This window comes from Halalkalibacter urbisdiaboli (assembly GCF_002156385.1).
Lineage (GTDB): Bacteria > Bacillota > Bacilli > Bacillales > Bacillaceae_D > Halalkalibacter_A > Halalkalibacter_A urbisdiaboli.
In genome coordinates this window covers 393,583-451,253 of the sequence record NZ_MVJM01000001.1, presented here as the reverse complement: position 1 = coordinate 451,253, position 57,671 = coordinate 393,583, and the positions used below count along the sequence as shown (strand labels likewise).

Below are 57,671 nucleotides of genomic sequence, written 5' to 3'. Positions count from 1 at the left end.
AATCTGTTTACCGACCATTTCATCTTTCGTCCATTTTAGCTGATCAGAATTTTTAAATATGACATATAAAATGCCGCCGATTACAATTGCTAGAACAAAAGCCAGTCCCATTCTAGTATAGAGAATTGTTAAGTCCGTTCGAAAAGCAAAGTATGTTGATGCAGCAACAACAGGGTTTAATATAGGTGCTGCTACAAGAAAGACTACTCCAACATGTAGTGGCATTCCTTTTTTTATTAGTCTACGTACAATGGGCACAATCGCACATTCGCATATTGGAAAGATAGCACCTAGTATCGCTGCGGGTACTAATGCCATATAAGCATTTGCTGGTAAATAGCGGTGGAGTAAATCCTCTTTTACAAAAATTTGAATAAGGGCAGAAACAAAGACCCCTAATAGAATAAAGGGAATTGCCTCTAGTACAATGCTAAGGAAGATTGTATTCACACTTAGCCATGATTCCGGAATTGTAATAAATCTCTCGTCACTCTTAAAGAAATCAATCGTAAAAAAGAGCCCTAAAAACATAATCAGAAGAACAAATCCAAGAAAGTCTTTAGCAAAAGAAGTTACAGAAAGTTTCATTCCTATCATTCTCCTAACTAGTTAGTCAAAACTAAACACAGTCTCTCTATTTTAACATAAGCCAAGGTAAAGTGGGACGATTTCATCATTTCGTCATAGGAATGAAATATGTGCGAAAAATACTAGCAAGGTCTGATAATTCCTGTTACACTACGGTAGTTGCATATTTTTAAGGAAGGTGGTTTGAGATGCTTCAAGCACTAATTATTTTTGTTGCTCAGCTGCTCTATGTGCCGGTGTTGACGCTAAGGACAATCATGATGGTAAAAGGGATGAAGGAAAAAGCAGGGGCAATGGGGATACTCGAAGGCGTTATTTACGTTGGTGCGCTTGGGCTCGTGTTTAGTGACTTATCAAATTATTTGAATATGGCTGCCTACGCTGTAGGTTTTGGTGTAGGTTTATATATAGGAACAATTATTGAACAAAAATTAGCAATTGGTTACGTTACACTTGAAGTAAATATTATGGAAAAAAATGAACAACTTACTAAACGCCTGCGTGACGTTGGCTTTAGTGTTTCTACTGCAGAGGTTCAAGGAATGAACTCTACCCGCTACCGCCTTGATTGTACAGCTAGAAGAGACCGGGAACAAGAATTTATCGACATTGTCAGCGCATATGAACCGAGTGCATTTATCGTCTCCTTTGAACCGCGAAACTTCAAAGGTGGCTACATCACAAAATCTATGAAAAAGCGCAAAGACAAACTACTAAAAAAAGCGAATATATAAAAGAAGAAGCAGGGGCGGTTTTCCCCTGCTTCTTCTTGAAACGCAAGGTGACTTTCCTTGCGTCATGTTTTGAAAGCAGGGGCGGTTTTCCCCTGCTTCTTCTTTACAGCAAAAAGTATAAAAATATAGAAAAAACCAAATCGAAATCTTTCTTAATTGAGAGAGTGAAGCGAATATGCTATCTTGATAGAGAAAGGAGCGAGAATATGGTAAAACCAATTCCGACATATCTTTTAACAGGCTTTCTTGGAAGTGGCAAGACAACAGTGCTGAAACGGTTACTTACGACCTTGAAGCGAGAAGGAAAAAAAGTAGTTCTCGTTTTCAATGAGCTTGGTGAGGAAAATGTTGAAAAGCATTATTTCTCAGATGAAACGATGTTAGAGCTTTTAAATGGCTGTATTTGTTGTACGATACAGGATGATATGAGAATGGAGTTGCAGCAATTTTTAAAAACGAATCAAGCAATTGATGTTTTAATTATTGAAGGAACAGGCATTGCCAATCCCGTTGAAGTTATTGAAGCACTTACTCATCCGGTATTAATTGAGAAGGTTGATCTCATGTCAGTCATTAGCTTAATTGATGTAAGTCACTTTTTAGAATATCAAAGCTTATTTTCAAGCTCTAAAGAAATTAGAAGGATGTTAAAACAGCAAATTACGTTTAGTTCATTATTATTGCTAAATAAAATAGATTTAGTTAATCATCAAAAGTTAGAAAAAGTTAAATTAAAAATATCTTCGCTCAAGCGAGAGCAGGCACCTATGCTTGAGTGTAAGTATGGAGAAGTTGATCCTCATTATTTGTTAGAACGCCGAATGGTAACATTTACAAATGAAGAGACTCATCACCACCATTCTCACCATCATCCATTTCAAGCGTTGAAGCTTTCTGTTACCGACCCAATTGATAAAAAAAAGTTTGAACATTGGTTAAAACGTCAAGGAGAAACATTGCTTCGGGCAAAAGGTTTTGTTCGAATCCTACATTCGGATTCTTTGTATTCCTTTCAATATGCCTCTAAACAAATTAATTTTTCAGAAGCGGAGGAAGATATGGAAATGTGCATCATCCTTATCGGGACAGGCTTAATTGAAAAAGAAATAAGGGAATCCTTTGAGAAGGAAGTCAAAAACCGAAGCGACTGGCTTTAGCCAGTCACTTCGGTTTTTAAGTAGTCATATCTTATTTATTTGATTGTCACGGGTGTGGTTTTATTTGCAAATGTTTTTAGTTGTTCTACATAGTTACCAGAAATTACACCACGTTCCGTGATGATACCAGTGATTAGTTCATATGGTGTAACATCAAATGCTGGATTAAATACTTTTGTTCCAATCGGAGCGACGGCGTTTCCGGATAAGTGGGTAACTTCTTCAGCTGGACGTTCCTCGATTGGAATGTCCTCACCTGATGTCGTTTCTAAATCAATCGTGGAAAACGGTGCAGCGACATAAAATGGAACGTCATGAGCTTTCGCAAGTAAAGCGAGGCCGTAGGTACCGATTTTATTTGCTGCATCTCCATTTGCTGCAATCCGGTCAGCACCAACAATGACTGCTGCAATGTCTTTCGTTTTCAGGACATGAGCTGCCATATTATCTGTAATTAATGTTACATCTACACCTATTTGCTGCAATTCCCAGGCTGTTAAGCGTGCCCCTTGGAGCACAGGACGTGTTTCACAAGCATATGCATGCAATGTCGTTCCTCGTTCATTGGCGATATAAAAAGGTGCAAGTGCCGTCCCGTAACGTGCGGTTGCAATTCCTCCAGCATTACAAATCGTTAATAAAGTGTCACCATCGTCAAAGAGATCGTAACCATACTCACCAATTTTTCGGCAAGTTTCCTCGTCTTCAGCTTGAATGGCTAGCGCTTCTTGAAGCGCCAATTCTTTAGCCTCCTCAACAGTTAACGCCGTATCGACCTTGCGAACCATTCGATCAAGCGCCCAAAATAAATTAACCGCGGTTGGACGACTGCTTGCCAAAAAGTCACCCTGTTTATGAAACTCATCTAAAAATAATTCAAGCGTATTCGACTGCTTAGACTGCGCCCAAAGGACAAGACCGAAAGCAGCAACAATACCGATTGCAGGTGCACCACGAACCTTTAAGTACGTAATGCTATCCCATACTTGCTCAATGGTTTTCAGTTTTTCATATGAAGTTGAGTGTGGTAACTGTTGTTGGTCAAGAATAACAACATGGTCACCTTTCCATTCAATTGGCAATATATTCATAGTTAAACCTCCTTGACGATGTTCAATAAGTCATTCAGCGTTTTTAATTTTGTTCGTTTTACAATAAGAGCTCGACCCATTTTTATTGCGGTTTGTTGAGCAGACAGTCTCGCCGAATCTGATACGATACTATCAATATCAGCAACATGGGCTAGTCCGATAATTCGCCGAATCATTTTACAACCAGCAAAACCGAGAGCATCCTCCCAAATGGTTGCGAGAACATCATCGACATAATTAGGGACTTTGTGGAAAACTTCAACAGACTCGTTCTCCCAAAGAATTTTAAACTCGCTTTCGAAGACAGTCCATGTCTCTTCAATCACTGATAAAAGATAGCTTCTAAACGTAGTAAGTTCGTTTTCGTCCTCAATATGACCTGCTTGAGCAACAAAGTTAAGAAGAATATTTGCAATAAACGCTCCTACATCAAAACCGAATGGACCGTAAAAGGCAAACTCAGGGTCAATGACTTTCGTCTTTTCTTTTGTTATAAAAATACTTCCTGTATGAAGGTCGCCATGAATCAGTGCTTCTGATTTCGTTAGGAAAGCGTGCTTAAGCTTTGCCACCTCACGTTTTAGTTCATTATCGGACCAAAGAACTTCAGCAGTCGGTTGTAATGCTTCAGAAAAATTATTCGTATCATGGTCAAAATAAGGATCGGTAAAAACTAGATCTTCTGTAATTTTACATAACTCGGGGTTTGAATATAGTACTGCAAGCTGCTTTGCCGCCTGTTGGTTATAACCAAAGGTTGATGTTTTAAATAGCGTGTGTGCGAGAAATGTACCGATGTCTTTTGCTAGGTTTGGGTACGTATTTCCATCAATTAATGCTTTTCGTAAAATCATAAAATCGGATAAATCCTCCATGACGGTAATCGCCATTTCCTGGTCATTGTGGAACACTTTTGGGACAAGGTGAGGAACAAATTCGCCTGCTTGCTTTAGTGCCTCAGCTTCAATTCGCGCACGGTCTAATGTTAGAGGCCAGCTTTCGCCAACGACCTTTGCATATGGAAGTGCCTGCTTAATAACATAAGATTGTCCACTCTCACGATCTTTAACATGAAAGACATAATTTAAGTTTCCGTCTCCGATTTCCTTTGTTTCTAATATAGATTTAGAGCTGAACAGCCCAAGCTCTATTAAATATGCGGCGGCTTTTTCTAAGGTTAATTCTTCATACTCTCTTGCTTGCATCTAACATAACCCCCCTTATAGTAAAAAACCTCTTTCACGGCAGGAAAGAGGTGGAGTGGATCAGCTTCGCCACTCTTATCTGCCAGACTTTCGTCTGTTGGAAGTAGCACCGTGCCTTTATTGTGCGGATAAAAGATCCACTTGTGACGGGTCGGTTGCTGGGCGTCATCGGGCCAAATCCCTCAGCCTACTCGTAATAAGAGAATGTTTTGTATGAATACTCGAACAAAACTATAGCTGAATTAACTATGAACGTCAACCATTATTTAAACCTAGAGCATATACAAACGAGCTCCCCTGACTATTTTACAACATTTATTCGAGCAGTTTTGATTGTGGGGGGTCTTCCTTTATAATACTGATTAAAGTGTTTACAACGTTGGTTTGACTATGATAAATCAACACAAAACCTAGCGAGCTGAAGATAGAAAAGCAGGCTCGATTTTCTTTAAAAAGGGAGGAAAAGCTATGAGTCAGGTGATGGCAACCTATTTAATCCATGATCCAAAAGGCCAACTCGAAAAAAAAGCTGAAGGAATAGCGATTGGATTAACGGTAGGGTCTTGGACAAATTTACCTAAATTAGAGAAAGAGCAATTAAAGGCACATAAAGGCTCTGTTGTTTCAATAAAAGAGGTTCCAGCAAATGAGGCGTTTCTTCGCAATCATCCTAGTGGAAAAAGCGGACTTATTACAATTTCATATCCAAGTGAAAATTATAGTGCAGATTTACCGGCGATAATAACGACAACATTTGGAAAGCTCTCATTGGATGGCGATATTAAATTAATCGATTTGGAGTTCTCGTCTGAGTTAAAGAAGCAATTTCCAGGTCCGCGTCATGGCATCAAAGGGGTCAGGGAAATAACTGGGGTTTACGATCGACCATTATTAATGAGTATCTTTAAGGCGGCAATTGGCCGTTCATTGGACTCATTGCATGAGCAGATGCTTGTTCAAGCACTAGGAGGGGTTGATTTAGTAAAAGATGATGAAATTCTATTTGAAAATAAGTTAACCCCACTTGAGCAGCGTGTTCCTGTCGGTCTTGCGGCAATTGCTGAAGCTGCGATGGAAACAGGTCATCAGCCGTTATATGCAGTAAATATTACCGGAAAAACATATGAGTTAAAGGAACAAGCTAAGCAAGCGATTGAACTTGGGGCCCCAGCATTATTGTTTAATGTTTTTGCTTATGGGCTTGATGTCTTGCAAGCATTACGTGAGGATAAGGATATTGATGTACCGATTTTGGCGCACCCAGCTGTTGCGGGGGCATTCACATCGTCTCCAATTCATGGGTTTTCAAATCAACTATTATTGGGGAAATTACTGCGTATGGCAGGAGCTGATCTAGTTTTATTCCCATCTCCGTATGGAGGCGTAGCCATGAATAAAAATGAAACATTGGCAATTACGAATGAATTACGAAAAGATGATGAACAGTTTAAGCCCGCCTTTCCGGTTCCATCTGCGGGTATTCATCCTGGTATGACTGAACTTTTATTTCGAGATTTTGGTCTTGATTCAGTCATAAATGCCGGCGGCGGGATTCATGGACACCCCGATGGCGCAGCTAAGGGAGGTCAAGCATTTCGTGATGCAATTGAAGGGGTTGTAGCTGGTCAAAAGCTAGATGAGGTTGCAAAGGATAGTCAAGCGTTACAAGTAGCCCTTGATACATGGGGGTATGTAAAAGGATGAGTATGAAGCAACCTGTCATTTTTTGTGACTTTGATGGTACGATAACGAATAATGATAACATTATTGTATTAATGAAACGGTTTGCGCCTCCTGAGTGGGAGGCGATAAAAGATGATATTCTTGGTCAAAAGGTGACGATTCAAGAAGGGGTTAGTCATCTATTCTCTCTATTATCAACAGAGCTCAAGCAAGATTTAATTAGCTTCTTGTTAGAAACGGCAGAAATTCGTGATGGCTTCAGAGAGATATTACTGTTCACAGGTGAACGAAACATTGAATTCTATGTAGTAAGCGGAGGAATTGACTTCTTTATATACCCTTTGTTAGAACCATTTGCTATTTTGAATAATCATATTTATTGCAATGGCAGTGACTTCAGCGGGGAAACGATAACAATTACCTGGCCTAACTCCTGTGATGAACAATGTCACAATGGATGCGGCTGTTGTAAGCCAAGTATTATGAGACGCTTTCCAGCTGAAGAATATGAGCGAATTGTTATAGGAGATTCTATTACTGATTTACAAGCAGCCAAGCAAGCTGATATTGTTTATGCAAGAGATTTCCTTATTGAAAAATGTGAAGAGCTTTCAATAGCGTATACGCCATTTACTAGTTTTCACGATGTTATCACTGATTTAAAGAATAGAGGTGTCAAAGGGTGAGAGAGGAACGGTGGAATGAGCTAGCCGATATTAAGGATGAGCTCGCGGCACGTGACTGGTTCCCAGGAACGAGCGGAAACTTATCAATTAAAGTGAGTGATTCCCCCCTCACATTTTTAGTGACAGCTAGTGGGAAAGATAAGCGGAAGCGAACAGAGGAGGACTTTCTTCTTGTTGATGAAAATGGAAAACCAGCAGAAGAAACGACGTTAAAACCATCTGCTGAGACGTTACTACATACAGAAATTTATAAAAAAACAGAGGCTGGTTGTAGTCTCCATGTTCATACACTTGACAATAATCTTATCTCCGATTTATATGGAGAGAAAGGAGCAATTACCTTCCGTGGACAAGAACTTATTAAAGCCTTTAATATTTGGAAAGAAGATGGAGAGATGACCTTACCGATTGTTCCGAATTACGCAGATATTCCAACGCTTGCGCAAGCAGTTGGTAATGCGATTACTGAAGGCACAAAGGGTGTGCTCATTCGCAACCATGGGATTACTGTCTGGGGTCGTAATGGATTTGAGGCGAAAAAACATCTTGAGGCATTTGAATTTCTTTGTTCTTTTCATGTAAGACAATTGATGTTAAAACGATAAAGGGGGAATGAAAGCATGGCAGAGTTGCGTTTTCATGATAATAATGAACGATTAACAGGAAAAGACGTTATTTCGTATTTAAATGATCAGGGAGTTATTTATGAGAAATGGGGAACGGATAAGCTTCCAAGTCATTTAGTTGAGAATTACAATTTAACAGATGAGAATAAAGAAGAGATTTTAGCTGTGTATGCAGATGAAATTAAAGATATTTCAGAGCGTCGTGGTTATCAAACAGCAGATGTTATTTCATTATCCCCTAACACACCGAATCTTGAAGAACTATTAACAAAATTTGTTCAAGAGCATCACCATACAGATGATGAAGTTCGTTTTATTGTAAGTGGTCATGGGGTTTTTGCGATTGAAGGGAAAGATGGACGCTTTTTTGATGTTGAACTTGGACCGGGTGATTTAATTTCTGTTCCAGAATATTATCGTCATTATTTTACGTTAATGGAAGATCGTAAAGTTGTAGCAATACGTATTTTTATTACACAGGAGGGCTGGGTTCCAGTTTACGAGAAGGAAGAGTAGCAATCTAATTAAGATTAATAAGCAGGCATTCGTTCTTATACGGATCCTGCTTTTTCTTTTAAACCAATAGTGGAATCGTACACGGCTTATTTCTTATAGCTCTTATATTTTAACGCGGAGGTAAAACGTTGGAATTTGTTGTCTGAATATAATGTAGAATTCCATAAAGCAGCGCGTTTAAACGCTTTGTTACAGTGGATAAAGCATTCCTCCACCTTAACACCGATTCCAACTAAAGGTGTTTTATTCTTTATAATGAGTGGTTCGAGTAGCTCTCTGTCACTTGTAATAGTTGCTTTTCCATTAATTCTTAATGTTTCTTCAACACCAGGAATAAAAAAGATTAATCCAATTCCCGGATTTGACAGTAAATTAACCATTGAATCAATTCTTTTGTTACCAGTTCGTTCTGGAATAATGAAATGTTTGTCATCAATAATGTGAACAAAGCCTGGTGCATCCCCTCTTGGAGAAGCATCAAAGTGTCCATTCATATTACTAGAAGCAATAATAATAAACGGGGAAAGAGAAATAAACTCCTTTATTTCATCATCTAAATACCCCGTTACTTTTTGTGAGAGGAAAGGACTTTTATACCCAACGATTTCTCTAAGCTGTTCTTCGGTTTGGATCGTATTTTTAAAAATCGAAGACAAAGTAATACCTCCGTTTCTTTACTCATACTTAATTTTATCAAGGAAATAAAAAGTTTGACAGAGCAGTTTCTGAAAAACACCTAATAGTTTGATAGATAATCTTTCATCTGATTGTGCGTTTGTTTTGCATGTAAGTGATAATACGAATACACTAATTAATAAAAGGAGTGGTATGTAATGAACGTACTTGTAGTAGGAGCAAATGGACAAGTGGCAAGACAAACCATAGCAGAGCTAGCAAAACGGGGACAACAGCCAATTGCAATGATTCGAGATGAACAGCAAGCTGATGCCCTTTTAGCGCTAGGTGCAGCAAGAACGGTTGTTGCTGATTTAGAACAGGATATTACACACGCCTTTAACAATGTGGACGCCGTAATTTTTGCAGCAGGCTCAGGTGGGAAAACAGGCGGAGATAAAACGATACTTGTTGATTTATGGGGAGCAATGAAATCAATAGATGCTGCCACAAAACAAGGGGTAAAGCGCTTTGTTATGCTAAGCTCGATGGGAACGGTTGACCCTGATAAAAGTGAGCGAATCAGACATTATTTAGTCGCAAAGAAATTAGCAGATGATTATTTAAAACAATCCTCTCTTAATTATACGATTGTACGACCGGGCAGTTTAACAAATGATGAAGCAATAGGAAAAATTAAGCTTGAAGAAGAAATTCAAGTTAGAGATAATACGATTACTCGAGCTGATGTGGCACACGTGTTAGCGGAGGTAGTTGGAAGAGAAAATACATTCCATAAAACATTTGAAATTTTGAATGGACCGACACCGATTGACGAAGCATTAAATCAGCTTTAGGTAAAAAAAAACGAGGCTGTGCCAAAAGGTTGTTTTTCACTTTTGGTACAGCTTGTAATGTGCGTAATCTCTACATCTTTTAAAAGCCTGACGATGAGGAAGCCACTGAAAAAGGTAAAAACCAGAGGGCACTGAAAAACTACTTCTTGTAACTCAAAGAAGTAGTAATGGCTCCACACGTTGTTCGCCTGCTATGAGAAATCTACTCATAGCAGGCTTTTTAAAAAGATGGCAACGGCTCCACTCATCGTAAGGCGCGTAGTGAACGGAGCCATTACTGTGCACGCAATAGAACGTTATTGCAAGTGATTATTTTTTTCAATTCCGGTTGAATATAGACAATAGCGATTTTTACCTTTGTTCTTTGCTTCATACATGGCTTTATCAGAATGATTTAACAATGTATCTACATCACGCCCATCCTTTAGTGCAATGCTTATTCCAATACTTCCGGAAATGGAAAAATCGGTGCCGTTAATGTTAATAGGAACGCGTAAATTATTTAATAGCTTTTCAACAATGGAGACAATTTGACTATCATCGGGTTGTGGGATAGCCATGGCAAATTCATCTCCACCCATCCTTGCAGCAAATGCTTGTTTTGGAAGGGAAAGGCGAATTTGCTTGGCAATATGCTGAAGAACGGAATCGCCTGCAGCATGACCGTATGTGTCATTAATCCATTTAAATTTATCTAAGTCGACTAAGAAAACAGCGAGAACTGAGTTTGTTTGCTCTATATCTAGTAGTAGTTCATTTATTTTCTCGTAAAAAAATGTTCGGTTGCCTAGACCTGTTAATGGATCATGATAAGCTAAGTACTTTAATTTTTCTTCATATTGTTTTTGACTAGTGATGTCTCTTAACATTAAATAAGCATGCTTCGTGTCCTCTATATCAATATAATCGGAAACCATATCTAATACGACTGTTTGCCCGTTAGCAGTAAGTAAATATAACTCCTCCTTCATTGGAATCGCATCTTTAAATGAGGCTTTGAGTAAATCTAAAAAGTCATTGTTTTTCTCACTTAGAAGAAAGTCGATAAAGTTTTTCATATATAAATCCGCTTTTTTTTGTTCAACTATTTCACAAAAGGCTGGGTTTGCATCAATCATTCTTCCTTCTTTATCTAACAATACAATCCCATTTGAACTCATTTTAAACAGTAGCTCATAGCGATGACCTGATGAGGCTAGCCAATCATAATGAATCATTGAATGTCGCAGTGTATAAGCAAATATTAATGTTCCGTAAGGAGATAAGAACGATAAATGAGCTCCGAAGCGCTCACCAATATAGATAACTGGTAGCGAAATGCTTATAGCTATAATTGTTAGGACACATCCTTTTACAATGTATTGGAGTCTTTTTTGAAACTGAATGCTAGTCGTGCTATAACGTATTTTTCTGTATCCTTTTATTAAAAAATAGAGGTTCCAATAAAATGTATATAATGTGAATCCTAAAATTACGAGTAAAAAAGGGGTACTAAGGTTTTCTATATTCCCAACCGCTGTTTCTTGTAAAGTAAAGAAAAAGAGATTAGGCCATAATAATAGAAAAATATTAATTAGTGGAAGTAAAAAAAAGATGTTGAACCAGCATGGAACCTCCACTTTCGAAATCGTTTTAAAAAAGTATATAGACAAAGTCATTAGGATGAAAGCATTGATATACTTAAGGACTAACGTAAAATAGTATGCTTCCTGTTGTGGAACGAGTTTAATAAGAAATTCTGATAAAAAAATAATGCTCAGGAATAGTAATAAAGTTGCGGTTAATCGGTGTAAACGATTGCGTCTTGAACGGAAATAAACTTCACACGCCATGGCAAACATGAATAAAAACGGTAAAAAACTAAAAAAGAAAGAAAGAATAACCAAATAAATCGACTCCCATAGGTGATGTGATTATATTATATTATATTATATTGTACCTAATCTCGGGTCAGGTTAATAGTTTGGTTAAGACAGGTTTATTTATAAAAAAAACCAACTTCATAATGAAATTGGTTTAAAGCTCGATTATGGTACTTGAATCTAAAAAGAAAAAGACAAATAGGGCAGCGATGAAACAATAAATAGCAAAGTATACAAGCTTGCTTTTCTTTAGAAAATCAATAAGCCATACGATCCCTAGCCATGAAAAGATAAACGTAGCAATAAACGAAATGATAAGGGCAATCACTCCCACTTCAGAAATCAATGAACCATTTGCTAGATCGCTAATTGCAAGTACTGATGTTCCTAGCGTAATGGGTATTGAGAGTAAAAATGAATATCTCACTGCTGTTTCACGGTTTAACCCAACAAATAGAGCTGTTATTAACGTAGAACCTGAACGTGATATACCAGGTACAAGTGCAAGTGATTGTCCAAGACCAACAATAATTGAATCAACAAACGTCATTTCTGATTCAGTGCGATTTCCATATTTATGAAAACGTTCAATGACAATTAAAAAGAATCCGGTTATTGCAAGGGCTAAAGCGATAAAAGGTGGTGTTTTTAACGTCGACCCGATAAAGTCTTCAAATAACAAGCCGATAACACCTGTAATCCCCGTTGCAATAATAATATAAATGCCGAAAAAGAATTGTGTCCGATTTTCTTTTGACCGGTTAGTGAAATAGGCAAAAAAACCAGTAATAACCTCTAGTAAATCACGACGGAAGTAAATCACAACAGCCAATACTGAACCCATATGGAGGAAAACCTCAAAGCCAAACCCAGGAAACGGGTACCCTAATAATAGCTGTGTGATAACAATATGGGCGGTGCTAGAGATTGGTAGAAATTCTGTAATTCCTTGAACAATACCGAAAATAATCGCTTCAATAATAGACATAAAAGCTCCCTTCAATAAGACAATTGTTAATAGAGACCGTAACATTTATCGAGTTCATAACTGTTTTATTCTAGCAAACTTTTGACAATTGGAAAAGATCGCTTCGTGGAATGTAACGAGTTGTTCACCTTTCATGGTTGAGAGAAGACGAAATCATTTCTATAATGATATATAGAAGCTGAATTTTTATAGGAGATGTACAATGACGAAACGAAATATAACCTTACTCGTTCTAGTAGTAGCTGTTGCGAGTACTATAACAATTTTATTTTCAAATAATGGTAAAGAGATCGGGAATGAACGTGGAATGGTCGCTGAGGATTTTTCTTTACCAATGCATGGAGGAAAAGTAGGGAAGTTAAGTGACTACTTCGGCGACGTCATTATTTTAAACTTTTGGGCATCATGGTGCGGGCCGTGTCGTGATGAAATGCCTGCTTTAATGGAGCTACAAGATGACTATGGTGAAAAAGGGCTATCTGTCGTAACGGTTAACATGCAAACCTTTGAACGCACGTTAAAAGATGCACCTGCTTTTATAGTAGAAATGGACATTAGTTTACCAGTTTTTTTTGATGAGAAAGGTTATGTTGCTGACCGTTACCAAGTTCGTAACTTACCAGCGACGTATGTATTAAAACGTGACGGAACAATTGAGCAAATTATTCCTGGGGAGGCAACCTATGAAGGGCTAGAGGCTCTCATCGTTCCCCTGTTGTAATAATATTATGATTTGACTCCTTTATAATAAGGGGTCTATTTTTATAATCTTGTTAAATTGGTTAAACTAAAATGGGAATAAAGTCCAATGTAAGGCGTGAGCAGCTATGTATGCGGAAAAACAAACCTATGTAAGGGAAGTAACATATGAAGATGAGACTATTCAATTAATAACAACTGATATTGGTGCGAAAAAAGCAGTCCTTTATAAAACCTTAACGGCCCGCGTCGAACCTGGTGATCCTGTTATTGTCAATATTACAGCAACAAAGCTAAAATTGGGAACAGGTGGTTGGGATATCGTAAAGTCCTCAGCACGATTGGAGGCTGAACAGACTCATCGGGAGGATGGACATATTATGAAGCTACGCTACACACCAAATCAGCATAGTGTATTAGCGATAGAAGCTCAGGAAAGTCCATACCATTCATTATTTAAAGAAAAGTTTTCGTTCGATAAAGAACCGGTTCTTCTTGCCGAATTACATAGTATGGTCCCACTCGCTTATTATGTAGGTAAGGTATTAAAGCCAGATTTCACGTGCTGCGTTATTATTGATGACCAAGCGGCGCTACCTCTTATGGTAAGTGAACAGATGCGGATGTTAAAAGATGACCCTGCATTTAAAACGATAACCATTGGCCAAGCTTTTGGGGGGACGTTTGAAGCAGTAACGATGCATTCTGCTCTTCAATTTGCTTCGCAAGAATTAAAGCCTGATTTGATTATGATTTCTGTAGGTCCTGGAGTTGTAGGGACGGGAACGATGTATGGTTTTACGGGTATGACTCTCGCAAGTTGGGCAAATATCGTTGGGGCTTTTAAGGGGACACCAGTTTGGATTCCAAGGCTGTCCTTTTCGGAAAAAAGGGAACGACATGTGGGTCTAAGTCACCATACATTAACTCCTTTATTTGACTTTACGTATACACGCTGTCTGCTCCCCTTTCCCTTTTTAGAAGATGCCCAAAAAGAATATATAAGTCGACAATTAAACGCAGTGAAGTCCAACGATATTATCCATGAGTTACGGTGGTCAGAGCGTGATAATGCCTCAATCCTTGTTGAAAAAGCACTTCAGCTATCGCCCTTACCAATACGGACGATGGGAAGAGGGTATGCCGATGATGCAACGTTCTTTTTAGCAGTAGCAGAGGCGGTTCGAGTCTGCCTGGAAGATGTTTGATAAATCGAATTACTCCAATCCTCTACATGATGATAGGACCTCATCGCTTCTTTTAATTTAGCCTTGATTTCCCAGGCTTTCCCTGCTAGAATAATGCCTTTTTGATGAACGTAGATTTTCATGAATACCCGTCCTTTCATCTGGATATGGTACACTTCTATGTAGAAAACGAGAAAAAAAGAACAGAGGAGTGAATATCTTGGACCATTTATATGAAAAAACAAAACAGACAAAAAACATTTTTAAGGGGAAGGTTATTCAGTTGCGGGTGGATGAGGTAGAGTTACCTGATGGAAAATCAAGCACTAGAGAAATCATAAAGCATCCAGGTGCGGTGGCAGTGATACCTGTTACAAGGGAAGGGAAATTAGTACTAGTTCGACAATTTCGAAAGGCGTTAGAGAAAGTAATTGTTGAAATCCCAGCAGGAAAGCTCGAGCAGGATGAGGATCCCTTAGATTGTGCAAAACGTGAGCTAGAAGAAGAAACCGGCTATAAATCAGCCGATTTACATTTTGTTATCTCATTTTATACATCGCCGGGGTTTGCTGATGAGATTATTCATTTATATTTCACAGATACTTTGCAAGCGGGTGTGGTTAATACGGATGAAGATGAATTTTTGGACGTAATAGAAGTGTCCATTGAAGAAGCTGAAAAAATGATAGACGATCAAATCATCCATGATGCTAAAACAGCCTATGCTGTCCAATTTCTAAAAATGAGAGAGTTGATAAAGAAATGAGCCAGCTCCACGATTATGTGGCAGACCTTCATATACATATTGGAAGAACAAAATCTGGAGCAGCTGTAAAAATTACAGCTGCTCGCTCATTAACGCTTGATACGATTATTGATTATGCGGTAACTAAAAAAGGAATTGATATAGTCGGTATTATTGATTGTCATGTCCCGGAAATTCTAACTCAATTACAAGAAGCAATCATACAAGGTGAGGCTTTTGAGTTTCAAGAAGGGGGGATACGTTTCCCCGATGTGACAATATTACTAGGAACAGAAATTGAGATTAATGATGAAAACAGTCACGGACTTATTCATGTTTTAGCCTTTTTTCCAACTCTTGAACGGATGAGTCAATTTAGTGACTGGCTTAGTAAGCGGATGAAAAATCGAACGTTAAGCTCGCAGCGAATATATGAAAAGGCAATTGTGATCCAACAAAAGGTGCGTGAGCTAGAAGGGCTGTTTATCCCGGCTCATGCCTTCACCCCATTTAAAAGTTTGTACGGAAAAGGGGTCAAGAAATCGTTGACAGAGGTCTTTGATCCAGAATTAATTGATGCGGTTGAACTTGGGTTAAGCTCTGACACAGAAATGGCTGATCAGATAGAAGAGCTACACCGCTACCCCTTCTTAAGTAATTCTGATGCTCATTCACTTGAGAAAATGGCTAGGGAGTATCAGATAATCCGGATGCAAAATCCGACGTTTGAGGAATTTAAAAAAGCATTGGAAAGAGTAAAAGGTAGAGAGATCGTTGCTAATTACGGATTGAATCCAAAGTTAGGAAAGTACCATCAAACAACATGTGCAAAGTGTCATCACTATGTTACGGAGGGGGCTTGTACGAGATGTGGTTCAAACAAAGTCATCAAAGGTGTTGCTTCACGTTTACAGGAGCTAGCATCAGAGCGTTTAGCAAATGTTAAACGGCCTCCCTATATACACCAAATTCCGTTAGAATTTATTCCAAAGCTCGGAAAAAAAACATTGGAAAAGCTTCGTACTCGTTTCCATACGGATATGAATATGATTCACCATGCAACAGAAGAAGAACTAAGAGAAATCGTCTCTCCTAGTGTGGCTGCAATGATTCTTGCAGCAAGAAAAGGAGAGGTGGTCATTCAAACAGGGGGCGGAGGCAAGTACGGTAAAATAACCTAAAAAAATCTAGTATTTTTTTCAGTCATAGATTCTCCTTGCTACTCATAGAGTGAAGTAAGAGTAGACAAGGAGGGCAAGACATGGTGAGATTTGGTTTGCGTGATACCGTTTTAAGACATATTGAAGAAAACCGCTCGATTTATATCTTTACAACGGTTTTGTTCTTAATTGGAATTGTATTTGGTGCCATTGTTGTTAATAGCTTAAGTCTGACACAGAAGCATGATCTATATAAGTATTTAAGTCAATTTTTTGGACAAGTATCAGAAGGACAGGTTGCAAATTCCTCTGAGATGTTTACTCAGAGCTTTGCTCATTACGCAAAGTATTTCGGTTTAATGTGGATTTTAGGATTGTCGATTATCGGTTTACCAATAATTTTAATCTTACTATTTTTAAAAGGAGTGGTTGTCGGTTTTACCGTCGGATTCCTCGTAAACCAAATGGGAATGGCGGGTTTTTTTCTTTCTTTTGTATCGATAATGCCACAAAACTTTATTCTCGTCCCGGCATTCGTCATCGTAGGAACAGCAAGTGTATCCTTTTGTTTAAAGATGATTCGTCAGCAATTTATGAAAAAATCGAATGTCCCGATTTTTCCACAGTTTATCAAATATTCGCTACTCATTCTTTGTGTAGGGGCTGCCTTAGCATTTGCATCGGGATTCGAAGCTTACATTTCTCCTACGTTAATGAAGTTTGTTATCGATTATACAATGTAATAATTCTAATATAATAATTATTATCTGGTATTAAATAATAATAATTATCAATTGACACTGTTTTAAGTGATGACTATAATTAGAGGAGGTAAATGGCGAGAAAGGGAGGTTTAGAAGTTGGAAAACAGATTGGAACGGATAAAGAAGCACTTACACTCACAAAGCTACAAGCTAACACCACAGAGAGAGGCAACAGTCCGTGTATTGCTTGAGCATGAGGAAGATCATTTAAGTGCAGAAGATGTATACCTCCTTGTAAAAGAAAAATCTCCTGAAATTGGACTAGCCACCGTTTATCGTACACTTGAGCTTTTAGCGGAATTAAAGGTCGTCGATAAAATAAATTTTGGAGATGGGGTTTCACGATTTGACTTACGTCAAGAAGGAGCAGCTCATTTTCATCATCACTTAGTTTGTATAGAATGTGGTGCAGTTGATGAAATACAAGAAGATTTACTTGGAGATGTTGAAAAAATCGTCGAATCAGACTGGAATTTTAAAATTAAAGACCATCGCTTAACTTTTCACGGCATTTGTCATCGCTGTCATGACAACGAACAAGAAGAAGCGGAATAAGACAAAACCTTCCCACACAGTGAGAAGGTTTTTTTATATAGGCGAAACGGTTTGTGTTGCGCCGGCAGCCGAACGCAGAGAGGCTCAGGGTTTAAAAGGCGAAACGGTTTGTGTTGCGCCGGCAGCCGAACGCAGAGAGGCTCAGGGTTTAAAAGGCGAAACGGTTTGTGTTGCGCCGGCAGCCGAACGCAGAGAGGCTAATAAAGAAATCTTATTAAATAAAAGGGAAGAGGTATAATCTACTGTGTTTTTGGCATAGCTTGTAATAGTTAAGTCGTTTTAGGGGGAGAAACTCCATGAAATCATGGTTCGTCATTATATTGCAATCAATAAAAGTATTCCTCTTGTTTACCGGATGCACAATCCTCTTTTATTATGGTATTCTATGGATAAGTGCAGAGTATGAAAGCTACCATCGCTACGATGAGCCAAAAGGGAAAGCAGTCAAGGTTATTAATATGGAACATGAGGATCAAGAAGTCATGTGGATTGACCGGCTACTACTCTTTTATCGGGTGGGTGAGTAGTGACTCTATTATAGGAGCGAAAGCCATTGCATACGCATGTGGAGGAATTCTTACATTATATCCGGGTTGAACGTGGACTGGCTGAGAATACGGTCCAGTCATATCGTCGAGATTTATTACAATATGTTCATTACATACAACAAGTAGAAGGATTACCTACCTTACAAAAGGTAAATCGACAGGACATTGTTCAATTTTTATATTTTTTAAAGCAACAAGGTCGTGCAGAAACAACGATTGCACGAACGATTGCTTCGATCCGTGCGCTACACCAGTTTTTACTAAGGGAAAGGATCGTAGAGCATGATCCATCTGTACACTTAGAAATACCGAAGACAGTTAAACGTCTCCCAAAGGTTTTATCTCTTGAAGAAGTGGAGGCACTCCTTGAGGCACCAAAAGGAGAGGATGTATTTGCTATCCGTAATCGCGCGATGCTTGAAACGCTTTATGCGACGGGAATTCGTGTGTCCGAATTGATTGGTTTAACATTAGCAGATACTCATTTAACAATGGGTTTTATTCGCTGTGTTGGGAAGGGGAACAAAGAGCGAATCATTCCTTTAGGAACCGCTGCGACTAAGGCTTTACAACATTATATAGAATCAGCTAGAGGGAAAATGTTGAAAAAACAACAACATGAAGTATTGTTCGTTAACCATCATGGAAAGCCACTTTCGAGACAAGGTTTTTGGAAAATTTTAAAGCAGCTTGCGATTAAAGCTAATATTGAAAAAGAACTAACCCCCCATACTTTACGTCACTCGTTTGCTACTCATTTACTTGAAAATGGTGCAGATTTAAGGGCCGTACAAGAAATGCTTGGGCACGCAGATATTTCAACCACGCAAATTTATACACACGTATCAAAAGCTAGATTAAAGGATGTTTATGCTCTCTATCACCCAAGAGCATAAACTTTTCTTGTTTAAGCAGTAGAGTGACTTTAGCTAGTGTAGAGAGTCATAAGAGCTTTATTTATCCAACATAATTATTATAAGTAAAAGGGAATAGTAAGAGATGGAAAAGGAGGTTTAAACGATGATGTATACATTTAAACGTATTTTTTTAATTGTCATGGACTCCGTAGGAATTGGAGAGGCTCCAGATGCAGAGCAGTTTGGTGACAAAGGTTCGAATACACTAGTGCATATTGCCGAAAGAATGGATGGCTTATCTATGCCAAATATGAGAAAGCTCGGTCTTGGTCATATACATAGAATTGAAGGAATTGAAAAAGTTCAACAGCCATTAGCCCATTATGGAATGATGCAGGAAGCCTCGCTAGGAAAAGACACGATGACTGGACATTGGGAGCTAATGGGCTTAAATATCCAAGAGCCATTTCAAGTATTCCCTGATGGATTTCCAGATGACTTAATTAAGGAGATCGAACAACAAACAGGGCGGAAAATTATAGGGAATAAGGTTGCCTCTGGTACAGAAATCCTCGATGAGTTGGGACAAGAACATGTAGAAACGGGTGCCTTAATCGTTTACACTTCGGCAGATTCGGTATTACAAATCGCCGCTCATGAAGAGGTTGTTCCTCTTGATGAATTATATGATATTTGTAAAAAAGCCCGCTCCTTAACACTAGGGCCGAAGTATAAGGTAGGGAGAATTATAGCGAGACCCTTCATTGGTGAAAATGGAAAGTGGGAGCGCACACCAAATAGACATGACTATGCATTAAAGCCTTTTGAGCGTACGGTGATGAATGAATTAAAGGATAAAGGATTTGACTCAATTGCACTAGGGAAAATATCGGATATTTATGATGGTGAAGGAATTACAAAATCGATTCGAACGGTTTCAAATGATGATGGAATGGAAAAACTTGTAGAATCTATGAACATGGACTTTATCGGTTTGAACTTTTTAAATTTAGTCGATTTTGATGCAAAGTATGGGCATCGACGCGATCCAGTAGGCTACGGAAAAGCCCTAGAACAATTTGATAAACAATTAGAGGAGGTTATCAACAGGTTAGATGCGAATGATTTGCTTATTATTACAGCTGACCACGGGAATGACCCAACACATAACGGAACGGATCATACCCGAGAATATGTACCGCTGCTTGTCTATCACCCAAAATTGAAGGATGCGCGAGACTTAGGGATTAGACAAACCTTTGCTGACGTTGGTGCAACGATAGCTGACAATTTCAATGTCAACATGCCAAAGCATGGACAAAGCTTCTTAAATCAAATCTAAGTATGACTATTAACTAGACGAAACAACGAAGTAAATGAGTATAGGAGGGGATCTTTTGAACAAACAATCATTAGAAACAGCCATTCAGTTTTTAAAAGATAAATTATCATCACCCCCACAAATTGGGTTAATTCTAGGGTCGGGGTTAGGGGTATTAGCTGATGAAATCGAAAACCCTAAGAAAATTCCATATACAGAAATTCCAGAGTTTCCAGTCTCTACAGTTGAAGGACATGCAGGACAGCTAGTTTTCGGGACTTTAAAAGGGAAACAGGTTGTAGCTATGCAAGGACGCTTTCACTTTTATGAAGGGTACTCTCTTGAAACGGTTACCTTTCCCGTGCGTGTTATGAAGAAACTAGGCGTAGAACAATTAATTGTAACGAATGCTGCTGGTGGAGTAAACGAATCATTTGAAGCGGGAGATTTAATGCTTATTCGTGATCATATTAATAATATGAATCAAAATCCGCTAATTGGTCCAAATGATGAAGCAATGGGTGTTCGATTTCCAGATATGTCTAATGCCTATTCGGAAAAGCTTAGGACAGTTGCAAAGGAATTAGCGCAACAATTAAACATTTCTTTACAGGAAGGAGTGTACGTTGCTAATACGGGCCCAAGCTACGAAACACCAGCCGAAGTAAAGATGATTCGAAAGCTAGGTGGAGATGCTGTCGGCATGTCAACAGTTCCGGAAGTGATTGTGGCACGGCACGCTGATATGAAAGTGTTAGGGCTATCGTGTATTTCGAATATGGCAGCAGGGATTTTACCACAACCATTAAGTCATGAAGAAGTTATTGAAACGACCGAAAAAGTCAAAGAAGACTTCCTTTCACTTGTAAAAGCAATTGTTGAAAAAATGTAAAGGTGGTATAGAATTGGACAATCTACTTGAAAAAATAAAACAGTCTGCAACGTATATTTCTGACAAATTACCGACGATTCCTAAAATCGGTTTAATTCTTGGATCGGGGCTCGGTGAATTGGCTAATGAGATTGAGAATTCGGTAAAAATCCGTTATGAGGATATCCCGAACTTCCCTGTTTCAACAGTTGAAGGACATGCAGGACAACTCGTAATTGGACAGCTTCATGGTCAGCCAGTCGTAGCAATGCAAGGTCGTTTTCATTACTATGAGGGCTATTCCATGCAAGAAGTTACTTTCCCCGTAAGGGTGATGAAGCAAATAGGTGTTGAGCTTCTCGTCGTAACGAACGCATGCGGTGGGATGAATAAATCCTTTCAGCCTGGTGATTTGATGGTAATAACGGACCACTTAAATATGACAGGAGCAAATCCTTTAATTGGCCCTAACGCTGCGGAATTAGGACCGCGTTTTCCTGACATGAGTCACGCATATAATCCTACCTATGTAACGTTCGTTGAAGAAGTTGCACAAAGACTTGAGATACCAATTCGAAAAGGGGTTTATGCTGGGGTGAGCGGACCTACCTATATGTCCGGGGCAGAACTTATCATGCTAAGAGAACTAGGTGGCGATGTTGTCGGAATGTCTACTGTTCCCGAGGTTATTGTAGCACGACATGCGAACATGAACGTGATAGGGATTTCATGTGTAACGGATATGGCCATAGGTGAGGACATAAAAGGGATTACTCATGAAGAGGTTGTTGAAGTAGCGAACCGAACAAAGCCGAAGTTTATTTCGTTAGTAAAGGAAATTGTTGCGACAGTTCAGCTTTAAGCCTTGAGAGGTGTGATTATGATGCGTGTTGTTGATTTAATTGAAAAAAAGCGGGATGGGTTGCCTTTAAGCAAGGAAGAACTGGATTTTTTAATCCATGATTATTCTAAAGGGCGCATTCCAGACTATCAAATGGCTGCTTTTGCAATGGCTGTTTATTTTCAGGACATGACTCCTGAGGAACGTGCGCATTTAACGATGGCAATGGTTGAATCAGGGGACCAAATTAATTTAACAAGTGTCAAAGGGATAAAGGTGGATAAGCATTCTACAGGAGGAGTTGGAGATAAAACAACGATAGCTCTAGCTCCTCTCGTTGCTACCTTAGGAGTTCCTGTTGCCAAAATGTCTGGAAGGGGATTAGGGCATACTGGAGGGACGATTGATAAGCTAGAATCAATCCCTGGATTTAACGTCGAAATAACGACTGAAATGTTTATTGAGTTAGTAAATAAAAATAAACTTGCAGTCGTAGGACAAACAGCAAATTTAACTCCGGCAGATAAGAAGCTTTACAGTTTGAGAGATGTTACGGCAACGGTTAATTCAATTCCTCTCATTGCAAGTTCAATTATGAGTAAGAAAATCGCTTCTGGTGCAGATGCGATTGTTCTCGATGTAAAAACAGGATCAGGTGCTTTCATGAAGGAGTTAGCTGATTCTGTTGAGTTAGCAAAAGCTATGGTTGAGATTGGTAATAACCTTGGAAGGAAAACTGTTGCAGTTATTTCCGATATGAATCAGCCATTAGGCCGAACAGTTGGGAATGCACTTGAGGTAAAGGAAGCCATAGATTTGTTAAAAGGAGAAGGGCCAGAAGATTTAAAAGAACTCTGTTTAACATTAGGGAGCCAAATGGTGTTCCTAGCTAACAAAGCAGATTCAGTTGAAGAAGCGAGAGTGAAGCTTGAGGAAATCATTCATTCTGGTAAAGCATTAGAAACATTAAAAACGTTTATTACGGCTCAACTAGGCGATGATTCAGTTGTTGATGATCCATCAAAGCTAGCAACAGCTCAATATCAAATAGAAGTAAAGGCAGAAAAGTCTGGTACTGTTGAAAAGATTATTGCTGATAGGATTGGAACAGCAGCAATGATTTTAGGTGCAGGCCGAGCAACAAAGGAATCTGTGATTGATCTTTCAGTAGGAATTGTATTGAATAAAAAAATTGGTGAGACGGTTCAAGCGGGGGAAGCCCTAGCGACGATTCATACTAATCGAGAGAATATTGCACATATTATTGATATGGTGAAACATGCTTATAAACTCTCGGATCAATCAGTGGATACACCGACGTTAATTTATACAACAGTTTTTTAATGCTATGACAGGAGGGGCGCTTTCGCGTCTCTCCTATTTTCAGTTATTCTTGTTTACTTTGGTAAATTGATCTTAGAAGCATTCTTTCCATTTAGTTTCTGATGAAGATTTCACAAAAGAGCCTATTGAAAAAGGGCTATGAAATGTCATATTAAACAAGCTTTCAATAATATCTTGCTTTTACCAAAAAGTTACCAAAAACTGGTAGGTTCTTTCTTTCGTTTTTAGCGATGTTTACCTTTATTTATCAAAAATAATAGTTGAGTTATGATCGCAAGAATAGGCAATTCCAATAAGGGACCTATCACTAATGTTAAGGCGATTAAAGGTTGGTCTGGGAATGCAGTCATAGCAATTGCCAAAGCGGTTGGTGAATTTCTTGCTAAAATAGTCAAGCTTAAACTAGCTCTGTCGGACTTCGGGAACCTCATAAGCTGCCCAACTCCTTGACCAACGAAAAAATTCACAATGAAAAATAAAAGGAAAGGTATTGTTATTTGCCATAGTAAATCTAAATTATCTAATAATAATTGCCCCTGTGAAGCAAACATTGCAACAATTGCGAGACTTAGAAAAATAATCGGTAACACGCTAAGATTGGATATGAATTTATTTGTTAACTGTTGCTTGTTTCTCAAGAATAGTTTTGTTAGAAATGCTAAAACAAGCGGTATGAATAAAACAAGAAAAATACTTTCCGCCAGAAACGTAAGTTCTATAACTCCAGTCGCTCTACCGAAAATAAGAAGATAAATAGGTAGTAAAATAATTTGTAAGAGTAAGTTAAGAGGTAAGATAGCCGTGGATAATGCAACATTTCCTTTTGCTATCCCTGTGAAGATTAAGTACCAATCAGTACATGGTGTGACCATCAGCATAATAAATCCAATATATAATGCTGGACTATCACCTAAAAAAAGCATTGCAAGTAGCCATGCTAAAATAGGTGTCCAGACAAAATTAATGATGGCTGCAGTGCAAGTAAACTTGATGTTTTTAAAAGCTTTCTTTATTTCTTCAATAGGAATTTGTAAGAAAGTAATAAACAGCATCGCTACTAATAAAGGAACAATAAAGCGTTCTGCACTTGCTTGAATTAGCTCTATTTCTCCTATACTTACACCAATGATGACTGCTAAGAAAATAATAAATGTATATAACTTCTCAATTATGTTCATTGTGTATTCACACCTGACGATAACAAATTTTAAAACACACACATAATGTTATCATAATCCAGTGTGTGGTAATTCCTCTCTTTTTTGAATAGAAAGTGTCCTAGAATAAAAACTAAGACTCTTCGACCGAACCCTTTAAAGGCAAAAGTGATTTTGCGACTTTGCCCATTCGTTTTTATTTTTAATATCCAAATGAATAGACCTCATAACAGTTTTATGATAAAAAGTAAAGATGGATCATGTGAAAGTGATTCCTTATAATAGATAGTTAGTAGAGTAGTTTCATTTTTCCTAGTAGAAGGTGCGGTTCGTATGTCAAAATATTATGTTGACATTTATTCAGAAAAAGATATTAATATTGCCCTAAATTATGTCTCAAAGGTTGTCGACGATTTAGCTTTCTCTGAGATGGACAAACAAAAGGTTCTTGTTAGTGTTGCTGAATTAACACGTAACATTTTGGACCATACAAACAGTAAAGGCTATTTCTGTTGCGAAGGCATCTTTAACGAAGCGATTCGGATTGAAATTGTCGATCATGGTGACGGAATAGAAGAATTAGAGAATGTGTTAAGTGGAAAAGAATACATAGGTAAAGGGTTAGGTTTAGGACTTGCCGGCTCAAAAAAACTGATGGATGATTTTACGATTGAGTCATCAAAGGGAGGGACTAAAATTGTTGCAGTCAAATGGAAAACAGGAAGAAGGAGGAAAGAAAAAAGAACACACAACTAGTAATCGTTTAGTGTCAATTAGTCAAATTGCAGCAGGGATTGCACACGAAGTGAAGAACCCTTTAACTTCTGTTAAAGGTTTCTTGCAACTATTAAAAGAGGAATCACCTCACCGTTATATTGATGTTGCTTTTTCTGAATTAGAAAACGCCCTCACTACAATGGAGAATTTACTACATGTTTCAAAACCAGACTTAAAGGACGAGCCTATCGTTAAAATAAATCTTTGTACTGAACTTGAATCTATCTTGTACCTATTTCAAGATCAAACGTATCGTGTAAAAGTAAAGAAGAAGTTTCGAGATACAGATACTGTTATTTATGGAAAACGGAATCTATTAAAAAAGGCGTTTTTTAATTTGTTAAAAAACGCGTTTGAAGCAATCCCGGATAAAGGGGAAATTATAGTAACCTACCAACTGCATGATGAGAAATTGGCCGTTACAATTAGTGATACGGGTGTAGGCATTCCAGAAGAAAAAATAAATTTATTAGGCACCCCTTTTTTCACATCAAAGTCCGAGGGGACAGGGATGGGCTTAACTCAAGTGTTTTCAACGATTTACGATCACTCTGGTGAAATCGAGGTAACGAGTGAGCTAGGGCAAGGGACAACATTTCAAATTTATTTTCCTGTTCAACTAAAAACTATTGAAAGAGTGAATTATATGGATTTATCGTATATCGAAAATCAGACGTTTAGTGAGTTTTTTACAAATAACAAACAGGAGTTTGACAACCTTCTTTATATTCAAGGTAAAGAGCTTTTAGAAAGCCTTAAAGAATCAAACCAGGTTGATGATAAATTAATCATGGAAAGTACAAATACGATTATTTCATTATTAAATGAACAGAACGAATATGGGTTGACAATGCATGCAAAAGAGCAGGGGCGTATTTGGGCACAACATGATTTAGAGTTAATCTTAATTCTTGATTGGTTGCAACTATTAAGAAAAGCTTATTGGGATATTCTATTTAACTACTATCAGCATATTGAACTAAATAAAGAGGAATTTTTTGAATTAGAGCGGAACATTAATTATTATTTGGACACGTTTTTAAAACATTTCTCTTCAAGTTTCCATGAATATAAAAATGAATTATTGATGTCACAACGTGAACTTATAAACGAGTTATCGGTTCCTGTTATTCCGTTAACCGATACGATGGCGATTTTACCAATTGTGGGGACAATCGATACGATGCGTGCAAAGCAAATTCAAGAAAATGTGTTAATGCAAACGTATGAGCTGAAATTGAAGCATATCATTATCGATTTGTCAGGTGTTCCTTACATGGATACTGCAGTTGTTGGTCATATTTTTAAAATTATTAATGGGATTAGTATTCAAGGATGTAATTCAACTATTACGGGGATACGACCAGAGATAACAAATGCAATGGTTGAGTTAGGGATCGAATTACATAAAAAAGTTGAAACGATGGGGACATTACAGCAAGCCATTGAAGAATACACTCAACGGGTATCAGCAAAGTTATAATAGGTAATAAAAGCGAGTCTTACCCTATTTTTTAAGAACCAAACGATAGGTAGGGAATGTTCACTAATCTGATTCGAACAAGGAGTTCAGACATGCGATTTTTCAAGTATTTCTATGAAGGGATAATGTTAGTATTTGTTGCTATTACAATCATTACCCTTTGGACGGAGCATGCCTATAATTCGTTTGTCAATTTTGGGGTATGGCTGATTTTCTTTTTTGATTTTGTGATTCGCTTTTACAAGTCGAAAGAAAAGTGGAGGTTCCTGAAGCGTAATCCCTTTCTAATTATTGCTGTTATCCCGGTGGACCAATTTTTTCAGGTTGCGCGAATCGTTCGAATTATTTATTTGTTTCGGATAAAAACGATAGCCAAATATTATCTTCACGATGCAGTTGAGAAGCTCACATATCGTGCCAGGTTTATGATTATAGCCATTATTATTATCTTTTTATGTTTACAATCATGGGTAATTTTGTTGTTAGAAACACAGGTTATGACGTTTTTGCAATCTTTTCTGCTTCTTGGTCGTCATATTTTATTTTTTGGACATCGAGCGATAGAGGTTACTGAGGGAGTGACATTGCTGTTCTTTGCAATGACTACCGTTCTTGGGGTTTTACTTCATGGGATTACGTTACAGTGGCTTTTTAGTAAGATAGAAAAGATCTATACAAGCTTAATGAAGAAAGATGATGTTCAACTTGATAAATAAACGAGGCCATGTTCACTAGTTAATCTAGCTAGCATGGCTTTTTTACCTAAAACAGGAAAAGAAAGTTGACTCCTACAACCGTTATATTTAAGAAATCATGTTTTTTATAGGGGAAAGGACAGAAAAGCGTTGACTTTTGTCAACTTATTCCTTAGTGTTAAAGACAAACAATTTGATAGTTGGGAAAAGGTGAGAGTAAAAACTCTCTAATTGGGAAGTTCGGTGCAAATCCGACGCGGACCCGCCACTGTAATAGGGTTTCTTTTGTTATACCACTGTTTGAATAAACGGGAAGGAACAAAAGAGTAGACCTTTAGCCAGGAGACCTGCCTTTTCTGACGGCACTGATTGACCTACGGGAAATAGGGAGGTGTTAGAGTAGGAGATTTATTAAGTCTCTACTAGATTTTTCGTTGTTATTGCGATAATACTAGTCTCTAACCCGTTTTGGTATGGGTTAGAGACTTTTTTTATTAAATAAATTGGAATGAGATGTGATTCTAGGAATAAACATTACCGATGTATGTATTCGGTGAAGCTGTTTTAGTAGGAGGAGATAAAATGAGTCAAAAAGGAAAACTGCTTATCATTGGTTTCGGTCCAGGACATGAGCAGCATATGACCATTCGAGCAAAAGAGGCAATATTAGAGAGTGATTCTATCATTGGGTATAACACCTATGTCGATTTAATTAGACCTTTATTAACTAATCAAACGATTGTAAGAACAGGAATGACCGAAGAAGTAAGTCGAGCTCAAGAGGCGGTACGTCAAGCGGAGCAAGGAAAGAAGGTCGCCGTTATTTCTAGTGGAGACGCGGGAGTGTACGGTATGGCTGGGCTCGTTTATGAAGTGTTGATTGAAAAGGGCTGGAAGGAAAAAACAGGTGTTGAGGTTGAAATTATTCCAGGGGTATCGGCAATTAATTCGGTTGGCTCATTGCTTGGTGCACCAATTATGCACGATGCGTGTACCATTAGCTTAAGTGATCATTTAACCCCTTGGGAATTAATTAAAAAACGGATTGATGCTGCAGCCCAAGCCGATTTTGTAATTGCTTTATATAACCCTAAGAGCGGAAGACGGACAAAGCAAATTGAAGAAGCACAACGCATTCTCTTATTGCATCGTTCTCCTGATACACCTGTAGGGTTAGTGAAAAGTGCGTATCGCGACCGGCAACATATTGTCATGACCAAGTTAAGTGAGATGCTAGAACACGAGATTGGGATGCTAACAACGGTCATTATCGGGAATGGCTCGACCTTTATGTACGACGGTAAGATGATTACGCCAAGGGGATATCAGCGTAAATATACACTAGGAACGGACAAGCAACCACTTAAGCCTCACCAACGCCTTAGAGAAGAGAATGAGCCGTGGGCATTACATAATGGAAGTGAACAAGAGCAAGCTCCACAAAGCTTACGTAGTTTAGCAGAAGAGGCGTTAGGGAAATTGAATGTCCCAGCCAAACCTCCAAAAGCTATTGACAAGAAAGAAGATCTGTTTAAGCAAGAGGCTATCTTCGAGTTTGCGGTTTCCCCTGGCTTAGCAAATAAAAAAATAACATCTCAGCAGCTTCTCACAATTGTCCAAATTATTGGTGAAGATGGTGAGGTCGAATATACAACAGACCATCAGTTAAAAGTTGAGATGAAAACGTCAAATCCGAGTGAAGTAACAGCGAAGCTTGAAGAGAAAGGCTTTATGCTTCATCCGGTTGGAGATGTCGTAACGATTAAAGCGTGTGATTTTTGTGATGGTGATAAAGGTGAATCGATTCCTCAATTAAATGACATTCATGAATTAGTTGGTGGTGAGCAAGTACCAAAACGTTTGTCGATTGGGTTTAATGGTTGTGGGATGGCCTGCTACGGCGCACCTACCAATGACATCGGAGTCATTTATCGAAAAAAAGGCTTTGACTTATTTTTAGGGGCAAAAACAACAGGGAGAAATGCCCATGTTGGACAACTTGTTGCAGAAGGTATGAATGGTGATGAACTTGTTCGGATGGTGGTAAAAGTCGTACGAGATTTTCAAGAGCGTGGGCTACCTAATGAACGATTCCACAAATTCTTTAAACGCGTGCAGGTTATTGAAGGCTATCGTTTTCGAGAGGTACCTGATCCTATTCCAGTAGACATGGCGTGCGGAGATTAATTAAAGTAGGGCCAAATTTATAAGGAGGTGTGATTATGAATGCAGTATTATTCATAGGACACGGCAGTAGGAAAAATGAAGGGAACGAACAGTTAATCCAATTCGTTGAAGCAATGAAGGCTGACATAAAGGCTGATATTGTTGAAACTTGTTTTTTAGAGTTTGCTAAACCGACAATCTCAGAAGGAATCGAAGCTTGTGTTGAACAAGGTGCGACTCGTGTAGCTCTTGTACCGATGATGTTTTTTGCAGCAGGGCATTCAAAGATTCATATACCGGATACAATTGAAAAAGCAAAAAGTAAGTATCCTCTCATTACTTTTACGTACGGTCGTCCTATCCTATCACATCCAACGATGATTGATATTTTAGAAAATCGTCTTCAGGAAATAGAGTACAAGAATGTAGGAAATGATGAGCAAACCTCTTTGCTATTAGTTGGTCGAGGTAGTAGCGATGTTGATGCAAATAGTGAATTATATAAGATTTCTAGACTGTTAAGTGAGAGATTAAATCGCGTCAATGTTGAGCTTTCCTTTATTGGTGTAACGACGCCGACGGTTGAAGAGGGGGTTAAACGCTGTATTAAGCTTGGTGCATCTTCCATTTACATTATTCCTTATTTTTTCTTCTCAGGAGTTTTAATGGATCGGATGAATGAAAAATTAGCAGGATTTAAAGTAGAACATTCAGCAATTTCTTTTTCAATGACTAATTTTATTGGGTTCCATCCACAGTTAGCGGATATTTTTAAGGAACGTGCAGAAGAAGCTTTAGCAGGTTTAGCGGCGTTAAACTGTGATAACTGTCAGTATCGATTATTTGCGAAAGAACATCTGGACTTGGACCATGATCACGACCATCACCATGACCACGACCATCATCATGACCATAAACATCATCACCATGTGTAAAAGGAAGGTAGAGGAGATGATTTTTGTATTAGCGGGAACAAGTGATGCAAGGGAAGTAGCCATTTCCTTAAAAGATGAAGGGTTTCAAGTATTAGCAAGTGTCGTTACAGAAAGTGGCGCAAAGAGTCTAGAAGAAGCAGGAATTGAAGCACGAGTTGGACGACTGACGGCAGAGGATATGGGTCAGCTTCTCCATGATATTGGGGCTGCGTTTGTTGTTGATGCGTCTCATCCGTTTGCAGAGGAGGCTTCTAAAAATGCAGTTTCAGCGACAAAAGCGGCTAATATTCCTTATATTCGCTATGAGCGTCAGTCATCAGCGATTGAGACAAATGAAAATATCACTTTTGTATCTTCGTATAAGGAGGCTGCTGAGTTTGCAGCAAAGCATAAAGGGGTTGTTATGCTTACAACTGGTAGTAAAACATTAGCAACCTTTGCAAAAAAATTACTGGGCTTACCGGATATTCGAATGATTGCCCGGATGTTGCCACGTAAGGATAATATGGAGCTTTGTGACGAACTTGGTGTTGAGCAAAGAAATATCGTTGCAATGCAAGGACCTTTTTCAAAAGAATTAAATGTCGCTTTATATAAGCAATATGGAGTCACGCTTGTCATCACGAAGGAAAGTGGCAAAATCGGCTCGGTCGACGATAAAATTGAAGCCGCTAAAGAGCTTCATCTTCACGTTGTTGTTATCGAACGTCCGAAGCAACATGAAGGTTATGTTGTTGATTCAAAAGAAGCTGTTATCAAAACAGTTAAAAAGCTAAAGGAGGCATTATAAATGGATTTTCAAACAGAATTTAAACCATTAACGGTTCAACCACAAGAAATCGAAGGCAAAAGCTTTGAGGTTATTACAGAAGAGCTCGGGGAGCATCATTTTTCGGCTGAACAATATCCAGTTGTCCAACGGATTATTCATGCGTCAGCGGATTTTGAATTAGGTCGTAGTGTATTGTTTCATCCAGATGCGATTCGTGCTGGTGTAGCAGCAATTCGTGCTGGAAAAAAGGTTATTGCAGATGTGCAAATGATTCAAGGTGGCGTTAGTAAACCTCGTATTGAGGCATTTGGTGGAAGTGTTGAAGTATACATTTCAGACCCAGATGTTATGGAGGAAGCGAAGCGTTTAAATACGACCCGTGCAATTATTGCAACAAGAAAAGCGGTCAAAGAGGCAAATGGCTCAATTTTTGCAATTGGGAATGCACCGACCGCTTTACTTGAACTAATTCGTCTTGTCAAAACTGGGGAAGCAAAGCCAGCATTAATTGTTGGTATGCCGGTTGGCTTCATTTCTGCGGCTGAGTCTAAGGAAGAGCTTGCTAAGCTAGATGTTCCGTTTATTACAAATGTCGGTCGTAAAGGTGGAAGTCCGGTTACAGTTGCAGCTGTTAATGCCCTCTCTCTTATTGCTCAGCAGCAAGGATAAGCGATGAAAAAACAAACAAAAGACCCGAAGGATATGCGTCATGGCTATACGACTGGTTCTAATGCAACAGCTGCAACAAAGGCTGCCCTCCTATCCCTCATTCGTCAGGAGCCAATTAATACGGCGACGATTACGCTGCCAAATGGTGATGTTGTAACATTTACGATGGAGTCTGTTCGGTTTACTGAGAATCAAGCTGAGGTATCGATTATTAAAGATGCAGGTGACGACCCCGATGCGACTCATGGAGCAAGGATCATCTCAACTGTTAGATGGAGTAGTCAAGAAGGAATTCAGCTTGATGGCGGCATCGGTGTAGGACGAGTGACAAAACCGGGCCTTCCGGTTGCGGTTGGAGAAGCGGCAATTAATCCTGTTCCTCGAAAGATGCTGCTTGAAACGGCAGGAGCTGTATTAGAGGAAGCTGGTTCTAGAAGGGGAATATCAATTGTCATTTCTGTTCCGGATGGAGAGGAAATTGCGAAGAAGACATTGAATGCTCGACTTGGGATTATCGGCGGCATTTCGATTCTTGGAACGAGAGGGACCGTTGTGCCGTTTTCGACTGCTGCTTTTCGGGCAAGTATTGCTCAAGCAATTTCTGTTGCGGTTCAAGGGAATTGTGATCATCTTATCTGTTCAACTGGTGGAAGAAGTGAAAAGTATGCGATGGAGCTGTTTCCAGATCTACCTGAAGAAGCCTTTATTGAAATGGGTGATTTTGTCGGCTTTACACTAAAGCAATGTAAGGCGAAAAAAGTGAAGAAAGTGACTCTGGTTGGGATGATGGGGAAATTTTCGAAGGTGGCACAAGGTGTGATGAATGTTCATTCAAAAAGTGCACCTGTTAGCTTTGAGTTTTTAGCAGAAGTGGCAAAACAAGCTGGAGTGCCTGAAGAGTTTCATGAGCAAATTCTTGGTGCCAATACAGCTTCCGAGGTTGGAACGAACATGTATGAGCATGGCTACACTCCATTTTTTGAACGACTTTGTCAGTACGCTTCAGAGGAAGGATTAAAAGAAGTAAGAGGTGGCATGACGATCGAAACGATTCTTATGTCGATGAAAAAAGAGTTACTCGGTAGGGAGGCTGTAACATGGGACAAGCAATAAAGGTTGTAGGCATCGGTGAACAAGGCCCCGCTGCCTTACCTGCTTTATACATAAAGTGGATAGAAGGAAGTGAACGGCTAGTAGGCGGTGAGCGGAATCTCGCCCTATTTCCAGATTATCAAGGTGAGAAAATCGTACTTAAAGGTGGTTTAAAGGAAACGATTGATCGTCTTTTAGAATCAGATAAAAAAACCGTAGTACTGGCATCGGGCGACCCGCTATTCTTTGGAATCGGCCGCTATTTGGCTAGTAAGTTAGAAAACATTGAAATCTATCCTTCGCTTAGCTCCATTCAAGAAGGGTTTGCAAAAATGAAGGAAAGCTGGCATGATGCGACGTTTATTAGTGTTCACGGGAGAACGATGAAAGGGCTCGCTCAGAAGATAGATGGACTTGATAAAGTGTGCTTATTAACGGATGAGCAGCATACCCCTGCAAAAATTGCTCGTTATTTATTAGAGTTCAATATGAACGAATATGAGGCATTTGTGGCAGAGGCTCTCGGTGGAGAAAACGAAAAAACAGGCTGGTTTACGCTTGAACAATTGAAAAGCTATGAATCCAATCCTCTTAATATCGTCATTTTAAAACGAACAGGCGATTCTCCTCACTATTCTCTTGGTGTAGATGACCATCTATTTAAGCAAAGAAAGCCGGATAAAGGCTTAATCACGAAAAAAGAAATTCGTGTCCTTAGTATTGCAGCAATGAAGCTCACGAAAACGAGTACGGTTTGGGATATCGGAACATGCACAGGCTCTGTTTCAATTGAAGCAGCGAAGATTGCTAAGGAAGGGCAAATTTATGCGATAGAAAAAAATGAAGCAGATTTAGAAAACTGCTTTGAAAATATGAAACAATTTCGAACTGATTTTACAGCTGTTCACGGAAAAGCGCCAGATTATCTCGATGAATGGCCAGATCCGGATGCTGTTTTTATCGGCGGAACCGGTGGTGAAATGACTGACATTATCCACCTTTGTGCTAAAAGATTAAAACAGAGTGGTCGAATCGTATTAAATGCGGTAACGATCGAGACGCTAGGATCCGCACAAGAAGCCTTTAAGCAAGCTGGAATGAAAGTCGAGATTACATTAGCTCAGCTTTCAAGAAGCAAGCCGATTTTACATATGACGAGATTTGATGCACTGAATCCGATTTATATTATAAGCGCAGAAAAAGAGGAGGCGAACCAATGAGTCTTGGTATCGTGTATGGAGTAGGGGTCGGACCAGGAGATCCTGAATTAATTACATTAAAAGCTTATCGCATGTTAAAGGAAGCAGACGTAATTGCTTACCCAAAAAAAAGACGTGGTAGTAAAAGCTACGCTTATCAAATTATTGAGTCATTCGTTGAGCCGACGGAAAAGGATATGCTTGGGTTAGTGTTTCCGATGACAAAAGATCAAGATGTGTTAGAAGAACAGTGGGCGCAAATTACTGAGGACGTATTTGAAAAAGTTCAGGCAGGAAAGGATGTTGCCTTTGTAACAGAAGGTGATCCGATGCTTTATAGTACGTTTATTCATTTACAGCGCACGATGGCGGCGGCACATCCGGAAGTAGAGGTGAAGTCAATTCCAGGCATTTCATCGATTAATGGTGCAGCCTCTCAATTGAATGTACCTTTAGCAGATGGTGATGATTGGATGGCGATTATTCCTGCAACGGACGACCGTGAGCAAATGAGAAAAGCATTGCTTGATCATGATGGGATGGTCTTTATTAAAGTCGCAAAAGTTTTACCAATGATGATTGAACTTCTAGAAGAATTAAATCTTGTCAATAGTGCAGCTGTTGTTACGAAGGTAACCTCATCTGAAGAATATATTTGGAGAAACGTAAACGAATTAAAGACAGCCGAGCTTGAATACTTAACGCTAATGCTCGTTCGGAAGGGAGCGAAATTGAATGCTTGAAAATAAAGTATACATTGTTGGTGCTGGACCAGGGGATCCTGATTTAATTACTGTAAAAGGTTTACGAATTTTACAGCAAGCGGATGTTGTTCTTTATACTGATTCATTAGTGAATCCTGAATTAATTGAACAAGCAAAGCCGGATGCGAAGGTACTAAAAACAGCAGGAATGAATCTTGAAGAAATCATTGACGTTATACATGAAGAAATCAAGAACGGAAAAAGCGTTGCTCGTGTTCATACAGGTGATCCTGCTGTTTATGGTGCAATTTTTGAACAAATGACGTATTTAAAAAAATTGAACATCGGCTACGAAATCATTCCAGGCGTTAGCTCTGTTTTTGCATCAGCGGCTGCTGCAGGAATTGAATTAACGATTCCTGAATTAACTCAAACGGTCATTTTAACGAGAGCAGAAGGTCGTACCCCGATGCCTGACGGTGAAAAGCTTGTTGATTTGGCGAAGCATCAAGCGTCAATGGCTCTGTTTTTAAGTGCGACGTTAATGAAAAAGGTCGTTCGTGAGTGTTTAGAAGCGGGCTGGAAGGAGTCAGACGCTGTTGTTGTTGTCTATAAAGCAACATGGCCAGATCAAAAGGTTGTTCGTGCAACACTTGGTACGGTCGATGAGGAAATGCGAAAAGCGGGTATTCGTAAACAGGCGATGGTGATTATTAGTAAGGCTGCGAATCCAGAATTGCTTGACGAAGAAGGAAAATACGAATCGAAGCTTTATGATAAAACATTTACACACGGCTATCGAAAAGGGGAGCCAGTCAATGGATAACATTGCACTTGTTGCGATAACAAAGCATGGAACAGAAATGGTTCGCAATATACATCAGCAGGTTCCTACTGCTGATGTATATTATATGAGCAAGCATGCATATGGTGATGAAGCTGAAAATGGTTTTACGACGTTTGAAGGTTCTGTTCGCTTACAGTTACCTGCATTATTTGAAAAATATGATGGCATCGTCATGGTCATTTCACTAGGTGCCGTCATTCGCATGGTGGCGCCAATTTTAAAAGGAAAAAAAGTCGACCCTGCTGTTGTGGTCATAGACGACCGTGGTCAATTTGTGATTAGCGCATTATCAGGTCATGTCGGCGGTGCGAATGAATTAACGGCGAAGCTTGCCGATTTGATGGGAGCAACGCCAGTTATTACGACGGCGTCTGACGTGCAAAAAACGATCCCAGTTGATATTTTCGGCCGTGAATTTGGTTGGACACTTGAAGATGACCAAGCGGTTACTCCTGTAAGTGCAGCAGTTGTGAATGAGGAGCCGGTATTAATCGTTCAAGAAGCAGGTGAAAAAACGTGGTGGAAGCATGATAAACCATTACCAAAAACATTCAACGTGATTAATTCAATTGAAGAGGCTAGCCAGCATCAATTTAATGCAGCTCTCGTGATTAGTGATCGCGTGCTATCTGAAGAATGGATGACACTTCTTCGCACAAAGGGTGTTTTATATCGTCCGAAAACAATTTGTCTCGGAGTCGGCTGCAACCGTGGAACGAGCGCAGAAGAAATTGAAACGGTCATATTAGAAACGTTAGCAGAAGAGCGACTTTCTCCTCTTTCGGTACATAGTGTAAGTACGATTGATTTAAAAAAGGATGAAAAAGGGCTTTTGGCTGTTTGTGAAAAGCATGGCTGGGATTTCATTTACTACTCCCCAGAGCAATTAAACGAGGTTTCTTTCCCAAATCCTTCTGATACAGTTTTTAAATATACAGGTGCTTACGGCGTAAGTGAACCGGCCTCTCTTCGTACTGCAAATACGACTGAATTATTAGTTGAAAAGAAAAAGAGTGGCAATGTGACCGTGTCTATTTCAATGCGAAATGTAGAAGCGAGGTGAGAAAGATGCAAGCGAGAATGGTAATTGCTGGAACGAATAGTGGTGTAGGAAAAACGACGATTACACTAGGTTTAATGGCTGCTCTTTTAAAGCAGGGACATACGATTCAAGGCTTTAAATGTGGGCCGGATTATATTGATCCTAGCTATCATTCAACCTTAACGAAACGAAAATCACGGAATTTAGATAGTTGGATGTTATCTGCCGATTGGGTAAATGATATTTTTGTTGATGCTAGCCAAGGTGCTGATTTCTCATTGATAGAAGGAGTTATGGGACTTTACGATGGAAAGTCACCTTTAAGTGATAATGGTAGTACAGCGGAAATTAGTATGCTGCTAGAAGCTCCCGTGCTTCTAGCTGTTAATATTGCTAGTATGTCAAGAAGTGCGGCAGCGATTGTGAAAGGGTATCAGCAGTTGAACCCAAATGTGAATATTGCAGGTGTCATGCTGAATCAAGCTGGAAGTGAGCGTCATGCAGATTTATGTAAGCAAGCGATTGAACAAGAATGCGATATACCAGTCATCGGTTTTTTGAAAAAAGGGGATGTACCGAGTATTCCTTCGCGGCATTTAGGGTTAATTCCAGCATTGGAACGCGGGGAACATCAATCATTTTTTGACGAATTAGCCGATGTGTTTACGAAGCAGGTTGATTTAGAAGCAATTAAACAACTTGCACGAACAGCACCTGAGCTAACGTACAAAACGGCAAGCTTCACGCAAAAGCCAAAGCCGGCTTCGGTAAAAATTGCGGTCGCTTATGATTCGGCGTTTAACTTTTATTACGAAGAAAACTTTACATTGCTGCGTCAAGCAGGAGCAGAACTCGTCTTTTTTAGCCCTTTGAACGGAGATGGGTTACCACAGTGTGATGGACTCTATATAGGCGGCGGCTTTCCGGAGGAGTTTGCTAAGGAACTAGCTGCCAATGAACAGTTGAAGAAAGACATTCGTGAGAAACTTGCTGACGGAATGCCAACGTTAGCTGAATGTGGAGGCTACATGTATCTTGGTGAGCAGCTTCGGAATTCGGAGGAAGGTTCATTCACTATGGCTGGGGTGATTCCGATGAATGTTGCCATGCAAAAGAAACGTGCAGCTCTTGGCTATCGAGACGTTACATTGCTTGAAGACACCTTTTTACTAAAAAAGGGTGAAGCGATTCGTGGTCATGAATTTCATTATTCTATGGCTGAATATGTTGGAAAGCAATCGGCGATTTACGAAACAAAGGGCTTACGTGGTGTAAAAGAAGAAGGCTTTTATAAAAATCAGCTAGTAGCGGGTTACACACATCTTCATTTTGGTTCAAATCCTGATGTAGCACAAAATTGGATTCATGCATGCCAAGAGTATCAGCAAGAACGATTAACATCAAGTACAAAGTAACGGAGGACCATCTCATGAGTAAACAGGGTATAGTCTATTTTGTTGGAGCAGGTCCCGGTGACCCAAAGCTTATAACCATGCGGGGATTAGAATGTTTACAAGAAGCTGATTGCATCGTCTATGACAGATTAGCCAATCCAGAATTGATAAAACATGCAAAAGTGGATGTAGAAACGATATTTTGTGGTAAGCTTCCTGACCATCACACATTAACGCAGGATGAAATTAATGCTGTACTCATTGAAAAGGCAAAGGAAGGGAAAAACGTTGTTCGTTTAAAAGGCGGTGATCCCGCCGTATTTGGTCGAGTTGGGGAGGAAGCTGATTTTTGTAAAAAACATGGCATTCCTTATGAAATGATTCCAGGTATTACGGCTGGAATCGCTGCTCCTCTCTATGCGGGAATTCCCATTACACATCGCGAGCATAGCACTTCATTTGCTTGCATAACGGGACATGCTCTCGGGACGGATATGACAGATACACGTTGGCAAGGACTTGCTGATTCGATAGATTCTTTAGTTTTTTATATGGGCATTAAAAATTTACCGATTATTGCCACAAAACTAGTCGAGCATGGGAAAGCACCTGAAACGCCTACTGCTGTTATTGAGTGGGGAACGACGGAAAAGCAGCGAGTCGCGGTTGGAACACTTGGTACAATTGTGCAAGTGATGGAAGAACAACAATTAAAAAATCCAGCAATCATCATTGTAGGCGATGTTGTTGGGTTAAGGGAACAATTAAAGTGGTGGGAAAATGACCTTTAATAAGTTGAAAGGGTGTCGGAAGGAGCAAGTCTTTTTGACACCCTTTCGTTATTGTTAATCAAGAATAAGGGAGTTGTATCATGATTACTCGTGAATGGTCGATGGAGGAAATATGGCAAGAAGGAATGAAAGATGCTCATGGAAGAATTCCTAGTCGAATGCTTAATGACAACGAGGAAGAGGAATTTTGGAAGCGTCATTTAACGAAGAAATCATTCGAGCAACCGGTTGATGACTACGCGCATCAATTAGCAAACCATTTAATGTCGTATATAAAGAGCACAGATTCTGTGTTAGAAATAGGTCCAGGTTGGGGGAACTATACGTTTGCACTTGCGAACAAAGCGAAGAGCATTACGTGTGTAGAGCCTTCAGAAAGCTGCATTCGCTTTTTACAAACAATCAGTGAACAAAACGATCAATCTCTCTCTTTTATTCAATCGAAATGGGAGGATTATGATAACGAAGAAAAAGTGGATGTTGTTGTGGGGATTAATTGCTTTTACCGGATGTTCGAAATTAAAAAGGCTTTAAAACGGATGAATGAGACGGCAACGAGAAAGGCCATTATTGGGATGACGACGGCTCCAATGCGCCCTCATTATGTTGATTTAGAGCGAGAATATGGATGTAGGCTGAATTATCCGAAGCGTGATTATGTGCATCTTTTTCACTTGTTATATGAATTAGGCATTTATGCAAACTGTCAGATGGTTCCACTTGTAAAAACATATACATTTTCTTCACGCGAAGAATTAATTGAGAAAAATAAAGTGAAATTTGTCGACAATCAAATTGAAAGCCAAAAAGTAGAAAAAGCACTTCTCCCTTATATAAAAGAAAAAGATGGACTCTATCATTATACACATCGATTTTATGGAGCATTAATTGATTGGACACCTACGACCATTTAGAAGTTTAATAGAATAAGAATAAGGTTATACATCCTACAGAGAGAAAAATCATTCTAACAATTCAAAGGAGGACAAGTATGTTGAATATGAAGGAACTCCAACAAATGAAAAGTAAGAATGGTGAAAGAGGATGCTTAACCATTTATTTAAATACGGACCAATCTAGTAACGATCAGTGTAAAGGAGAATGGAAAATTCGGTTGAAAAATGGATTAAATAAACTAGAAGAGTATATAGAGGCAAGTGAAGCTGATGCTCTTCCTACTTTCAAAAAGCTGAAGAAACAGGCGATGAAATCAATTGAAGATCTGCAAACTCAGTTATCAAAAAGCTTAGTGTTTATCGGTACAAAGCAAGAGTGGCGTTTGGAAAAGCTTCAGGTTCCAGTTGAAAATGAATTTTATTGGGAAGAGGAACCTATGCTTGAGCAACTAAAAAGCTTAACTGAGAAATATCCTTTAACGGGTATAATCGTGATTCAAAAAATGTACATGGGCATAGTGGAAACAAAGTTAGGTGAAGTCATCTCTGAATACTCATATGATAGGGATATTGAAAACGAAGATTGGAAGCAATATGAAGGTGTTGCTGCAACAGAACGAATCGCTTCTGGTGCCAACCATCGTGACCAATTTGACCAACGTGTTGAGGCGAATCAGCACCGCTGGTTAAAGGAGCTAGCCTCTCTTATTGAGAAAAGGGCCGACCAGCAACGTTGGCAAGAAATATATTTAGTTGGTTCAGAAATGAGTCAAGAGTTTCGTAAATATTTGCTTGAAAGAAAGGTAAGGTTAATCAAGAAAAATCTTACAAATCGTAAGGCGCATGAACTCGTTCATGAGGTTCTTGCATCGTAATTTTTTAAGGGGGTGTCTCGTATTGAAGACATCCTCTTTTTCTATGTTATACTAATAAAAACGTGATCGCACTGAGGTGAGAAGATGAGTGTAGAGGGTTTATTGTCGGAATTACTAGAGCTGACAGAAGAAGAACAAGAAATCTTGCGCTCAAACAAAACGATTACAAAGGATACGTATACGAGCCAGTCGGATTTTATCATTGAAAGTGAGAAATTTCTAAATCCAGATACAATGATTATGGTTCGCAAACATACAAGATTTATTGCTTTTCCAAAGCACAAGCATAATTATATTGAATTGAATTATGTATTTAACGGGGGATTGCATCAAACCGTTGGAGGAGAAAAGTTACATCTCAAAAAAGGTGAGTTACTCTTTCTAAACCAGCATATTGAACATGAAATTGAGGCTTGTGAAGAAGACGATATCGTTATTAATTTTATTATTCAACCAAAATTTTTCGAGTTTGTGTTTTCATTTTTAAACACAGAAAATAGAGTCAGCAATTTCTTAGTCAATAGTTTATATAATCATACTCATGATGGTCAGTTTTTATATTTTAAAATTTCAGAGGTTGAGAGTATTCAGGAACTCATTCATAAAATAATTGAGGAAATCATGCATTCCTCTTTCATGTCTGAATCAACGATTAAACTTTATATGGGTCTTCTAGTAGTTGAATTAATTAAGCATTCCGATAAAGTAGAACAAACCAAAACTCAGTCATTAAAACATATGCTTGTCATTGAATCTTTAAAATATATTCACTCAAATTATCAAGAAGCTTCGTTATACGAGTTAGCCAAAAACGTAAACCAACCTCATTATTTGCTAAGTAAAATTATAAAAAGTGCAACGAACCATACATTCAAAGAACTATTACAAGAACGACGGCTATTGAAGGCGAAAGAATTATTGGAATCGAGTGAAGTCGCCATATCAGCGATTGTAGAACAAGTGGGCTATGATAATATTAGTTACTTTTATCGTATTTTCAAGGAAAAGTACGGACAGACACCTAAGAAGTATCGAGAGAATTGGAAACAGTTATAAGAGAAGATAAAACAAGCGTATTTTCTTGTTTTATCTTCTTTTTTATATTAAACGTTAGAGAGCAAGCAGGGGCTTCGCTATCTGATTCAAAAAGCCTTGAGGGAATAATCATAGAAGGCAATGGCTCCGCGCCCTGCGCGCCCCTACAAGAAGAGAGCTTGAAGGGGATTAAAAGCAAGCAGGGGCTTCGCTCATTGCTTAATCGAATCAGCTGGCGCTGATTCGATTGCAAATAAGGACAAAAAAAATGTAAATGGCGATATAGGAGGATGGTTGATTTTTCGTTACGATATAAGAAAGCGTTTACGATAAGAGGTGATAACGTGACAACGTATAGTTTAGCTGTTGATATTGGTGCCTCTAGTGGTCGTTTGATTTTAGGTCATATGGAAAAGAATCAAATGAAACTTAGAGAAGTGCACCGCTTTAAAAATAAAATAGTTCAAAAAGGGGAGCACTTTTGCTGGGAAGTTGATCTGTTATTTTCGGAAATCAAGACAGGGATTAAAAAATGCCTAGCAGAGGGAATTAAACCTAGCAGTATCGGGATAGATACGTGGGCGGTTGATTTTGTGTTACTTGATGAAAACGATAAGTTGCTAACCGATGCCGTTGCTTACCGTGATTCGAGAACAGATGGCATGATGGAAAAAGTCTTTCAAACCATTATGAAAGAACGACTGTATTTAGAAACTGGGATTCAGTTTCAAAAATTTAATACGATTTACCAGCTATATTCTTTAAAGGAAACTCAGCCTGAAGTACTGGAAAAAGCTAAAACGTTTTTGATGATTCCTGATTATCTCAATTATTTATTAACTGGAAAAAAGGTAAATGAGTATACAAACGCGACATCAACACAGCTCGTAAGTGCATTTACGAAAAAATGGGATCACGATATTTTAACGAAATTAGGCATTCAAACCGAGATGTTTCAGGACATCCATCCACCACAAACGGTGGTTGGTTCATTAAGAGAGGAATTAGTTGCAGAATTCGGTTGTGATATGGACGTTGTATTACCGGCGACGCATGATACCGGATCTGCGGTTGTTGCTGTTCCGGCCTTAGATGAAACGATTTATATTAGCTCAGGTACATGGTCTCTCATTGGTGTTGAAAATCATTTTCCGATTTGTGTCACAAAAGCATTGGATTATAACTTTACGAATGAGGGAGGCGTTGATTACCGTTACCGCTTCTTAAAAAATATCATGGGGCTTTGGATGATTCAGGAGGTAAAACGAAACTACAATGATAAGTATTCATTTGCAGAGCTCGTTGATTTAAGTCGAGATGTTCAAGAGTTTAAGGCAACAGTAAATGTTGATGATGAACGGTTTCTCCTTCCCGAGAACATGATTTCTGCCATTCAAGATTATTGCAGGGAAACACATCAGCAAGTTCCAATAACACCAGGTGAAGTCGCTAAATGTGTGTTTGATAGTTTAGCTGTTAGTTATCAACAAGCAGTTCATGAGATTGAAGACATCTTTGAACGGGAATTTAAAACGATACACGTTATCGGCGGTGGTTGTCAAAATGAGTTATTAAATCAATTAATCGCAAATGTCACGCAAAAGGAAGTGTTTGCCGGGCCTGTTGAAGCAACGGCAATTGGTAATCTAGCTGTTCAATTAATGACATTAGGTGAAATTGAGAGCATTCATGAGGCTAGAAGTATTATTAAACAGTCATTTGAGGTTAGAACATATACATCAAAATAAGGAAGAGGGATAAATGATGACACAATATGAAGCTGCGAAAAAACAGTATGAAAAATGGGGAATTAATGTAGAAGAAGTTCTTGAAAAGCTAGAAAAAGTAGCGATCTCCGTTCATTGCTGGCAAGGTGATGATGTAGGTGGATTCGAAGTTAATCAAAGTGAGTTATCAGGTGGGATTGATGTAACAGGCAACTACCAAGGAAAGGCTCGTACACCTGATGAGCTTCGTAGCGATTTAGAAAAGGCGCTCTCCCTTATTCCAGGAAAGCATAAGGTAAACTTACATGCCATTTATGCTGAAACAAATGGAGAAGTCGTTGAGCGTGACCAGCTAGAACCAAAACATTTTGAAAAATGGGTGGAATGGGCAAAAAAGAACGGACTTGGCTTAGATTTTAATCCAACGCTATTCTCTCATGAAAAAGCAGCGGATGGTTTAACGTTGTCACACCCAGATGCAGACATTCGTCAATATTGGATTGACCATTGTATTGCTAGCCGTAAGATTGGTGCGTATTTCGGGAAAGAATTAAACAATCCTTGTTTAACGAACATTTGGATTCCGGATGGATACAAAGATGTACCGAGTGACCGTTTAACACCGAGAAAACGATTAAAAGACTCATTAGATGAGATTTTCAGCGTAGATGTAGACGAAAACTATAACATTGATGCAGTAGAAAGTAAGCTATTTGGAATTGGTTCTGAAGCTTATGTTGTTGGTTCACACGAATTTTATTTAAGCTATGCTCTCCAAAATAATAAATTATGCTTACTAGATACAGGACACTATCACCCTACTGAAATGGTTTCAAACAAAATCTCATCTATGCTTTTATTCAGTGAAAAACTAGCACTACATGTATCAAGACCAGTACGTTGGGATAGTGACCACGTTGTTACATTAGATGATGAATTACGAGAAATTGCACTTGAAATTGTCCGCAATGATGCTCTTGATCGCGTCATGATTGGACTTGATTTCTTTGATGCTAGTATTAATCGCATTGCTGCGTGGACAATCGGAACACGGAATATGATTAAAGCATTATTGTACGCGATGCTCACACCAAATGAGTACTTGAAGCAGCTTCAGGAAGAAGGAAACTTTACTGAAAGACTAGCGTTAATAGAAGAGTTTAAAACGTACCCATTTGGAGCCATTTGGAACTACTATTGTGAGAAGCTGGGTGTTCCTACTCAAGAAAATTGGTTAGAAGATGTTAAACAATATGAAGAAGATGTATTATCAAAACGTTCATAAACAAAAATAAAAATAAAATAACAAAAATAAACGGGTATATGATATAGTATAAACAAACAATAAAACACAAAAGTGGAGGTTAATATGGTTAAAAATCTATGGGTTGATTCAGAGGCTAGTAAGTTAAATCCAGGTTTAGATGAATTAGTGTATCGTTCAAATTTAATTGGTTCAGACCGTGCTGTGTGTAACTGGGGTGGCGGTAACACGTCAATGAAAACGATTGAGAAAGACTTTAGAGGTCGTGATATCGAAGTTATGTGGGTGAAAGGAAGTGGCTCGGACTTAGCAACGATGGGAGCAAAGAACTTCACTGGTTTAAACCTTGAGGATATTCGTCCATTAATTGAGCGTGATGAAATGCCTGATGAAGAGATGGTTGCTTATCTAGGTCATTGTATGATTGATAGCAAGCATCCTAGAGCATCTATTGAAACATTATTGCATGCCTTCCTACCATTCAAGCATGTCGATCATACTCATCCTGATGCAATTATTAGTCTGTGCTGTGCGGATAACGGGAAAGAATTAGCAAAAGAAATTTTTGGTGATCGTTTTGTTTGGGTACCGTATGTACGCCCTGGGTTTACCCTTTCAAAAATGATTGCAGAGGGCGTTCAAAACAATCCGAACGCAGAGTTAGTTTTAATGGAAAAACACGGATTAGTCGTTTGGGGAGAAACAGCGAAAGAAAGCTATGACAAAACGATTTCTGTCATTAATGAAGCTGCTGAATATATCGCAGCTAAACAAGAAGAAAACAAGATTTTTGCTGGTCAAAAGTATCAGTCACTTTCTGAGGAAGAGCGTAAAAATGTTCTAGCAAAAGTGATGCCGGTTATCCGTGGTGCCGTGAGCGATGAAAAGAAAATGCTCTTAACATATGATGATGCAGATGATGTATTAGAGTTTGTAAATAGCCAAGACGCTCCGAAGCTCTCACAAGTAGGTGCTGCTTGCCCTGACCACTTAGTTCATACAAAACGTGTTCCATTGTATATTGATTGGAATCCGCAAGATGAAGATGTGGATACATTAATCGAAAAGATTAAAGCAGGTATTGAAGGCTTTAAAGAAGAGTACAAAGCTTACTTTGACCGCAACAAAACTGAGGGCGATGTAATGTTTGAGCCAGCTCCTCGTGTTATCTTAATTCCGGGTCTCGGTATGGTAAACTCCGGTAAAAACCTTGTGATGGCAAATGTAAGTGGAGCTCTTTACCATCGTGCAATTGCTGTTATGAAAGGTTCAACGGCTCTTGGAGAGTTCGTATCATTAAATGAAAACGAATCATACCAAATTGAGTACTGGCCATTAGAGCTTTACAAACTATCGTTGGCTCCAGCTGAAGCGGAATTTTCTAGAAAGGTAGCCTTTATCACAGGTGGTGCTGGTGGTATCGGTAGTGCAACAGCTCGTCGCCTCGTTGACGAAGGTGCTCATGTGGTGTTAGCAGACTTAAACCTTGAAGGGGCAGAAAAAGTAGCTGCTGAAATTAACGATGAATACGGCGAAGGACGTGCCCTAGCTGTTAAAATGGACGTAACGAAAGAAGACATGGTTCAAGCGGCTTATGCTAAAACAGCATTAACTTACGGTGGCGTTGATATCATAGTTAACAATGCAGGGCTTGCTACATCTAGTCCATTCGATGAAACATCGCTTGATGAGTGGAACTTAAACATGAACGTTCTAGGAACAGGTTATTTTTTAGTTGCTCGTGAAGCATTCAAACAAATGAAAGATCAAGCAATCGGTGGAAGCATGGTCTTCATCGGTTCGAAAAACTCCGTTTATGCTGGGAAAAATGCATCCGCATATAGCTCTGTTAAAGCGATGGAAACACATCTTGCAAGATGTATCGCAGCAGAGGGTGGAGAGTTTGGAATCCGTGTTAACTCTGTTCTTCCAGATGCGGTTTTACAAGGTTCTGCGATTTGGGGTTCAAGATGGCGTGAAGAGCGTGCCGCAGCTTATGGTATTGACCCAGATCAGCTTGAAGAGCATTACCGTAAGCGTACAACGCTTCTTGTGAACATTTATCCAGCTGATATTGCGGAGTCAATTGCTTTCTTCGCATCAGATAAATCAGACCGTACAACTGGTTGTATGATTACAGTTGATGGTGGTGTACCAGCAGCCTTTACACGTTAATAGTAGAATTAGAAGAGGCTGTGCCAAAAGGTTGTTTTTTAACCTTTTGGCACTTTTTGTGTAAAACAGTAAAATTGTTAATGAACTAATAGTTTGACGTTTCTTTTAGTCCTCGCTATGGTATGATTAACGAATTGTAGCGGAGGAGCTGAAGGGATGACTGGTAAAACGCATATTGTAGGAGGACTGTCAGCTTGCCTGTTCGTTGACACTGTTATAGTGTCACAGGCTAGCCCGTTATTTTATTTTGCTGGGGTTGCCGGTGCATTATTGCCTGATATATGTCATCGGAAATCAAAAATGGGACGGAAAGTACCTTTATTATCAACGATTATTTCGCTCGTGTTTGGACATAGAACATTTACACACAGCATTTTGTTTATTGGCATTATTCTCTTATTGGTACATTTGCTGTTACCTAATGCGATGATGATAAGAGATGGATTATTTATTGGTCTTATTAGTCATTTATTATTAGATGCTGCAACTGCAAGAGGCATTCAAATGTTTTATCCATTGAAATTAAAGGTTCGACTTCCACTTTATACGAAAACCGGGAGTGTGATAGAGCATGTTTTTTTCTTTTTTCTCTGTTTATCGATGGTGTACATGCTTATAGAATTAGCGAATAATTGATGATAGTGGAGTACTACAAAGGTTTATAGCCCTGTAGTACTCTTTTTTATAATGTTTAAGTGAAAGAAAAAGTCTGAATGAGTATTGCTTACATTCTTCGTGCAAGGTATGTATAAAAAAGAAATACATGGTAAAACTGGTAGGTAGCATACTTAGGTGACGTTTCAATTACGTCCTTAGGAACGACTTTGATAATGAGATGGAGGTCGGATGGAGATGAGGAAAGTCCTATCCAGTTTACTAGCTGTACTACTAATTTTTAGTTATGCTTCACCATTTGCTAATGCTACTGAAGAGAAAAAAGTGAAATTAGCGGAAAACGCATCTTCAGCAATTGTTATTGAACGAGACACGGGGGAGTTATTATTTGAAAAAAACAGTCATGAAAAGCTCCCACCAGCAAGTATGACCAAAATTATGACAATGCTTCTAATCATGGAGGCGATTGATAAAGGTTCAATAAAATATGATGATATGGTGAGAACAAGTGAATATGCAGCATCAATGGGAGGTTCTCAAATCTTTTTAGAGCCTGGTGAAGAGATGTCGGTTTCGGATATGTTAAAAGCAATTGCGGTAGCGTCTGGGAATGATGCATCTGTCGCAATGGCCGAGCATATCGCGGGAACGGAAGATGAATTTGTAGCGATGATGAATGAAAAGGCAAAAGAGTTAGGATTAGAAAATACAAATTTCATGAATTCGAATGGGTTGCCCGCGGAAAATCATTACACAACTGCATATGATTTAGCGATGATATCCAAGGAATTATTAAAGTATGAAGATATAACAAAATATACAGGTATTTATGAGGACTATCTTCGTGCTGATACGGATAACAAATTTTGGTTAGTAAATACAAATAAGCTTGTTAAATTTTACCCGGGGGTAGATGGTTTAAAGACAGGATTTACACGTGAAGCGATGTATTGTTTAACGGCGACCGCAGAGAAAAATGGTATGCGTGTGATTTCTGTCATTATGGGTGCGCCTACACCGAAGGAACGGAATGCGCAAATTACAAGCATGCTTGATTATTCATTTAGTCAATTTATGACACATAAGCTATATGATCGTGACTATGCATTGGCTGATGTGAAAGTAAGTAAAGGTGATAAAGATAAGATTCCTGTAGTAACAGCTGAATCTGTATCAATATTAACGAAAAAAGGTGTCAAAATTGATGATGTTGTCGAAAGACTTGAGATCGATGATCATTTAAAAGCGCCAATAAAAAAAGGTGATCGAATCGGTACGTTATTTATTGAACAAGAAAATAATGTACTAAGTGAAACGCCACTTGTCGCTGGAGAAGATGTTTATAGTGCTTCTTGGTGGAAGCTATTTAAACGCGCACTCGCGAAATTTGGTGCCTCAGAAGGCGAATAAGCACAACATTTTACGAATAGACACTAGTTTTGTCATCGAGAAGGGATTGGATAAAAAGAAAGCGAAACTCTCTCTATCAAGAAATAGCAGGGATACCTGTAATACGACCTAGAGGGAGTGAAGATAGTGAGTTTACTCATCGATTTAGAGCGAAAAGGTAGTGTATTGCTCGTTCGTTTAGAAGGCGAGCTAGACCATCACACAGCCGAAGAATTAAGAGGACAGGTTGAGGCTCAACTTGCAGATGCCGACATCAAACATATCTTACTAAATCTAGAGCAGCTATCATTTATGGACAGTTCTGGTCTTGGTGTTATTTTAGGAAGATATAAGCAGATAAAAGGAAATGGGGGCGAAATGGTCGTTTGTGCAATTTCGCCTGCTGTGAAACGATTATTTGAAATGTCGGGATTGTTCAAAATTATTCGTTTGGAAGAAAGTGAACAATTTGCTCTGCAAACGTTGGGGGTGGCATAATCTATGCAAAATGTGATGGATCTTAAATTTTCAGCACAAAGTCAAAATGAGTCTTTTGCTCGTGTAACAGTTGGGGCATTTATAGCTCAACTTGATCCTACGATGGATGAAATGACAGAAATCAAAACCGTTGTCTCCGAAGCTGTAACGAATGCGATTATTCATGGGTATCATAATCAACCTGATGGAATGGTCTATATTCATGTAACGCTTGATCAAGGAATGATCGAATTAACGATTCGTGATGAAGGAATGGGAATTTCCGATATTGATGAGGCTCGCCAACCTCTGTTTACGACAAAACCTGAGCTCGAACGTTCGGGAATGGGCTTTACGATTATGGAAAATTTCATGGATGAGATCAAAGTCATCTCTGAACCGATGATTGGGACGACGGTGTATTTAAAAAAACACCTTACAAATAGCAAAGCGATTTGTAATTAAGGAGTTTTGCCTATGGATGTCGAGGTAAAACAAGGAAAGCAAGGGAAACAGAAGAAGGAAGCCCATTTTTCAGATCGTGAAGTAAAGGAATTGATTGCGAGAAGTCAGGCGGGAGATGTCGAGGCGAGAGATTTAATCGTGAACAAGAATACACGTCTAGTTTGGTCTGTCGTTCAACGTTTTATGAATCGAGGCTATGAAGCTGATGATTTATTTCAAATCGGTTGTATCGGACTGATAAAATCTGTTGATAAATTTGATCTAAGCTATGATGTCAAATTTTCAACATATGCGGTACCGATGATTATCGGGGAAATTCAACGTTTTCTCCGTGATGACGGTACGGTAAAGGTTAGCCGTTCTATTAAAGAGCTAAGCAATAAGATTCGGAAAATGAAGGATGATTTGACGAAAACATTAGGACGTGTTCCAACTATTAATGAAATTGCTGAACAGCTAGACATTACACCAGAGGAGGTTGTATTTGCTGGTGAAGCAAGTCGGTCCCTCTCATCTATTCATGAAACAGTATATGAAAATGATGGAGATCCAATCACACTTCTAGATCAAATTGCTGATCAAACAGAAACGAAATGGTTCGACAAAATTGCGTTAAAGGAAGCCATTCGTGACTTAGATGAGCGTGAACGATTGATTGTCTACTTACGATACTATAAAGATCAAACACAGTCCGAGGTAGCAGCAAGACTAGGGATTTCCCAGGTTCAAGTATCAAGACTTGAGAAAAAGATTCTCGAACAAATGAAACAGGAAATGGGAGATCAATAATGACCCCTGTGGAAAACAGTTCAGGCATGCCTGAACTGTTTTTTTTGATGATGTGAAGTAATTTTAACGGCGCATAATGAGAGGAATGCATACATAATAATAAAATAATGATTGACTTTACGGACAATTTAAACTATTTTCAATCCTATATAATAAATATAAATGAAATAATAGCAACTAGAAGTCTCTTGGTGGGCTAGATAAAAAGGGAGTAATGACAATGACAGAGGCACTGTATGGTAGTTTTTTAGCTGCGATGGCAACCGTTTTAGGAGCAGTACCGCTCTTTTTTGTAAAACAATTATCTGAAAAGTGGAAGGATATTCTAGTCGCATTCACAGCTGGTATTATGGTTTCGGCATCAACCTTTGGTTTAATGCCGCAAGCATTAGAAGAGTCAGGATTAATTGTGTTAACAATTGGTTTAATAATTGGTGTTGTTATTTTAGATTTAATTGAAAAAAATATCCCTCATATTGATGTTGAAAATGAATCAGGTATTGCTTATTTTGATTCGAAATCATTATTAGTGATCATCGCACTCTTTATACATAATATTCCTGAAGGCATGAGTATGGGGTTTAGTTATGCAAGTCAAAACGAAAGCTTAGGTCCAATTGTCGCGATTGCAATTGGGGCTCAAAATATGCCTGAAGGATTAATCTTAGCAGTCTTTCTACTAAATTCGAAGGTAAGAAAGGGAAAAGCGTTATTAATTGTAACCCTTACAGCGTTTGTTGAGGTTCTGGCAGCTCTTATTGGCTTTTTTGCAGCAAGCTTTGTTCAGCCACTTATAGGATACGGTCTAGCGTTTGCAGCAGGAGCTATGGTATTTATCGTTTATAAAGAATTAATTCCTGAAAGTCATGGTCATGGCTTTGAACGTGAATCAACCTATTCGTTTATTATCGGGCTACTAATTATGCTTTATATTAGCCATATTTTCGGTTAAATGCAGCAAAAGGGGCTACTCAATACGTCGAGAAATCGGCCATTTGGGTAGTCCTTTCTTATTATAGTGGTGGTCGAATGGCGATGAATGATATTCGCCAAGATCATCCATACTATTACGTATAAATGAGACTCCTGAAAGGTGGGATATAGGGTGCCAGACGAGGTAATGTATGTTCGAATGAGACATCGTGTGACGGCCAAAAACGAGCAGCGCATTACAATTGGCGATGTTGCGCAGGTTATTGCACATGACAGTTTACTTGCTCGCGTAACAAAGGTCCCTCTTCACCAAATCACAACAGAGGATCACAATGTCATTATCATTGATGTGATGAAGGTTATCTCTGTTATTCGTAAGATGCATCCAAACCTTGATATTCAGACGATAGGACCGCCACAAACAATCATTCAAGTTGACATGAAAAAACATCGAATGGGACCAGTTTTTGTGGCGTTTGTTTGGTTCCTTCTATTTATTGGAGCTGGATTGGCACTGATGAACTTTCATGAAGATGTTAGTATGCGAGAAGTGCAAATTCGAATCTTTCAATTAATTACTGGAAATGAAATAGCAAAACCGCTACTTTTGCAAATACCGTATTCGATCGGCCTCGGCTTAGGAATGATTATATTTTTTAACCATTTATTTAGGAAAAGAATTAATGAAGAGCCAAGCCCATTAGAGCTAGAAATGTTTAATTATCAACAAAATCTCGATCAATACGTTAGTCTCCATGAAAACAAGGAGAGTATAAAGAAATTAGATGGTGATTGAATCCGTTGCTGTCATCGTTATTGGGCTTGGGGGCGGCTTGGCTGTTGGAAGTGGCTTTGTTGCTTTTTTAACTATGCTCGGTGTTGTTCCGAGATTAACACAGCTTACTCGAACAGGGAAATATATTCATGCGTATGAATGGGCGGTTATTATCGGTGCTCAAGCCGGAACCTGGTTTAGCTTTTATGAGTTTAATCTAGGAATGTCTCCGCTTTTCGCGATTCCAGTTGGACTAGCAGCTGGGGTATTTGTAGGAATGCTAGCGGCAGCATTAACGGAAGTATTAAACGTCCTTCCGATTTTAGCGAAACGATTAGGGATTGTAGATAGAATCATTGTATTATTAATGGCTATCGTATTAGGAAAAGTGATCGGCTCCTTGTTTCATTGGATTTATTTTGTAGATTAAGGAGGACAGGTTGTGCTAACAGATGAACAGAAGCAATATCAAAAAAACATAGGGCTCTATCAACCAAAACGTCACGTCATTAAAAACTGCTTTAAAGCATTCATCGTTGGCGGATCCATTTGTGCACTTGGTCAGTTTATTAGCAATGTTTATATCACATACTTTCCAATGACGCAAAAGGAAGCAATGAGTCCTACCATTGCAACACTGATTTTAGTTGCAGCGCTTTTGACAGGGTTTGGTGTTTATGATCGGCTTGGACAGTTTGCTGGGGCAGGATCTCTTGTTCCAGTGACGGGATTTTCTAATGCTATGACAAGTGCTGCTCTCGAGCATCGCAGTGAAGGTCTCGTTTTTGGTATTGGGGCAAACATGTTTAAATTAACAGGTGCAGTTATCGCATTTGGCGTTCTTTCAGCATACCTAGTTAGTTTAACGAGGCTCTTAATTAAAATGCTTATACAATAAGGGGGGCTTACTGTGAAGCGATTAGGAAAACAAACGTGGAGCTTTACGAATTCAGTCTATGTCCAAGCAACAGGCACCGTCGTTGGGCCGACTGAGGCAGAAGGGCCACTTCGTGATTGCTTTGACCGTAAGTATAACAATCTTTACTGTGGAGAAGATAACTGGGAGCTAGCTGAACGGAAATTGCTTAAGGAGTCTATCGATATTTGCTTGGAAAAGAAAAATCGCAATATAAGTGATGTCGATTTTTTTTTAGCTGGTGATTTACTCAATCAGACGGTCACTTCCAACTATGTTGCAAGAACGTTGGATACGCCGTTTCTTGGCATGTTTTCTGCATGTGCTACGTCTATGGAAACGTTAGCAGTTGGCTCTATGCTTATTGATGGAGGTTACGGGGAACTCGTTCTTGCTGCAACTAGTAGTCACCATTCAACGGCGGAAAGACAATTTCGCTATCCAACTGAATTCGGAGGCCAGCGTCCTGAAACATCTACATTTACAGTTACCGGAGCGGGAGCTGTTTTAATTGGCAGTAACTCCTCAGCAATTAGGGTAAAAGAAGCAACGATTGGAAAAGTGGTTGATATGGGGATCATGAATCCTTTTGATATGGGAGCGGCAATGGCTCCAGCTGCCGCACAAACGATCCAGGCTCATTTAAGAGAAACGAAAAGAGATGCAAGCTATTATGATTACATTGTTACGGGAGATTTATCTCGTGTAGGAAGTGGGATTTTACGAAAGCTGCTACAAGAAAAAGGTATTCAGTTAAATGATAATTACGATGATTGTGGGGTGATGATCTATTCTCCTGATCAACCAGTTTTTGCTGGTGGGAGTGGTCCAGCCTGCGCTGCTGTTGTTACTTACGGTCATCTGCTTAAAGAAATGAACCGTGGCAATATTAAAAGACTTCTTGTTGTTGCAACAGGTGCCCTACTTAGTCCATTAATGATTCAGCAAAAAGAATCAATACCTTGTATTGCCCATGCTGTTTCCTTAGAAACGGAGGTTTAATAATGGAGTATGTGATTGCATTTGTCGTTGGAGGGATCATTTGTATCTTCGGACAACTGTTACTAGATATTGCCAAGCTTTCACCAACTCACACGTTAAGTACGCTCGTTGTTGCAGGCGCATTACTAGATGGTTTTCACTTATATGATCGGTTAATTGATTTTGCAGGTGCTGGTGCAACGGTTCCGATTACGAGTTTTGGTCATGCTCTCGTTCATGGGGCAATGGCAGAGGGTGAACGTTTCGGATTTTTAGGAGTTGGAATGGGTGTATTCGAAGTCACTTCAGTAGGGATATCTTCAGCAATTTTATTTAGCTTTCTTGTGGCATTGTTTTTTAAACCAAAGGGGTGAAAAAGGTGAGAACGAAACGAAGAGTGATTCTCATCACCGATGGGGATGAATCTGCGTGTAAAGCCGTTGAACAAGCAGCAAAAGAAATTGGTGGACGCTGTATTACTCAATCATGGGGAAATCCGACCGTGCTAACGGGTGAGGAGATTGTCTCACACATTCAAAAGACTCCTCATGACCCAGTCCTTGTGATGTTCGATGATTGTGGATTTCGTAATGAAGGGCCTGGTGAAGCAGCAATGCGATATGTTGCTACTCATCCAGAGATTGACGTATTAGGGGCAATTGCTGTAGCATCCGCTACTCATTCAAGTGAGTGGACAAAAGTAGATATCAGTCTAGACCGTTATGGGCATTTAACAGAATTTGGAGTCGACAAAGATGGTTTAGCTGATTTGGAAATAGGCAGAATAAATGGAGATACGGTTTACGTTTTGGATGAACTTAACATCCCAGTTATTGTCGGTGTAGGTGATATTGGAAAAATGGCAGGACTGGATACCGTAGAAAAAGGCGCACCGATAACAAAAAAAGCCGTGGAAATTATCTTAGAACGGAGCGGATATCATGAGTAAAGCAAAAAATAAAACACCGTTTTCTCAGGATATTAAAGCGAACGAGGAATTGATAAAACAACGGGTCGGTTTTGGTACGTCCTTTGATGTTGGTGTTCGTAAACTTTCAATACTTGACAAAGAAATTCAAATTTACTTTGTAAACGGGTTATGTGACATTCAGTATATTATTGAGCTGTTAAAGGAACTAATGGATTTAGACGCCAGAGGAAGAAAAACAGCTGATGTTAAAAAAGCTATTCATAATCATCTAACCCATGTCCAGGTTGAGACGACGGATAATATGGATGATGCAATCACAAAGATGTTATCTGGGCTTGTCTTTATTTTAGTTGAAGGTGAAGATGAGGCATTTGTTATTGATGTTCGTAGTTACCCTGGGCGTGGTCCGGAAGAGCCTGATACAGAGCGAGTTGTCCGTGGGGCACGTGATGGTTATACAGAAAATATTATTTTAAACACGGCTCTCACTCGAAGACGAATTCGCGATGAGCGTCTACGACATGAAATTATGCAGGTCGGTGAACGTTCCAAAACTGATATTTGTCTATCCTATATTGATGGAATAGCGGATCCAGACCTTGTTAAAATTATCAAAAAAGAGCTTGAGGATATTAATATAGACGGTTTAACAATGGCCGATAAAATTGTTGAGGAATATATTGTGAAGCAAGGTGTCAACCCTTTTCCTCTTGTTCGCTATACGGAACGACCAGATGTTGCTGCTACTCATTTATTAGAGGGGCATATTCTTATCATGGTTGATACTTCGCCAAGTGTCATTATTGCACCAACAACCATTTTCCATCATGTTCAGCATGCAGAGGAATATCGTCAAGCACCTGCAATTGGAACGTTTGTGCGGTGGACAAGGTTTATTGGTATTTTATTTTCACTATTTATTTTACCTTTTTGGTTATTATTAGTCATACAGCCGACAATACTACCAGCTGGATTAGACTTTATTGGGCCACAGGAAACAAATAACATTCCTATTTTTTTACAAATTGTTTTTGCGGAATTAGGGATTGAATTATTAAGAATGGCTGCTATTCATACTCCTTCTCCGCTAGCGACAGCACTAGGTTTAGTTGCTGCATTACTCATCGGGGAAATCGCCATCCAAGTTGGTTATTTCACCCCAGAGGTTATTCTATATGTAGCTCTAGGTGCGATCGGTATGTTTGCGACACCAAGTTATGAGCTTGGCGTTGGTTTACGGGTGGCAAGAATGATGCTACTCATTCTTGTTGTAATATTTAAAGCTCCTGGCTTTATTATCGGCACAACGATCTTTTTCTTATTACTTGTATCAATTAAAGCCTTTAACAAGCCATATTTATGGCCATTTTTACCATTTGATCCTCCTGCTATTTGGCAGATTCTTATTCGTTCGACTGTGCCGTCGATGCGCTGGAGACCAAGCATTGTCAATCCTCAAGATCCGGTTAAGCAAAGGTCAGGTACAAATGAGTAATGTTTTCGAGATTGTTTCAAAAGGAAAAATCACCCTTTTGGAACAATCTTTTATTTGGATTGAATAGGAAGGGAATAGGAGGAGAGTTAGGGTTGAAGCATTATCCTGATTATGTTAAAGTTAATATCGACAATTTTATTTTATCCTCATAATATATGGGGTAGAGGCGCAAAGCGAATGAGTACACTTATGGGAGCGTTTGGTAGTGATGAGCTAAGTGGAAAGGTCAATTTGCCGAAGCATGTATGTGAATGCCAATGAACAGCATCGCTGGGTCGTTGCTGAACAAGCAACGGACTGTCACTGATTGTGTCAGTGGAGGACTATTCTATCGAGGTTACTCTTGTGCGAATTTACAGCAGCTAGTGTAACAACATTAGCTGCTTTTTGTATAGCCGCGCGAACTATGCGCGGCGGCAGCCGACCAGAGGGAGGCTCATGTTGTAAAGGTTTGTATAGCCGCGCGAACTATGCGTGGCGGCAGCCGACCAGAGGGAGGCTCATGTTGTAAAGGTTTGTATAGCCGCGCGAACTATGCGCGGCGGCAGGTGACCGCCACCAGCGAGTTAGGGAAAATAAAGGAGAGATCAACATGTTTATGCATGGAACAAGCAGAATAAATAGTAGTGGACATTTAGAAATTGGTGGGGTTGACACAGTACAGCTTGCAAAGGAATTTGGGACACCTTTGTTTGTATATGATGTCGCAT

60 protein-coding genes and 3 riboswitches (1 of these 63 running past the window's edge) are annotated in these 57,671 nt (G+C 39.1%); of the genes, 52 read left to right on the top strand and 8 right to left on the bottom strand.

Translation table 11 applies throughout. The features are described 5' to 3' along the window. Nucleotides 1-588: the 5' portion of a permease gene (locus tag B1R93_RS02315; protein ID WP_088102372.1), read on the bottom strand. It extends 438 nt beyond the left edge of the window; 588 of the gene's 1,026 nt are visible here — the first part of the coding sequence; it begins with the start codon at nucleotides 586-588; its stop codon lies off the left edge, out of view. Between the two features lie 188 nt (nucleotides 589-776). On the opposite strand from B1R93_RS02315, the gene B1R93_RS02310 reads away from it, so the two are divergent. Both B1R93_RS02310 and B1R93_RS02305 read left to right on the top strand, forming a co-directional pair. Next, complete coding sequence (locus B1R93_RS02310; protein ID WP_088102371.1) at nucleotides 777-1,322, top strand: DUF2179 domain-containing protein; 546 nt, start codon at nucleotides 777-779, stop codon at nucleotides 1,320-1,322. A gap of 206 nt (nucleotides 1,323-1,528) precedes the next feature. After that, nucleotides 1,529-2,479, top strand: a complete 951-nt coding sequence (locus B1R93_RS02305; RefSeq protein ID WP_088102370.1) for a CobW family GTP-binding protein — start codon at nucleotides 1,529-1,531, stop codon at nucleotides 2,477-2,479. Nucleotides 2,480-2,514: 35 nt separating this feature from the next. Here B1R93_RS02305 and mtnA read toward each other — a convergent pair whose 3' ends face one another. Together mtnA and mtnK are read right to left on the bottom strand one after the other, a co-directional pair. Continuing rightward, nucleotides 2,515-3,570 carry an S-methyl-5-thioribose-1-phosphate isomerase gene (mtnA, locus tag B1R93_RS02300; RefSeq protein WP_088102369.1) on the bottom strand — a complete coding sequence of 352 codons (1,056 nt, stop codon included), beginning with the start codon at nucleotides 3,568-3,570 and terminating at the stop codon, nucleotides 2,515-2,517. 2 nt (nucleotides 3,571-3,572) lie between these two features. Next, nucleotides 3,573-4,775 carry an S-methyl-5-thioribose kinase gene (gene mtnK, locus B1R93_RS02295; RefSeq protein ID WP_088102368.1) on the bottom strand — a complete coding sequence of 401 codons (1,203 nt, stop codon included), beginning with the start codon at nucleotides 4,773-4,775 and terminating at the stop codon, nucleotides 3,573-3,575. A 72-nt stretch (nucleotides 4,776-4,847) separates the two neighbouring features. After that, nucleotides 4,848-4,978, bottom strand: a riboswitch (SAM riboswitch). 265 nt (nucleotides 4,979-5,243) lie between these two features. On the opposite strand from mtnK, the gene B1R93_RS02290 reads away from it, so the two are divergent. Genes B1R93_RS02290 through B1R93_RS02275 form a run of 4 tightly spaced genes read left to right on the top strand, consistent with a single transcriptional unit; the run spans nucleotide 5,244 to nucleotide 8,286 of the window. Then, nucleotides 5,244-6,479, top strand: a complete 1,236-nt coding sequence (locus B1R93_RS02290; RefSeq protein ID WP_088102367.1) for a 2,3-diketo-5-methylthiopentyl-1-phosphate enolase — start codon at nucleotides 5,244-5,246, stop codon at nucleotides 6,477-6,479. A gap of 2 nt (nucleotides 6,480-6,481) precedes the next feature. Then, nucleotides 6,482-7,144: a 2-hydroxy-3-keto-5-methylthiopentenyl-1-phosphate phosphatase gene (locus B1R93_RS02285; RefSeq protein ID WP_088103372.1), complete on the top strand. Its 663-nt coding sequence runs from the start codon at nucleotides 6,482-6,484 to the stop codon at nucleotides 7,142-7,144. After that, complete coding sequence (locus B1R93_RS02280; protein ID WP_088102366.1) at nucleotides 7,141-7,749, top strand: methylthioribulose 1-phosphate dehydratase; 609 nt, start codon at nucleotides 7,141-7,143, stop codon at nucleotides 7,747-7,749. The genes B1R93_RS02285 and B1R93_RS02280 overlap by 4 nt, the downstream gene beginning before the upstream one ends. Nucleotides 7,750-7,764: 15 nt before the next feature. Then, nucleotides 7,765-8,286, top strand: coding sequence for a 1,2-dihydroxy-3-keto-5-methylthiopentene dioxygenase (locus B1R93_RS02275; RefSeq protein ID WP_088102365.1), 522 nt, complete (start codon nucleotides 7,765-7,767; stop codon nucleotides 8,284-8,286). 86 nt (nucleotides 8,287-8,372) lie between these two features. Here B1R93_RS02275 and B1R93_RS02270 read toward each other — a convergent pair whose 3' ends face one another. After that, entirely contained in the window at nucleotides 8,373-8,942 is a 570-nt protein-coding gene (locus B1R93_RS02270; RefSeq protein WP_245308170.1) for an MSMEG_1061 family FMN-dependent PPOX-type flavoprotein, read from the bottom strand. 177 nt (nucleotides 8,943-9,119) lie between these two features. On the opposite strand from B1R93_RS02270, the gene B1R93_RS02265 reads away from it, so the two are divergent. Further along, nucleotides 9,120-9,758: an SDR family oxidoreductase gene (locus tag B1R93_RS02265; protein WP_088102364.1), complete on the top strand. Its 639-nt coding sequence runs from the start codon at nucleotides 9,120-9,122 to the stop codon at nucleotides 9,756-9,758. Nucleotides 9,759-10,054: 296 nt separating this feature from the next. Here B1R93_RS02265 and B1R93_RS02260 read toward each other — a convergent pair whose 3' ends face one another. Next, the gene (locus B1R93_RS02260) at nucleotides 10,055-11,644 is read right to left on the bottom strand and encodes a sensor domain-containing diguanylate cyclase (protein WP_088102363.1); all 1,590 of its coding nucleotides are present in this window, start codon (nucleotides 11,642-11,644) and stop codon (nucleotides 10,055-10,057) included. A 130-nt stretch (nucleotides 11,645-11,774) separates the two neighbouring features. After that, nucleotides 11,775-12,608: an undecaprenyl-diphosphatase UppP gene (gene uppP / locus B1R93_RS02255; protein ID WP_088102362.1), complete on the bottom strand. Its 834-nt coding sequence runs from the start codon at nucleotides 12,606-12,608 to the stop codon at nucleotides 11,775-11,777. A 202-nt stretch (nucleotides 12,609-12,810) separates the two neighbouring features. Here uppP and B1R93_RS02250 point away from each other — a divergent pair, with 202 nt between their 5' ends. Together B1R93_RS02250 and B1R93_RS02245 are read left to right on the top strand one after the other, a co-directional pair. Further along, on the top strand, nucleotides 12,811-13,329 hold the full coding sequence (locus B1R93_RS02250) for a TlpA disulfide reductase family protein (RefSeq protein ID WP_088102361.1): 519 nt from the start codon (nucleotides 12,811-12,813) through the stop codon (nucleotides 13,327-13,329). 106 nt (nucleotides 13,330-13,435) lie between these two features. Continuing rightward, entirely contained in the window at nucleotides 13,436-14,515 is a 1,080-nt protein-coding gene (locus B1R93_RS02245; RefSeq protein ID WP_088102360.1) for a DUF3866 family protein, read from the top strand. Here B1R93_RS02245 and mciZ read toward each other — a convergent pair. Next, nucleotides 14,407-14,637, bottom strand: coding sequence for a Z-ring formation inhibitor MciZ (gene mciZ, locus B1R93_RS23880; protein ID WP_088102359.1), 231 nt, complete (start codon nucleotides 14,635-14,637; stop codon nucleotides 14,407-14,409). The genes B1R93_RS02245 and mciZ overlap by 109 nt on opposite strands. 77 nt (nucleotides 14,638-14,714) lie before the next feature. Here mciZ and B1R93_RS02235 point away from each other — a divergent pair, with 77 nt between their 5' ends. From B1R93_RS02235 to B1R93_RS02185, 10 genes are all read left to right on the top strand, one after another. Beyond that, the gene (locus B1R93_RS02235) at nucleotides 14,715-15,260 is read left to right on the top strand and encodes an NUDIX hydrolase (protein WP_088102358.1); all 546 of its coding nucleotides are present in this window, start codon (nucleotides 14,715-14,717) and stop codon (nucleotides 15,258-15,260) included. Continuing rightward, entirely contained in the window at nucleotides 15,257-16,420 is a 1,164-nt protein-coding gene (locus tag B1R93_RS02230; RefSeq protein WP_088102357.1) for an endonuclease Q family protein, read from the top strand. Before B1R93_RS02235 ends, B1R93_RS02230 begins: the two co-directional genes overlap by 4 nt. An 80-nt stretch (nucleotides 16,421-16,500) precedes the next feature. Next, nucleotides 16,501-17,142, top strand: coding sequence for a stage II sporulation protein M (spoIIM, locus tag B1R93_RS02225; RefSeq protein ID WP_088102356.1), 642 nt, complete (start codon nucleotides 16,501-16,503; stop codon nucleotides 17,140-17,142). A 117-nt stretch (nucleotides 17,143-17,259) separates the two neighbouring features. Then, nucleotides 17,260-17,718, top strand: a complete 459-nt coding sequence (fur, locus tag B1R93_RS02220) for a ferric iron uptake transcriptional regulator (RefSeq protein WP_088102355.1) — start codon at nucleotides 17,260-17,262, stop codon at nucleotides 17,716-17,718. 296 nt (nucleotides 17,719-18,014) lie between these two features. Continuing rightward, on the top strand, nucleotides 18,015-18,245 hold the full coding sequence (locus B1R93_RS02210) for a YqzK family protein (protein WP_088102353.1): 231 nt from the start codon (nucleotides 18,015-18,017) through the stop codon (nucleotides 18,243-18,245). 26 nt (nucleotides 18,246-18,271) lie between these two features. Next, complete coding sequence (gene xerD / locus B1R93_RS02205; protein ID WP_088102352.1) at nucleotides 18,272-19,162, top strand: site-specific tyrosine recombinase XerD; 891 nt, start codon at nucleotides 18,272-18,274, stop codon at nucleotides 19,160-19,162. A gap of 127 nt (nucleotides 19,163-19,289) precedes the next feature. Further along, on the top strand, nucleotides 19,290-20,465 hold the full coding sequence (gene deoB, locus B1R93_RS02200; RefSeq protein WP_088103370.1) for a phosphopentomutase: 1,176 nt from the start codon (nucleotides 19,290-19,292) through the stop codon (nucleotides 20,463-20,465). A gap of 34 nt (nucleotides 20,466-20,499) precedes the next feature. After that, the gene (locus B1R93_RS02195) at nucleotides 20,500-21,336 is read left to right on the top strand and encodes a purine-nucleoside phosphorylase (protein ID WP_425348913.1); all 837 of its coding nucleotides are present in this window, start codon (nucleotides 20,500-20,502) and stop codon (nucleotides 21,334-21,336) included. A 13-nt stretch (nucleotides 21,337-21,349) separates the two neighbouring features. Continuing rightward, nucleotides 21,350-22,177 carry a purine-nucleoside phosphorylase gene (locus B1R93_RS02190; RefSeq protein ID WP_088102350.1) on the top strand — a complete coding sequence of 276 codons (828 nt, stop codon included), beginning with the start codon at nucleotides 21,350-21,352 and terminating at the stop codon, nucleotides 22,175-22,177. Nucleotides 22,178-22,198: 21 nt separating this feature from the next. Then, nucleotides 22,199-23,500, top strand: coding sequence for a pyrimidine-nucleoside phosphorylase (locus tag B1R93_RS02185; RefSeq protein ID WP_088102349.1), 1,302 nt, complete (start codon nucleotides 22,199-22,201; stop codon nucleotides 23,498-23,500). 224 nt (nucleotides 23,501-23,724) lie between these two features. On the opposite strand, the gene B1R93_RS02180 is transcribed toward B1R93_RS02185, so the two are convergent. Next, complete coding sequence (locus tag B1R93_RS02180) at nucleotides 23,725-24,678, bottom strand: arsenic resistance protein (protein ID WP_088102348.1); 954 nt, start codon at nucleotides 24,676-24,678, stop codon at nucleotides 23,725-23,727. Nucleotides 24,679-24,990: 312 nt separating this feature from the next. On the opposite strand from B1R93_RS02180, the gene B1R93_RS02175 reads away from it, so the two are divergent. The 33 genes from B1R93_RS02175 (at nucleotide 24,991) to B1R93_RS02010 (ending at nucleotide 56,961) form a co-directional block, all read left to right on the top strand. Next, entirely contained in the window at nucleotides 24,991-25,413 is a 423-nt protein-coding gene (locus tag B1R93_RS02175; protein WP_088102347.1) for an ATP-binding protein, read from the top strand. Beyond that, a complete protein-coding gene (locus B1R93_RS02170; RefSeq protein WP_165763705.1) occupies nucleotides 25,355-26,917 on the top strand; it encodes an ATP-binding protein in 1,563 nt (520 codons plus the stop codon). The genes B1R93_RS02175 and B1R93_RS02170 overlap by 59 nt, the downstream gene beginning before the upstream one ends. A 92-nt stretch (nucleotides 26,918-27,009) precedes the next feature. Then, complete coding sequence (locus tag B1R93_RS02165; protein WP_088102345.1) at nucleotides 27,010-27,633, top strand: transporter; 624 nt, start codon at nucleotides 27,010-27,012, stop codon at nucleotides 27,631-27,633. Between the two features lie 170 nt (nucleotides 27,634-27,803). Then, nucleotides 27,804-27,981: riboswitch (cobalamin riboswitch) on the top strand. 213 nt (nucleotides 27,982-28,194) lie between these two features. Continuing rightward, on the top strand, nucleotides 28,195-29,799 hold the full coding sequence (gene cobJ / locus B1R93_RS02160; protein WP_088102344.1) for a precorrin-3B C(17)-methyltransferase: 1,605 nt from the start codon (nucleotides 28,195-28,197) through the stop codon (nucleotides 29,797-29,799). Nucleotides 29,800-29,834: 35 nt separating this feature from the next. Beyond that, a complete protein-coding gene (locus B1R93_RS02155) occupies nucleotides 29,835-30,713 on the top strand; it encodes a sirohydrochlorin chelatase (protein WP_088102343.1) in 879 nt (292 codons plus the stop codon). Nucleotides 30,714-30,729: 16 nt separating this feature from the next. Then, the gene (cobK, locus tag B1R93_RS02150) at nucleotides 30,730-31,503 is read left to right on the top strand and encodes a precorrin-6A reductase (RefSeq protein WP_088102342.1); all 774 of its coding nucleotides are present in this window, start codon (nucleotides 30,730-30,732) and stop codon (nucleotides 31,501-31,503) included. Next, nucleotides 31,504-32,154 (top strand): precorrin-8X methylmutase, encoded by a 651-nt coding sequence (locus B1R93_RS02145; RefSeq protein ID WP_088102341.1) that lies wholly within the window; start codon nucleotides 31,504-31,506, stop codon nucleotides 32,152-32,154. Between the two features lie 3 nt (nucleotides 32,155-32,157). Next, the gene (locus tag B1R93_RS02140; RefSeq protein ID WP_088102340.1) at nucleotides 32,158-33,267 is read left to right on the top strand and encodes a cobalt-precorrin-5B (C(1))-methyltransferase; all 1,110 of its coding nucleotides are present in this window, start codon (nucleotides 32,158-32,160) and stop codon (nucleotides 33,265-33,267) included. Further along, nucleotides 33,252-34,466, top strand: a complete 1,215-nt coding sequence (gene cbiE / locus B1R93_RS02135; protein WP_088102339.1) for a precorrin-6y C5,15-methyltransferase (decarboxylating) subunit CbiE — start codon at nucleotides 33,252-33,254, stop codon at nucleotides 34,464-34,466. The genes B1R93_RS02140 and cbiE overlap by 16 nt, the downstream gene beginning before the upstream one ends. Continuing rightward, complete coding sequence (gene cobI / locus B1R93_RS02130; RefSeq protein WP_088102338.1) at nucleotides 34,463-35,188, top strand: precorrin-2 C(20)-methyltransferase; 726 nt, start codon at nucleotides 34,463-34,465, stop codon at nucleotides 35,186-35,188. The genes cbiE and cobI overlap by 4 nt, the downstream gene beginning before the upstream one ends. Beyond that, entirely contained in the window at nucleotides 35,181-35,975 is a 795-nt protein-coding gene (gene cobM / locus B1R93_RS02125) for a precorrin-4 C(11)-methyltransferase (protein WP_088102337.1), read from the top strand. Before cobI ends, cobM begins: the two co-directional genes overlap by 8 nt. Next, a complete protein-coding gene (locus B1R93_RS02120) occupies nucleotides 35,968-37,059 on the top strand; it encodes a cobalt-precorrin 5A hydrolase (RefSeq protein ID WP_088102336.1) in 1,092 nt (363 codons plus the stop codon). Before cobM ends, B1R93_RS02120 begins: the two co-directional genes overlap by 8 nt. A 5-nt stretch (nucleotides 37,060-37,064) precedes the next feature. Then, nucleotides 37,065-38,453, top strand: coding sequence for a cobyrinic acid a,c-diamide synthase CobB (locus B1R93_RS02115; protein WP_088102335.1), 1,389 nt, complete (start codon nucleotides 37,065-37,067; stop codon nucleotides 38,451-38,453). Nucleotides 38,454-38,467: 14 nt separating this feature from the next. Continuing rightward, a complete protein-coding gene (cobA, locus tag B1R93_RS02110; protein ID WP_088102334.1) occupies nucleotides 38,468-39,223 on the top strand; it encodes a uroporphyrinogen-III C-methyltransferase in 756 nt (251 codons plus the stop codon). Nucleotides 39,224-39,303: 80 nt separating this feature from the next. Then, nucleotides 39,304-40,137: a class I SAM-dependent methyltransferase gene (locus tag B1R93_RS02105; RefSeq protein WP_088102333.1), complete on the top strand. Its 834-nt coding sequence runs from the start codon at nucleotides 39,304-39,306 to the stop codon at nucleotides 40,135-40,137. Nucleotides 40,138-40,214: 77 nt separating this feature from the next. After that, nucleotides 40,215-40,994, top strand: coding sequence for a VLRF1 family aeRF1-type release factor (locus tag B1R93_RS02100; protein WP_088102332.1), 780 nt, complete (start codon nucleotides 40,215-40,217; stop codon nucleotides 40,992-40,994). 84 nt (nucleotides 40,995-41,078) lie between these two features. Further along, nucleotides 41,079-42,050, top strand: a complete 972-nt coding sequence (locus B1R93_RS02095) for an AraC family transcriptional regulator (protein WP_088102331.1) — start codon at nucleotides 41,079-41,081, stop codon at nucleotides 42,048-42,050. A gap of 269 nt (nucleotides 42,051-42,319) precedes the next feature. Next, nucleotides 42,320-43,777, top strand: a complete 1,458-nt coding sequence (rhaB, locus tag B1R93_RS02085) for a rhamnulokinase (protein ID WP_088102329.1) — start codon at nucleotides 42,320-42,322, stop codon at nucleotides 43,775-43,777. A 16-nt stretch (nucleotides 43,778-43,793) separates the two neighbouring features. Continuing rightward, nucleotides 43,794-45,041 (top strand): L-rhamnose isomerase, encoded by a 1,248-nt coding sequence (gene rhaA, locus B1R93_RS02080; RefSeq protein ID WP_088102328.1) that lies wholly within the window; start codon nucleotides 43,794-43,796, stop codon nucleotides 45,039-45,041. 72 nt (nucleotides 45,042-45,113) lie between these two features. Continuing rightward, entirely contained in the window at nucleotides 45,114-47,195 is a 2,082-nt protein-coding gene (locus B1R93_RS02075) for a bifunctional aldolase/short-chain dehydrogenase (protein WP_280949451.1), read from the top strand. Nucleotides 47,196-47,351: 156 nt separating this feature from the next. Then, complete coding sequence (locus B1R93_RS02070; protein WP_088102326.1) at nucleotides 47,352-47,831, top strand: metal-dependent hydrolase; 480 nt, start codon at nucleotides 47,352-47,354, stop codon at nucleotides 47,829-47,831. A 216-nt stretch (nucleotides 47,832-48,047) separates the two neighbouring features. Next, nucleotides 48,048-49,220 (top strand): D-alanyl-D-alanine carboxypeptidase family protein, encoded by a 1,173-nt coding sequence (locus B1R93_RS02065; RefSeq protein WP_088103369.1) that lies wholly within the window; start codon nucleotides 48,048-48,050, stop codon nucleotides 49,218-49,220. Nucleotides 49,221-49,346: 126 nt separating this feature from the next. Then, nucleotides 49,347-49,697, top strand: a complete 351-nt coding sequence (gene spoIIAA / locus B1R93_RS02060; protein ID WP_088102325.1) for an anti-sigma F factor antagonist — start codon at nucleotides 49,347-49,349, stop codon at nucleotides 49,695-49,697. A 3-nt stretch (nucleotides 49,698-49,700) separates the two neighbouring features. Beyond that, nucleotides 49,701-50,141: an anti-sigma F factor gene (gene spoIIAB, locus B1R93_RS02055; RefSeq protein WP_088102324.1), complete on the top strand. Its 441-nt coding sequence runs from the start codon at nucleotides 49,701-49,703 to the stop codon at nucleotides 50,139-50,141. Nucleotides 50,142-50,153: 12 nt separating this feature from the next. Beyond that, nucleotides 50,154-50,930 carry an RNA polymerase sporulation sigma factor SigF gene (gene sigF / locus B1R93_RS02050; RefSeq protein WP_088102323.1) on the top strand — a complete coding sequence of 259 codons (777 nt, stop codon included), beginning with the start codon at nucleotides 50,154-50,156 and terminating at the stop codon, nucleotides 50,928-50,930. Between the two features lie 220 nt (nucleotides 50,931-51,150). After that, a complete protein-coding gene (locus tag B1R93_RS02045; RefSeq protein WP_088102322.1) occupies nucleotides 51,151-51,882 on the top strand; it encodes a ZIP family metal transporter in 732 nt (243 codons plus the stop codon). 168 nt (nucleotides 51,883-52,050) lie between these two features. Continuing rightward, complete coding sequence (locus tag B1R93_RS02040) at nucleotides 52,051-52,659, top strand: stage V sporulation protein AA (RefSeq protein WP_088103368.1); 609 nt, start codon at nucleotides 52,051-52,053, stop codon at nucleotides 52,657-52,659. Then, nucleotides 52,649-53,068, top strand: a complete 420-nt coding sequence (locus tag B1R93_RS02035; RefSeq protein ID WP_088102321.1) for a stage V sporulation protein AB — start codon at nucleotides 52,649-52,651, stop codon at nucleotides 53,066-53,068. The genes B1R93_RS02040 and B1R93_RS02035 overlap by 11 nt, the downstream gene beginning before the upstream one ends. Before the next feature lie 12 nt (nucleotides 53,069-53,080). Continuing rightward, the gene (gene spoVAC / locus B1R93_RS02030; RefSeq protein WP_088102320.1) at nucleotides 53,081-53,536 is read left to right on the top strand and encodes a stage V sporulation protein AC; all 456 of its coding nucleotides are present in this window, start codon (nucleotides 53,081-53,083) and stop codon (nucleotides 53,534-53,536) included. Between the two features lie 12 nt (nucleotides 53,537-53,548). Further along, a complete protein-coding gene (gene spoVAD / locus B1R93_RS02025) occupies nucleotides 53,549-54,556 on the top strand; it encodes a stage V sporulation protein AD (protein ID WP_088102319.1) in 1,008 nt (335 codons plus the stop codon). A gap of 2 nt (nucleotides 54,557-54,558) precedes the next feature. Then, nucleotides 54,559-54,909 (top strand): stage V sporulation protein AE, encoded by a 351-nt coding sequence (gene spoVAE, locus B1R93_RS02020; RefSeq protein ID WP_088102318.1) that lies wholly within the window; start codon nucleotides 54,559-54,561, stop codon nucleotides 54,907-54,909. A gap of 5 nt (nucleotides 54,910-54,914) precedes the next feature. Then, the gene (gene spoVAEA, locus B1R93_RS02015) at nucleotides 54,915-55,484 is read left to right on the top strand and encodes a stage V sporulation protein SpoVABEA (RefSeq protein WP_088102317.1); all 570 of its coding nucleotides are present in this window, start codon (nucleotides 54,915-54,917) and stop codon (nucleotides 55,482-55,484) included. Further along, nucleotides 55,477-56,961 (top strand): spore germination protein, encoded by a 1,485-nt coding sequence (locus B1R93_RS02010; protein WP_088102316.1) that lies wholly within the window; start codon nucleotides 55,477-55,479, stop codon nucleotides 56,959-56,961. Before spoVAEA ends, B1R93_RS02010 begins: the two co-directional genes overlap by 8 nt. 153 nt (nucleotides 56,962-57,114) lie before the next feature. Continuing rightward, nucleotides 57,115-57,295, top strand: a riboswitch (Lysine riboswitch). Nucleotides 57,296-57,671 lie beyond the last annotated feature (376 nt).

Excerpts from the sequence above, each read along its gene's own strand:
- B1R93_RS02305 (WP_088102370.1), top strand. The coding sequence starts at position 1,529 with ATGGTAAAACCAATTCCGACATATCTTTTAACAGGCTTTCTTGGAAGT.
- B1R93_RS02285 (WP_088103372.1), top strand. The coding sequence starts at position 6,482 with ATGAAGCAACCTGTCATTTTTTGTGACTTTGATGGTACGATAACGAAT.
- B1R93_RS02065 (WP_088103369.1), top strand. The coding sequence starts at position 48,048 with ATGAGGAAAGTCCTATCCAGTTTACTAGCTGTACTACTAATTTTTAGT.
- cobK (WP_088102342.1), top strand. The coding sequence starts at position 30,730 with ATGATTTTTGTATTAGCGGGAACAAGTGATGCAAGGGAAGTAGCCATT.
- cobA (WP_088102334.1), top strand. The coding sequence starts at position 38,468 with ATGAGTAAACAGGGTATAGTCTATTTTGTTGGAGCAGGTCCCGGTGAC.
- B1R93_RS02035 (WP_088102321.1), top strand. The coding sequence starts at position 52,649 with ATGGTGATTGAATCCGTTGCTGTCATCGTTATTGGGCTTGGGGGCGGC.
- B1R93_RS02100 (WP_088102332.1), top strand. The coding sequence starts at position 40,215 with ATGTTGAATATGAAGGAACTCCAACAAATGAAAAGTAAGAATGGTGAA.
- B1R93_RS02195 (WP_425348913.1), top strand. The coding sequence starts at position 20,500 with ATGAGTATAGGAGGGGATCTTTTGAACAAACAATCATTAGAAACAGCC.
- B1R93_RS02175 (WP_088102347.1), top strand. The coding sequence starts at position 24,991 with ATGTCAAAATATTATGTTGACATTTATTCAGAAAAAGATATTAATATT.
- rhaB (WP_088102329.1), top strand. The coding sequence starts at position 42,320 with ATGGTTGATTTTTCGTTACGATATAAGAAAGCGTTTACGATAAGAGGT.
- cobJ (WP_088102344.1), top strand. The coding sequence starts at position 28,195 with ATGAGTCAAAAAGGAAAACTGCTTATCATTGGTTTCGGTCCAGGACAT.
- B1R93_RS02275 (WP_088102365.1), top strand. The coding sequence starts at position 7,765 with ATGGCAGAGTTGCGTTTTCATGATAATAATGAACGATTAACAGGAAAA.
- B1R93_RS02040 (WP_088103368.1), top strand. The coding sequence starts at position 52,051 with ATGTATGTTCGAATGAGACATCGTGTGACGGCCAAAAACGAGCAGCGC.
- B1R93_RS02010 (WP_088102316.1), top strand. The coding sequence starts at position 55,477 with ATGAGTAAAGCAAAAAATAAAACACCGTTTTCTCAGGATATTAAAGCG.
- cobI (WP_088102338.1), top strand. The coding sequence starts at position 34,463 with ATGAGTCTTGGTATCGTGTATGGAGTAGGGGTCGGACCAGGAGATCCT.
- B1R93_RS02245 (WP_088102360.1), top strand. The coding sequence starts at position 13,436 with ATGTATGCGGAAAAACAAACCTATGTAAGGGAAGTAACATATGAAGAT.
- cbiE (WP_088102339.1), top strand. The coding sequence starts at position 33,252 with ATGGGACAAGCAATAAAGGTTGTAGGCATCGGTGAACAAGGCCCCGCT.
- uppP (WP_088102362.1), bottom strand. The coding sequence starts at position 12,608 with ATGTCTATTATTGAAGCGATTATTTTCGGTATTGTTCAAGGAATTACA.
- B1R93_RS02140 (WP_088102340.1), top strand. The coding sequence starts at position 32,158 with ATGAAAAAACAAACAAAAGACCCGAAGGATATGCGTCATGGCTATACG.
- spoIIAB (WP_088102324.1), top strand. The coding sequence starts at position 49,701 with ATGCAAAATGTGATGGATCTTAAATTTTCAGCACAAAGTCAAAATGAG.
- spoVAE (WP_088102318.1), top strand. The coding sequence starts at position 54,559 with ATGGAGTATGTGATTGCATTTGTCGTTGGAGGGATCATTTGTATCTTC.
- mtnA (WP_088102369.1), bottom strand. The coding sequence starts at position 3,570 with ATGAATATATTGCCAATTGAATGGAAAGGTGACCATGTTGTTATTCTT.
- B1R93_RS02265 (WP_088102364.1), top strand. The coding sequence starts at position 9,120 with ATGAACGTACTTGTAGTAGGAGCAAATGGACAAGTGGCAAGACAAACC.
- B1R93_RS02095 (WP_088102331.1), top strand. The coding sequence starts at position 41,079 with ATGAGTGTAGAGGGTTTATTGTCGGAATTACTAGAGCTGACAGAAGAA.
- B1R93_RS02165 (WP_088102345.1), top strand. The coding sequence starts at position 27,010 with ATGCGATTTTTCAAGTATTTCTATGAAGGGATAATGTTAGTATTTGTT.
- B1R93_RS02120 (WP_088102336.1), top strand. The coding sequence starts at position 35,968 with ATGGATAACATTGCACTTGTTGCGATAACAAAGCATGGAACAGAAATG.
- B1R93_RS02070 (WP_088102326.1), top strand. The coding sequence starts at position 47,352 with ATGACTGGTAAAACGCATATTGTAGGAGGACTGTCAGCTTGCCTGTTC.
- B1R93_RS02180 (WP_088102348.1), bottom strand. The coding sequence starts at position 24,678 with ATGAACATAATTGAGAAGTTATATACATTTATTATTTTCTTAGCAGTC.
- B1R93_RS02115 (WP_088102335.1), top strand. The coding sequence starts at position 37,065 with ATGCAAGCGAGAATGGTAATTGCTGGAACGAATAGTGGTGTAGGAAAA.
- spoIIM (WP_088102356.1), top strand. The coding sequence starts at position 16,501 with ATGGTGAGATTTGGTTTGCGTGATACCGTTTTAAGACATATTGAAGAA.
- B1R93_RS02105 (WP_088102333.1), top strand. The coding sequence starts at position 39,304 with ATGATTACTCGTGAATGGTCGATGGAGGAAATATGGCAAGAAGGAATG.
- rhaA (WP_088102328.1), top strand. The coding sequence starts at position 43,794 with ATGACACAATATGAAGCTGCGAAAAAACAGTATGAAAAATGGGGAATT.
- B1R93_RS02155 (WP_088102343.1), top strand. The coding sequence starts at position 29,835 with ATGAATGCAGTATTATTCATAGGACACGGCAGTAGGAAAAATGAAGGG.
- mtnK (WP_088102368.1), bottom strand. The coding sequence starts at position 4,775 with ATGCAAGCAAGAGAGTATGAAGAATTAACCTTAGAAAAAGCCGCCGCA.
- B1R93_RS02145 (WP_088102341.1), top strand. The coding sequence starts at position 31,504 with ATGGATTTTCAAACAGAATTTAAACCATTAACGGTTCAACCACAAGAA.
- mciZ (WP_088102359.1), bottom strand. The coding sequence starts at position 14,637 with ATGAAAATCTACGTTCATCAAAAAGGCATTATTCTAGCAGGGAAAGCC.
- B1R93_RS02210 (WP_088102353.1), top strand. The coding sequence starts at position 18,015 with ATGAAATCATGGTTCGTCATTATATTGCAATCAATAAAAGTATTCCTC.
- B1R93_RS02290 (WP_088102367.1), top strand. The coding sequence starts at position 5,244 with ATGAGTCAGGTGATGGCAACCTATTTAATCCATGATCCAAAAGGCCAA.
- B1R93_RS02185 (WP_088102349.1), top strand. The coding sequence starts at position 22,199 with ATGCGTGTTGTTGATTTAATTGAAAAAAAGCGGGATGGGTTGCCTTTA.
- B1R93_RS02045 (WP_088102322.1), top strand. The coding sequence starts at position 51,151 with ATGACAGAGGCACTGTATGGTAGTTTTTTAGCTGCGATGGCAACCGTT.
- deoB (WP_088103370.1), top strand. The coding sequence starts at position 19,290 with ATGTATACATTTAAACGTATTTTTTTAATTGTCATGGACTCCGTAGGA.
- cobM (WP_088102337.1), top strand. The coding sequence starts at position 35,181 with ATGCTTGAAAATAAAGTATACATTGTTGGTGCTGGACCAGGGGATCCT.
- B1R93_RS02250 (WP_088102361.1), top strand. The coding sequence starts at position 12,811 with ATGACGAAACGAAATATAACCTTACTCGTTCTAGTAGTAGCTGTTGCG.
- B1R93_RS02310 (WP_088102371.1), top strand. The coding sequence starts at position 777 with ATGCTTCAAGCACTAATTATTTTTGTTGCTCAGCTGCTCTATGTGCCG.
- B1R93_RS02230 (WP_088102357.1), top strand. The coding sequence starts at position 15,257 with ATGAGCCAGCTCCACGATTATGTGGCAGACCTTCATATACATATTGGA.
- sigF (WP_088102323.1), top strand. The coding sequence starts at position 50,154 with ATGGATGTCGAGGTAAAACAAGGAAAGCAAGGGAAACAGAAGAAGGAA.